The organism is Pseudomonas sp. 28 E 9, from assembly GCF_900004785.1.
GTDB lineage: Bacteria > Pseudomonadota > Gammaproteobacteria > Pseudomonadales > Pseudomonadaceae > Aquipseudomonas > Aquipseudomonas orientalis_A.
Map to the genome: position 1 here is coordinate 1 of NZ_CVTK01000025.1, position 57,671 is coordinate 57,671.

Genomic DNA, 57,671 nt, shown 5'->3' on the forward strand with positions numbered 1-57,671 from the left:
AAGGCGAAATGTACTGGGCCATGGCCCAACTGTTCATGCAACAGGGCCCGCAAGCCCTGCCCACCTTCCCCCACCCGCCCCGCGATTGGAACAATGAAGACGTGACCTTCAACCTCGCGCGTCGCTTGGCTCCCAAAGTGCGGTGGCCAGCCGAAATAGACCTGGAGTCACGCAGCGCGCCCTGAATAAAAGCCATCACCCGAAGCAGCCTCAATACGACAGGCTGAATATTACAAGCGGCGCTCACTCCGAACTTGGAACAGCTCATCATGGTATTTAAAGCACCTTTACTCGATAAACCTGCTCCTGGCTGGCAGCACGATCTGCCGGGGCCAAACGAGTCGCCCTCCAATGAACCGTATCCTCCCGTACTATCGAATCCGCCCAATCATGTTGACCACGTGTATCTCGAACTAGCGCGCGCTACAGTGAGAATACGTGGCGTGGGCATTTGGTGTGCCGCATTCTTGTTTGCAATGATATTGTCCTTAACAATGTTCCTAATAATGGTTCACGCCAGTTCTCCAACACCTTCTTCTTTGTTATCCAAATTATTGGAGCTTATCCCGATAGGCATCGGCACATGGCTAGGGAGTTACTTCTGGCGAATGGACGTTGCCCCTCCCCGCGACGAACCCATCCGTTTCAACCGCTTGCGACGCAAAGTCTATGTCTACCGCTTTTACCGCGACGGCCTCAGACCCTTCAGCCGCACCGCCTGGGGCGTTCGGACCGAAGTCTATGACTGGGATAACCTGCGTGCCGAAGCCTGCAGCGTGTACGGCCCCATGGGGAGTGGCGGCCTCATCGAAACCGTCACCCTCGCCGTGGTGAAACCCGGAACCCATCAGGTCATTGATCGTTTTCATTTCGCCCACGAAATTCAACAAGGCGAAATGTACTGGGCCATGGCCCAACTGTTCATGCAACAAGGCCCTCAAGCCCTGCCCACCTTCCCCCGCCCACCTCGTGACTGGAACAACGAAAACGTGACCTTCAATCTCGCGCGCCGTTTAGCACCCAAGGTGCGATGGCCGACAGAAATAGACCTGGAGTCACGCACCGCGCCCTGAATGCAAACCATCAACTGAAGCAGCCTATATCCCTCCCGACCTGGAAGAGGCCAACGCCGTCTACATCCACACCGTATCGCCTCATGCCCAAGACAGCGACGACTCCAACTACAACCAATTGATCAAGACCAGCCTGTCTTGCCGCAAGGTCAGTTGGAGTCATGTTGTGGCCGACACTGAAGCTTCGCACGATTGGCGCAAACCGGCGGCAGCGGGTTAAGCGCGCCCATTGCGCCGCTGCGGGGCGATTCCTTCCAAGTGGTCTCGTTCACCCTTGAAAAAGGCCTCTCCCAGCCCTTCAAACTCGAACTGGAGCTGGACATCTCAACGAAAACGATGAAGTGCTGCGCCCCCACGTGGTTCTGCACAATCACAGCGCTACTCACCCGGCCTTGAAAGATCGCTCCTACACCTTCGCCAAACACTTCCGACAGCCCCATCCGAAAAACCCAACAGTCACGAAAAATGACGAGCCCTTTTCCAAAATAGACGTTATGTATTCAGCTGATCAGGGCAAGAAGCCCACATTTCCATTCATCTCATGAAGAACCTGGATCATGCTGAATACTTCGTTTTTCCCCTCACTGCTTACTGCGCTCGGCACAGCCCTGCGCCCCCAACAGCTCAGCCGAGAGGAAGAGCGACTGATCCGCTACTACCGTTTATTGTCAGAACAGGATCGTGAAGCTGTGCGCTGTCTGTTCTTTGCGATCAAGGAAACCAGCCGAGCCGAACAGCTGAAGCGGTAGGCGGTGACACAGGACACGATTTTGACTTTCAGGTGTTGCGAGCGATCTCGCTCAAAACCTGCAATGCTGAATCGAAAGAGCTGGCATAACCCAATTCAGCACTGCTTGGATTCACAGCGCACTACGACGTCAAATCTTCCGGCGGGCCCGCCCCCCGCTAAGACTGAAGACCAGCTCATCACCTCGACCTAGAAAGGTGCTTTGCGATCAACAGGCATTGCGCACGAGTCAACGCTGATCGCGGGGATTGATACCCTTCCCGCCCAGCTCGTACGCCGACGGATTCTCATCAAGTTGCATAAAGCCGCCAGTGAAACAAGCGCCTCGTCAGAAACGCTCTCTCAACACAACTTTTCGTAGCAGCGCACTGGCAAATGGGCGCATTGAGCAATACCCTGCCCGTACCGACCCAACGTTACGAGCTGAAACATGTCAGGGATTGCCATATTTGAAAGCCCACGTTGGCTACGAGATCTTCTCCGCTTCTTGCCGCTGAAGAGCCAATTCGTCCTGTCCGGCAACATCCGGGACCTGCAGGCCAGTGAAGTGACGCCCGGCACGGTGACCGCGCAGAGCTTCAACCAAACCCTCTGTAATGCCCTGCTCGATGCTGGCTACGCCCAGGTCATCGCTTGGGATCCCGTGTCCGGTTTTCGGGTAGTCGACAAACCCGGCTGCGCCCCTGAAGCCGGCCAGACGTTGCTTCAGGAACTTGGTCTGACTCCGGTAAATGGCGCAGCACCCGCAGGTATCGATCTGCTGGGCGCTACCCTGCCACGGCTGGTGGGTCGTGCTGGCGAACCTATCGCGCTGATCATCGATTTCGCATCACGCCTAGTGGTTCGCAACGACTCCCTCAGCGCGGCTGAACACCAGCTCTTCACCCAGGCCCTGGTGCAATCCCATCAGGCTCGCAGCCGTCCGGCCACAGAGTTGCGCAAACCGTTCTTCAACTCCGTGCTATGGCTGGTGGAAAAAGAAGGCGATTTGCCCGACTGGTTGCTGGTCGACAACCCGCGCCTGCGCCACATTCCCGTGTCCAAACCCGATCAATTGTCCCGCCGTGCATTGGCACCAGCGCTCCTCAAAGGGCTCAGTGGCAGCCAGGGTGCCAGCGAAGTAGTCATGCATCAGGCTGTGGAAGCTTTCGTCCAGAACACCGAGGGATTGCTGCTGCTCGATCTCAGCGCCATTGCGCAACTGGCGCGGGTCGAGGGTGTAGCCATGGAGCAGATTGCCGATGCGGTGCGCCGCTACAAGATCGGTGTCACCGAGGACCCGTGGCTGAAGATCGACCGTCAGCGTATCCGGCATGCCGAAGCGCTCGTCCACCAGCGCGTCAAAGGCCAGGAGCATGCAGTGACGCACATGCTCGACATCGTCAAGCGTGCGATGACAGGCGTCGGCGCCAGTCGCAAGGGCAACCGTCCACGGGGCGTAGCCTTTCTCGCGGGGCCGACCGGCGTGGGCAAGACCGAACTCGCCAAAACGATTACCAGCCTGCTGTTCGGCGACGAAAGTGCATACATCCGCTTCGACATGTCAGAGTTCAGCGCCGAACATGCCGATCAACGCCTCATCGGCGCACCGCCTGGCTACGTCGGCTATGACGTCGGCGGTGAGCTGACCAATGCTATCCGCGAGAAGCCTTTCAGCGTGGTGTTGTTCGATGAAATCGAAAAAGCCCACCCACGGATTCTCGACAAGTTCCTGCAGATCCTCGACGACGGAGTGCTGACTTCAGGCCGCGGTGATCGGGTGTACTTTTCAGAGGCCCTGATCGTGTTCACTTCCAACCTGGGAATCTATCGCCAGGGCGACAATGGCGAACGCGTTGCCAACGTCCTGCCGGGCGAAGCCTTCGAGCAAGTCCAGGACAAGGTGCACAGCGAGATCGACCGGCATTTCAAGCTCGTGCTCAACCGGCCGGAAATCCTCAATCGAATCGGCGAGAACATCATCGTCTTCGACTTCATTCGCGAAGGCGTTGCAGCGCAGATCTTCGAACAGATGGTCAACGCCACCTTCGACGATCTGCAGGGACAGAACCGGTTTATCGAATTGGCCCCCCAGGCACGCCAGACACTGCACAACCTCTGTCTGCAGGATCTGTCCAACGGTGGCAGGGGCATCCGTAACCAGTTAGAGGTACGCCTGCTCAATCCCCTGTCGCGGGCGCTGTTCGATCAGGACGCGCAACCGGGCGAGCACTTCACGATCACCGAGTTGGACATCACCGGACTGAAGATGGAACGTCGCTGAACATGGACCTTAGCCTGTCACGGATGCATTTTCCGGTCACAACCCTAGGCCCGGGGCGGCGTATTGGTATCTGGTTCCAGGGTTGCAGCATCCGCTGTCCAGGCTGCATTTCTGCCGATACCTGGGGGCCAGGGCACCGACGATTGTCGCTTGAGCAACTGATTAAACAGATAACCCCGTGGCTGCACGAGGCCGAAGGAATCACCATTTCCGGAGGGGAACCGTTCGACCAGCTCGACGCCCTGCGATCGCTGCTCGAAGGCCTGCGTCGGCTCAGCGAGCTCGACATCCTGGTCTACAGTGGCTACTCCCTGGAGCAACTCGACGAGCCGTTGCTACAGACCAAGGGCTTGATAGATGCCTTGATCAGCGATCCCTATATCGAAGCACTCAGTCAGACCGTGGCCTTGCGCGGCAGCGATAACCAACGCCTGAGCCTGCTCACGCCACTGGGCCGGGCACGCCTGGGTCAGTACGAACGCCTGCTAGAACCCACCGACAAGGCGCTCGACTTGATGTTTGACGAAAATGGCAGCGTCTGGATGGCCGGCATCCCACGACGTGACGACCTATTGCGCTTACGCGATCTGTTGCATGAACAAGGCCATCATTTACAAATCAGCGCACACGCGTCGCGACGCCGCTGAGTGGAGCAAACCTCATGATACGTTTCTGCCCCAACTGCAAAACCGAACGCACCCTCCAGGAAATGTTCTGCGAAGGGCTTATTCAGGAACGACCCTGCGGTTGGGACCTTGCTGGCGAACCCATTCATGCCGCCGGTTGGCGGCCGCAAGCCGTCGTCACTGAGGAGCCCCTCCCGCAGGTCAGCCCGACTCAGGGGAATGCCCCTGATCTGCTCTGCGAAAATGGTCACCCGATGGTCGATGGCGACCTGATGTGCCTTGAGTGTGGCAGCTCACCTGCGCAAGACTCCCGGCCAGACAGCAGCGAACCAGAGGCCCCCACCCAGACCCTGATCGATGGCTGGCGCCTGATCCGTCAGATCAGCAGCACCGACGGTGTGCGAGAACGATACCTCGCCGAGCACGAGGAAACCGCACAACAGGCGGTCCTGACCCTGTATCGACCCGGCGCCGAACCGGACCCGGCGATCTATGATGTGATCCGTCGACTGCCACGCGCGCACGTACCCGAAATCATTGCCACCGGCCGCTGGGATGACCGTGCCTATGAGGTCATTGAAGAACTCACCGGCGGGACCCTGGCAGAACTTGGCAGCGTAATTCGCGACAGCGCCAGCGTGCACCATGTGGTCAACGAACTGGGCCTCGCGCTGCATGCTTTCAACGAGGCCGGCCTGCGCCATCGTGACCTGCGCCCAGCCAGCCTGCTGGTACGTTCCCGCGAACCGCTGGACCTGGTCATCAGCGGCTTCGGCTCGGCACGCCTGTCCGAGTTCGACCTGGACATCGTGTCGCCACTGGAAACCAGCCGTTACATGGCGCCCGAAGCCATCGCGGGCGGCGTTGCGGCTGCCTCGGACTGGTGGAGCCTGGGCATGATCCTGCTTGAGCAACTGACCCAGGGCGCCTGCTTCGACGGCATCAACGCCAATGCATTTCTTATTCACGTGCTGGCCAACGGAGTACCGATCCCCGACGACCTCGACCCGCGCCTGAACCTGCTGCTGCGAGGTCTGCTGGCACGCGACCGTCATCAGCGCTGGCAATGGCAGCAGGTCGAAGGCTGGCTCAACGGTATTGCGGTCGAGGCTCCGGCCTCTTCCGTCCAGCAAACGGACGATGGTGAAGGCGCCATCCTACTGCTGGGCGATCGCCGCTTCCACAAGCCCGGCGTATTCGCCCTGGCGGCAGCCCAGGCGGATAATTGGCAACAGGCTCTGGACCATTTGCTGCGCGGTGTGATCGTGACCTGGGGCGAGCAGGTCAGTCTCGCCCCTTCTCTGGTCGCCGGCTTGCGTCAGGTCGTTCAGCACGAAGGGATTGAGGACGATTTCCGTCTAATGCTGGCGCTGAGAATCCTCAATCCGGAAATCCCGTTGATTCATCGTGGCGACATCGTCACACCAGGATGGCTACTGGAGCACCCACTGGAAGGCTATCGCCTGATCAGCGGGTCGGTCCCGGACCTGCTTGAGCAATTGCAGACCGACAACTGGCTGTCGCGTCTCAAATCCCGCGCCGAAAACGTACGCCAGCGTGCCCTGCACCAACACATCGAGTTGGTCGAAGAGCAACTGCGGATATTCCTGCTATCGACCTCGCGAGCCAAGCTGTCCACGCAATGGCAAGAGCGCCAACGCCTGTTTCCAGACACCGACCATCCGGGACTGAGCTCTCTGTCGGAGCGCCGGGTGATGGCAGAAGAAGACCTGATCGTGCTGCTCAGCGCGGCGATCAGTCAGTTCCGTTCGGGGTCCTCAATCGTAGAGGCCGCCGCCGAGCTGGCCAGGGCTGCCGATGTCGGTTGGTTCGACTCCGAAGCGGCAACCCAACTGCTGTTGCATTCGCGGCTTGAGCTGTACCGAAGTGTCGATGAGCGCATCCAAGGCTTTGCCCGTTGTGGCGTGCCGGTAGTGGACGAGTGGGCCGAGAAGTTCCGCCTGGAGCGACGTATGCCGTTGGCTCAGGCATTGGTGTTGCTGGCTATTCCGTCCAGTCATTGGCTGGAACCACAGAAACAGCAGTACGTCTCACAGATCCTCGACTTCTTCGAGAAGAAGGTGGTGACCGCAGTGATGCGCGGGCCACTGGTGCGTATGAGCATCGGCAAGACCACCGCACGGGTCGACATCAGTGAACTGAACAGCGAGCGCAGTCCGGCCGCGGCTTTGCTCGATCACCTGCTGCAACGTAATGCCCGGGCAGTGAGCCTAGACCCAGAGAGTTTTCAGCTCAACGGCCAGCTGGAATCGCGCCTGCATGCCCTGTACCGGCAAAGCGCGCTGTACAAACGCGACACCGGCATCGACGGCCTGTACCTGGGCTTCCCTTTCCTGCTCAATCGCGACCCTCGCGGCACCACGCGTACGCGGATTATCCCGCTGCTGCTATGGCCGGTGAAGCTGCTGCTGGAGCTGGGCTCTCGTGGTCACGCCGCCTTGGCGTTCGACAGTGAGCGCGAGGAAGTGCGGCTCAACCCCGCGCTGGAAAGCGTGCTCGGCGCCGAAACATGCAAACGCTGGCGCAAGACCGCCGATGAACTGCTGGGCCGCTCGTCAATTCGTGCGGCGGATGTGATGGATGCCTTCGGCATGCTCGCCACCATTCGCTCACGCGCCCTTGGCAACCTGCCCGCCAGCACCGTGGAGATCGCGCCCTACCAAGACGAGCTGGACTGCGCGGCGGTGCTGTTTCACGTGACCTTCATGGGGCAAGCCATCGGAGAAGACCTGCGCCAACTGAAAACCCTGTCCCCCGCCGGTACCGGTCTGGAAACGGCGTTGCGCCTCAAGACTGCCGACGAAACCGCGCCCGAGGCACCACCAGGCGAGCTGCAACGCTACTTCACCGTGGCCAGCGACCCCTCCCAGGAAGCGGCCGTGATCCAGGCCCGACAAAGCCCGGGACTGCTGGTCGAGGGACCGCCCGGAACCGGCAAGAGCCAGACCATCGTCAATATGGTCGCCGACGCCATCGGCCGCCAGCGCAGCTTGCTTATCGTCTGCCAGAAGCATGCGGCGCTTGAAGTGGTGTACAAACGCCTGGTCGCCGAAGGCCTTGGCCAACGCATCGTCATGCTCAATGACGTCAACCGCGACCGCGAGCCCGTCATCCGCGGTATTCGAGAACAACTGGAAAGCCTGTTCACGAACGGCAGCCAGGCGCAGGGCTGGCAGCGCCAGCGCGAACAGGTCGCGGCTCGCATCGAGGCCCTGGAGGGTGAGCTCGACCGCTTCCACCAAAGTCTGCATCGCCTGGATGAAAATACCGGCCTCAGTTATCGCAGGCTGCTCGGCGAGCTGATTGAATTGGAATCCGGCCCTGCCCCGCTCGAGTTTCCGGCCCTGCGCCAACGCCTCGCCTCCCTGGACCTCGCCAGCCTGACTCGCTTGGAAGAAAGCTGCGCTCCTCTGATTCGCCTGTGGTTGCCCGCACGCTACGAAGGCAGTCCATTGGCCCAGTTACAGTCGTTCGCCGCCGACCGGGCGACTTTGCAGGCTTTCACCGACAATCTGCACAGTTTCACCCAAGCCGAACACAACCGTCAGGCCACGCTGCAAGCACACCCTGCCAGCTTCGAAATCGACGACCCGGCACCGTACCGTAACTGGATAGCGGCCCATGTCGCTGCCCTGCTCGACCTGACGCAAGAGCAACGTCTGCGCCTTGCGCGGTGGCTACCGCTTTTCCGCAGCCAAGAAGCGGGCCAACCCCCACGAGGCGAGTCGATTCTCGGTGAACTGCAGCAACTGGATCAGCAACTCGGCCAACTGGATCAGGACCACTACGTCCCCGCCTTGTCACCGGCACTCTGCCTGCTCGAAAACAAGGCCCTCAGGCATCTGGATCAAGACTGTACCAAGGTTATGGCTGCCCGATCCTGGTTGGCGAACATCAATCCGCTGCATCTACTGCGGCGCAAGCGACTGCGCAACTTCCTTCAGGGCCAGGGGGAAAGTCGTGTTATTGAAGCACTACCGACCCTACAGGCAGCCATCCGGATTGAAAGCCAGTGGCGACCATTGCGCGCCGAGCTGACTACCCTGCACCAGGCGTTGGAACTGGAAGCTGTGAGTCGGCAAGCCTGCCTGGAATTGGTCAACTTCGTGAAGAGCGACATCCGCCACCTGCTGGAAATCCAGGCACTGGCCATCGCGTTGGCGCAATCGCCTCGCGCCCGGCAGGCCGACGAGGCCGCCCTCGCCGGCGACAAACAACATCTCAAGGCGCTGCTCAGCGATCTCGATGCTTCGCTGATGCGCCATGGCGTTCGCCAATCCAGCCTCGAGCAACTCAAGATACTCGGCGACTGGCTACGCGACGAACTGGTGCAGCAGCTGCAGCACGCCATCGAGCACAATCTGAGCAATCAACTGTCTCTTGATCGGCTGCATGAAGCGCTGCCCTTCCTGGCCGCCTACCAGGCATTCCGCGGGCGCGCCGCTCAGTTGACAGCAGCCGACCTGGAGCTGCTCGCAGTGCTGCGCCAACGCCAGGGAGAGTTGGACAACATTGCGCCCGAGCAGCTTGAAGCCGCGGTGCGGCGCCTGCTTAACCGCGAAGCTAGACTGGGTTGGAAACACCGCGTCGAGCAAACCAATCCCGAACTGCTATTCAGCCAGGACGAAGCCCGTGCCAAAGTCGCCAGCCTCGCGCAAGCCGATGCGCAGATGCGGCTGCTCAATCGCGAGCTGCTGGCCAAAGCCATCAACCTTGATCACCTGGGTAATCGCAAACAATGGGAGGATGTCACTCGCCTGACTGGCAAACGCTCACGACGCCTGCGCGAATTCATTGAACTGGGCAGTAACTTAGGCCTGATGAGCCTACGCCCGGTGTGGTTGATGAACCCGGACGTCGCCAGCCGTGTGCTGCCGCTCAAGGCAGGCCTGTTCGATACTGTCATCTACGACGAAGCCTCACAGATGCCGGTTGAGTTCGCCCTGCCGACCCTGTTCCGCGGCCAAGTCACTGTTGTCAGCGGCGATGAGAAGCAAATGCCGCCGACGGCATTCTTTTCCAGTCGCATCGAAAGCGACGAAGCCGAAGTGTTTGACGGCGACGAACCTGATGAAGACGCGGATGAGGAACAGCGCGAAGCGTTCGAAGACACTTGGAATCGTCGTGAGATCAAGGATTGCCCCGACCTGCTGCAGCTGGCGCGCAACGCCCTGCCCAGCACCACATTGCAAATCCACTACCGTTCGGCCTACCGTGAGCTGATCGGTTTTTCGAACGCGTCGTTCTATGGCAATCGCCTGAACGTTCCGGTCCGTCACCCGCAAGCGAGCATCCAGCGCGTCAAGCCGGTGGAGCTGATCCAGGTCGGCGGGCTGTATCAGAACCAGAGTAACGCCCAGGAAGCCGAACGGGTCGTCGAGTACCTGAACGAATTGTGGCACAAGCCCTACGACCAGCGCCCTTCGGTGGGTGTCGTCACCTTCAACCGCAAGCAGGCTGACCTCATCGAGGAGCACTTGGAGCAGCGTGCAGAGCAGGATGAACTGTTCCGCGCCGCCTACGCCCAGGAGCGCGAGCGCAGCGAAGACGGCGAGGACATGTCGGTGTTCGTCAAGAACGTGGAGAACGTGCAGGGGGATGAACGCGACATCATCGTCTTCTCCTCCACCTTTGGCCGCAACAGCCAAGGCACATTCCGCCGTAGCTTCGGCGTACTGGGGCAGACGGGGGGCGAACGACGCCTGAACGTGGCGGTGACCCGCGCGCGGCGCAAGGTGGTGATGATCACGTCGATGCCAATCGCCGATATCTCCGACATGCTAAACACGCACCGCGCCCCCAACAGCCCGCGAGACTATCTGCAAGGCTATCTGGAATATGCTCGCGCGCTCTCCTCGGGCGAGTTCAGCAACAGCACCAAGTTGCTGGAGCGCCTGCAGACCGACCGTAGCAGCAGCCAGCGTCGTGAGCAAGGTCAGCAAAGTGATGGTTTTGTCAGGCTGGTCGGTGAATTCATTCATTCCCTGGGATGGCAGGCGGCTCCCGCCAGTGAAGGCGACGCTTTCGGGCTCGATTTCGCCATCGAGAATCCAGGCACGGGCCTGTACGCAATAGGCATCGAGTGCGATGCGCCTTGCCATAATCTGCTGGAACGTGCCCGCGCCCGGGAAATTTGGCGCCCGTCCGTGCTGCAGCGCGCCATTCCGCACATCCATCGTGTGTCGTCGCAAGCCTGGTATCACAGCGGCGACAGCGAACGCTCACGACTGCGTGAAGCAATCGAACACGCCATGCAAGCCGAGCAGCCGCCGCAACCCAGCCCTACTTCAGTTGATACGGAAATCTGCCAATGAGTGGTCCCAAGGTCGTTCGCATTGTTACCCGCGAAGAAATCATCGCCATTTGTGAAGGTCACATGCAACGCCTGGAACGCGCCGCGGACCGCTGGCAGACACAGGCCACAAGGCTTGGCGAACTCAGTGAACAGGAGCGCTCCGCCTTCCTGGAGCGACACACTCGCCTTCGCACTCTGCTGGCAGAAGACCAATTGGCGGAACTGCAGAAGGCCGTACCAGTGGAAATCGAGCACCTGCGCCGTGACCTGGAGGACCGCGAAGAACGCGCGATAATTCGTGCCGCCGAGCGACGCCAACGCGACCGACGCGTCCAGGAAAACGCAGCAACCCTGCGTGACGCTTTGCAAGCCAAACCCGAAAGCGTCAATCAGGTCTTGCTCGAGGCCCTCTCACGATTGGCCAGCGGTGCCAGTCGGGAAGATGCCGAACGCCTGCTGGCCGAGGGTTTCGCCCACTTGAGCAAGGCAAACGAGGAGCCAACCCTGAGCGATACCCAACGCGCCCTGGCGCAGCAACTCAAGGTCGACGAACCCGAGGTTTCCCTGCGCGAATGGATTGCGGCCCGGGAACCGGATTCAACGCGCGACGTACGGCTGCTACGTATTGACCGCCACATCGTGGAGCTGCAACTGCTGCAAGGCGCTGAGCGTGCCGCGCCGTTCCTCCTGGCACTGGAAAGCGCTGAAACGGAAACCGATGCCAAGCGGCGCAACCTGCTGCTCGACAGCATGGTACTCGACCTCGCCGCGTCTACCCGAAACTTCCATCGCCAGCGCGCGTGTCTCGAACAACTGCAGGATCTGGCCAGCGAAGTCAAAACTTACACAGGCACCGAACACGCGACCTTGCTCGATCATGTTGGCGCTTGTACAACCGATACCGAGCTCTCGGTAACCACCGGACTGATCGAGCAGTGTAAAACGCTTATCGCTTCCCACTTACAGGACCAGGCCACCCTCGCCCGCCGCGAAGCCGTGCTCAGCGGCTTGGCCAGCCTCGGCTACGAAGTGCGCGAAGGCATGGCGACTGCTTGGGCAGAAACCGGCAAGGTCGTACTGCGCAAAGCCGCTACACCCGGTTATGGAGTGGAAGTGGGTGGAAAAGCCGACAATGGCCGCCTGCAAGTTCGCGCTGTAGCCCTCAGCAGCGATCGCGATAGGGCACGGGATCGCGACATTGAAACTATCTGGTGCGGCGAATTCCGGCGACTGCAGGACTTATTGAAAGACAAAGGCAGCGAGTTACTCATCGAGCGTGCGCTTTCGGTAGGCGAAGTCCCACTTAAAGAAACGAATATTTCCGAGCCGGGTGTAGAAACAATTACTGCTCAGCAAAAGACACTTCATAAATGAACCGCTAACTACAGGCGCCTTGACCTCAATCGAACTCCAGCCCTTGAGGGTGTCCCTTTTGGAAACTGAACGTCCAAGACAGGGTCCGTTTTTGGCCGAAAGCATCCTATCGAAATGAGTGCGGGTATTTCTCAGGCACAAAAAAAGCCACTCATCTGAGTGGCTTTTTTTCTATATCTTGGAGCGGGAAACGAGACTCGAACTCGCGACCCCGACCTTGGCAAGGTCGTGCTCTACCAACTGAGCTATTCCCGCTTGTTGATGCGCATTCTATAGAATCTTCGGCACCCGTCAACCCCTTGATTCAAAAAAGTTTTATTTCTTTTCAACGGTGGTGCGCAGGTGAGGCCAGGCGGCGCGCAGGTATTGCAGCATGGACCACAGGGTCAGGCCTGCGGCGACCAGCAGCAAGGCGTAGCCGGTCAGGACCCAGAACGAGAAGTCCGATGGGTTGGCCAGCAGGATGACCAGCGCGAGCATTTGCGCGGCGGTTTTCCATTTGCCCATGTTCGACACGGCGACATGGGCGCGGGCGCCGATTTCGGCCATCCATTCGCGCAGGGCCGAGACGACGATTTCGCGGCCGATGATGACGGCGGCCGGCAGGGTCAGCCACAGGTTGCCGTGCTCCTGCACCAACAACACCAGGGCCACGGCGACCATGAGTTTGTCGGCCACAGGGTCGAGGAACGCGCCGAAGGGCGTGCTCTGTTCCAGGCGGCGGGCCAGGTAGCCGTCGAGCCAGTCGGTGGCGGCGGCAAAGGCGAATACCGAACTGGACGCGACGTAGCTCCATTCATAGGGCAAATAGAACAACAAAATGAAGATCGGGATAAGCAGGACGCGTAGAACGGTGATCAGATTAGGGATATTCATCGGCACAACTGGCTACGAGGTGAGAAGGCATTCTATTCGCTGTGCAGACTGGCATAAATCAATTCAGCGAGCTTTTTACTGATACCGGGTGCTTTGGCTATTTCGTCAATGCTGGCACGGGAGAGCTCCTGCAAGCCACCAAAATGTTTAAGCAAGTCGCGACGCCGCGTCGGGCCAACCCCTGCAACGCCTTCCAGGGTTGAGGTTCGGCGGGTTTTGCCGCGACGCGCACGGTGGCCGGTAATGGCGAAGCGGTGGGCTTCGTCGCGGATCTGTTGAATCAGGTGCAGTGCCGGGGAATCGCCCTTCAAGGTGAACTCATGGGCGGCATCATTCAAGTACAACGTCTCGAAACCGGCCTTGCGCGTGGCGCCCTTGGCCACGCCAAGCAGGATCAGGTCGGGCACGGCCAGCTCGTTGAGGACGTCGCGGGCCATGGATAACTGGCCCTTGCCACCGTCCACCAGGAGGATATCGGGCAACTTGCCCTCCCCGTCCTTCAACTTGCTGAAGCGCCGCGTGAGCGCCTGGTGCATGGCGGCGTAGTCATCGCCGGCGGTGACGCCTTCGATGTTGTAGCGCCGGTAGTCGGCCTTGATCGGGCCTTCAGGGCCGAACACCACGCAAGAGGCCACGGTGGCCTCACCGCTGGAGTGGCTGATGTCGTAACACTCCAGGCGCTGCGGTGGCTCGTCCAGGTTGAGCACCTCGGCCAGGGAATCGAAGCGCGCGGCAACGTGCTGTCGATTGGCCAGGCGCGCGCCCAGGGCCTGCTCGGCGTTGGTCACGGCCAGCTGCTGCCAGCGAGCCCGGGTGCCGCGAACGCGATGGCTGATGTCCAGCTCGCGTCCGCGCAGTTCGTGGATCGCCTCGATCAGGGTCGGGAAATCCTCGTGGACCACGTTGACGATAAGCTCCGACGGCAGGTCGCGCTCGGGGCTGCTCACATAGTACTGACCGAGGAACGCCGCCATGACCTCGGAGACGTCTTCGTCGATGCCGGTCTGCGGGAAAAAATTCTTGCTGCCCAGCACTCGCCCGCCGCGCACGCTGATCAGGTGCACGCAGGCGCCTCCCGGATTGACGAACGCCGCAATCACGTCGACCTCGCCGGTGCCGCCTTCCATGCTTTGCTGGTCCTGGACGCGGCGCAGCAAGGAGATCTGATCGCGCAGTTCGGCAGCTTTCTCGAAATCCAGGGTACTGGCGGCGATCTCCATGGCCGCGGACAGCTCATCGGTGAGCGCGTTACTGCGCCCCTCGAGGAACATCACCGAGTGACGCACATCCTCGGCGTATTCGGCAGGTTCAACCAGCCCCACGCAGGGCGCCTTGCAGCGCTTGATCTGGTATTGCAGGCACGGCCGTGTGCGGTTTTTGTAGAAGCTGTCTTCGCATTGGCGCACAAAGAACGTTTTCTGCAGCAGGCTCAGGCTCTCACGAATGGCACCTGCGCTCGGGTAAGGCCCGAAATACTTGCCCTTCTGCTTCTTCGCGCCACGGTGAATGCTCAGCCGTGGGAAAGCGCCGTCCGACAAGAACACGTAGGGATAGGATTTATCGTCGCGCAGCAGAATGTTATACGGAGGCCGCCATTCCTTGATCAACGTCTGCTCAAGCAGCAGCGCTTCGGTTTCATTGGCGGTGATGGTGGTTTCGACCTGGGCGATGCGCGCGACCAGGGCGGCGGTTTTGGGCGCCAGACCGGTCTTGCGAAAGTAACTCGCCAGACGGTTTTTCAGGTTCTTGGCCTTGCCTACGTAGAGCAGGCGCGCCTCGCTGTCGAACATGCGGTACACGCCGGGGCGGCCACTGCAGGTCGAGAGGAAGGCACTTGGATCAAACGGTGTGGTCATGTCAGGCGCTGGCGTCCACCATGCCGTGACGCACTGCGAGCAGGGTCAATTCAACATCACTGCTGATGGCGAGTTTCTCGAAGATGCGATAGCGGTAGGTGTTCACGGTCTTGGGCGACAGGCACAGTTTGTCGGAAATCGACTGCACCTTCTGGCAACCGACGATCATCAAGGCGATCTGGATTTCCCGCTCCGACAGCGCGTCGAACGGTGAATCGCTGGTGGGCTGGAAAGACTTGATCGCCAACTGCTGGGCAATCTGCGGGCTGATGTAGCGCTGCCCGGCAAATACCAGGCGAATGGCCTGCACCATCTCCGCCAGGCCGGCACCTTTGGTGAGGTAACCGGCCGCCCCCGCCTGCAGGAGACGTGTAGGGAAAGGGTCTTCCTCGCACACGGTTACCACCACAACCTTGATATCAGGATGGCTGCGCAATAATTTAGTCGTGGCGCCAAGACCGCCGATACCCGGCATCTTGACGTCCATCAGCACCACATCGGGTTTCAATTCCCGGGCCTTGATCAGAGACTCCTCTCCCGACTCGGCCTGGCCGACTACTTGCAGGCCATCGATGTCAGCCAGCATTCGTGTAATGCCTGTACGAACGAGATCATGGTCATCGACTACTAGCACCCTAATCAAGCAGACACCTCGCGATATGGTCTTTATAGGTTGCTGACCACCTTAGCAAAAAACCGGGTCGCAGACCTAGCCGCTGGCATCATATATATGGAGTTTGACCGCTTGGCGCGCGGCCATCGGCGGGTGGAGGGCCGGATTTGCTGGGCAAAAGGTCAGGAATCCTGCGGGTGCGGCTTGATTTTTCCATTCCTGGAAAGGGAATGCTCGGCCAGGGTCGAGGTCAGGCGGCGGATTGCATCCTGGTCTTCCTTGAACATCGCCCGGTAATCAACCAGGACTTTCTCTTCAAGCTGGCTCAGGTTTTCCAGTTGAATCGGCGTGGCAGCCCCGGTCAACACGTACAGGATATCCACGCCTCTCTCGGCCACACGGGACAAATAGTCGGCCTTGGGCGCACGTCCACCACTTTCATATTTGCCTTGTGCGTTGGCTTCAACGCCTCCGATTTCACCAAAAACTTTTTGCGACAGGCCAAGTCGCTCTCTTTCCTGCCTTAAACGCGAACCGATTCCACTCATTTGGATGTATGATCCTATTTGGCACACCCCAAGAGGTGACACACTCATCTCTTCGTTGAACGAACTTGAACGGTTTTGAACTATGCCCGGAATCCGCACTGCTGCACAAGCCAAGGCCTGGCTGGAACATCAGGGAAAATCCGTTCAGGCGTTCGCCCGTGAACACGGCGTCGATCCCGCAACCACCTATCAAGTGCTCGCTGGGCGCAAAAAGGGACGGCGTGGGGAGGCCCATAAGGTAGCGGTCCTTTTGGGCATGAAAGAGGGGATCATCCTTGCTGAGGCTGACGGCCAGAACAACGATCAGGAAGTCGGCTCCTGACCCAGTATGCGCTTATCAGGATCCGACGCAGGCTTTTAGCTTGAGGGACAGACGCGCTCCATTCGCCAGAAGCTGTCTTCTTCACCGACAACGCGCAATCCCATGCGCACATAAAGCTGTTTGGCCGGATTGTTCTTGAATACGGTCAGACGCAACAGCCCCAGCGTGCGGGCCTTCAACGCCATTTGTTGCAGCACCCAGCTACCGGCGCCGAGCCCACGGTACTGCTCAAGCATATGCAGCTCGCGGATATAGAGCGCATTGCTGTCACGGCTCAGGCTGATGAACCCCAGCACACTGTCGTCCTGGCAGATCATCCAGTTTTCCCGACCGGCCCAGGCCGTATCGAAGCCATCGTTGGACCACAGCAACTGGTTTTGCAGGTAATAGCGGTTCATTGCCTGGTGGGTCAGGTTCCGTGCAAAGGGCAGGTCCTGGTCCGTTGCAGCGCGCAGGTGGAAGGTCATTTACAAGACCACCACTTGTCCAACCCAGCGCTCGTCATCGCGACAGGCGATCGCCAGCGCTTCGCCGCCGCCGGGCACCGCTGCAAGCAACCGGCCATCGGTGGCCCAGATCGCACTGCGTCCGGCACAGGTCCAGCCACCCGAGGGGCCACCATGGTTAGCCATCAACACCAACAGACGGTGTTCCACTGCATAGCCTTGGAGAAGCGCGCTGTCCGTCGCGTAGCCGCTCTCGCTGATCAACACGCCTGCGGCGTATATATTGGCGCCCGCCAGCACCGCCTGGTGCGGATGACTAGCGTGGGAAAAGTCAGCGCAAACGGCCAGTGCGATACGATCATCCCCCCATTCCAGCGCAGCGCCGCCCTGCCCCGCAACAAACGCGACTTCCTCGCCCGTATGCAGATGCTGCTTGGTGTAGACCGCCAGGGAGCCATCAGCTCCCAGCACCAAAGCGCCAATCAGCACACCCGCCTCTGGCGCCAGGCGGATCGGCATTCCCACCACGGCCGTCAACCGCAGCTCCCGCGCCATCTCGCGCAATGGCGCGAGCAGTGGCGCTTCAGGCGCGATCGCCAAGTCGCCTGCAAGCGCAGGCTCATAGCCGGTCAATGACAGCTCTGGAAACACCAGCAGTTGCACACCCCGTGCGGCTGCAGCCTGCATGAACACCAGGTGTCGCGCGATATTGGCGTCTACATCGCCGGCGATTGAAACGGTTTGCGCGGCAGCGAGGGTCAAGGCAGTCATGGTCGGACTCCGGCAATCAGTGTGGGACGTCGTCATCATATCGACACTCACCCCATAGCCGTAAGTCCCGCTGCGCGATAGAAATTACTGATTGAATCCACCCGCGAAGCTCTAGTAAGCTGCCCAACATCATTTGGAGACTTACCATGTTGCCACTCACCCATACTCAGGTTTGCCCTGCCGCCAGCGCCTTGCGCTCGGTGTCGGCTACCCGTGTGAACGGTTCGAGCGCACTGGTCAGCTTTTATTTTGGGTATTGGTTTAGCCACTGGCGCGCCTGATACCTGAAATCGGCGCCCACTACTCAAGGGGTCGCCTGCCAGAGAAATCTAACCCCCGGTCGGCTCCCCGACCGGGGGTTTTGTTTTTCCAGGCCCGGATAATTTGCTCAATCAAACACACTTGAAGGAATCACGACATGAACTACGCCACCTATTACCGCTACGACACTTGTGCTGCATGGCGATTTAGCCAGCTCCGTTCGGGACAGCCTGCCGCCTCCGACCGGTCACCTCTTGGTGGCAAGCCAACACACGTAGCCGATACGGCCAATTGTCGAACACCCCAGTAGGCCAAGCGTGCGGGAATTGCCCGCCGCTTGCCCAGGAAACCTTGAATATGAACGCCTCCGTCGCCGCTTTACCCGTCTCTACGCTGACCAGCGCCAATGAAGCCCTGACCCAGCGCCTGCCCAGCGCCCATGAGCTCAAGCATCAACTGCCCCTCAGTCCGTTCCTCAATGAACAGGTGCACGCCCATCGCCAAGCCGTGCGCGCCATCCTCAATGGCCAGGACTCACGCTTGCTGGTGATTGTCGGCCCGTGCTCGATACACGACCCGCAGTCGGCCATGGAATACGCGCGCAACCTCAAGAAGCTGGCGCTTGAAGTCAGCGACCAGATGCTGCTGGTCATCCGCGCCTACGTCGAAAAACCCCGCACCACCATTGGCTGGAAAGGCCTGGCTTACGACCCGCACCTCGATGGCAGCGATGACATGGCCGCAGGCCTGGCCCTGTCCCGGGAACTGATGCGCGAGATGCTGCGCCTGGGCTTGCCGGTCGCCACCGAGCTGTTGCAACCCATGGCCGCCGGCTACTTCGACGACCTGCTCAGTTGGGTGGCAATTGGCGCGCGCACCACTGAATCGCAGATCCACCGCGAAATGGCCAGCGGCCTGGGCATGCCCGTAGGCTTCAAAAACGGGACCGACGGCGGCGTTGCGATTGCCTGCGACGCGATGCGCTCGGCCTCGCACCCGCACCGCCACTTCGGCGTCGACAGCCTGGGGCACCCGGCCATCATCCAGACGCCGGGCAACCCCGACACCCACCTGGTGCTGCGCGGCGGTCACCGCGGGCCGAATTACGATGCGCAGAGCGTCTCCCAGGTGAAACACGACCTGGCCAAGTCCAGGGTCGCTGCGCGCATCATGGTCGATTGCAGTCATGCCAACAGCGGCAAGGACCCGCTGCGCCAGCCGGCGGTGTTCAACGAGGTGCTGGAGCAGCGCTTGCAGGGCGACACGTCGTTGATCGGCATGATGCTCGAAAGCCACCTGTTCGAAGGCTGCCAGCCGCTGGGCCCGTCGATGAAATACGGCGTGTCGGTGACTGATGGTTGCCTGGGCTGGGCGGGCACAGAGCAGTTGCTGCGCAGCGCCGCCAAGCGCCTTCGCGACTAGGCTCCGACGGCCGGCTGACGGGATAATGCCCTTAACCACGGCAAAACCCGCAAGCCGGCCAGGGTGTGGGGCGGGTCGATGAGCTCCATGAAATGTTCGAGATTGACGTTATCCGGTACGCCCGGCAGGCGTACCGATACGGTCGGCATGGCGTCGGCGGGTACGTCCAGGTCCAGGTTGTCGTAGACCAGCACATGGCGCGCCTGCGGGTTGGGCCCGCTTGCATGGGCCACCAGGACCGCATTGATGATCAGCACATCGAAGGGTTCGGCCGGAATGGCGGTAAGGATCTGGACTTCTTCAAAGGTCTGCACCGGCACAATTCGGTGATACCCCAACTGGTTGAGCATTTTCTCGATGTACAACCGTTGCAAGTGCAAGTCATCGGCTATGAGGATGGTCAGTGCTTTGTTCGGCATGGCAAACCCCTGGGCAGGCAGCGCTCGTCAGTGAGCGTCGCCCATTTTCCAGACAAATCCCGAACACAAAATCAGGCTTATTCCCCCTTCGTGTAGGACTTCTCCCAAAAGCTCCCAATGGCCGTTAATCGGGATCAAGGCTGATTGCAATAAAGGCTCAGCCCACCATGCAAAGCGAGGATAGCTTCCCCGACAGCCTCGGTCGTCGCTGCCAGCGCGTTGCGGTCCTGCCTTTCACAAGCGGCCTCCAGCGCTTCACAGCGCGCGATCAGAACCTGTGCCTTGACCATTCGTGCCCCTCCCTTGGCGCGATGTGCGAGGTCGTGCAACCTGGCGAAGTCAGCCCTGCGCTGCAGCGGCGACAACAGCGCCCGGTCCGCCTCCAGGCTGTCGAGCAAGGGTATCAGCAGCTCGGTGAGCGCGTGGTGGTCCTCCCCCGTCAACGTGATCAGGGTACTCAAATCAAACGCCGCTGCTTCAGGGCTGGGGGCGTAAGTGGAGCGTGACGCCAGCGCAGCGCGCAAATCGTCAATGCCGGTGGGTTTGAACAGGCAACCATCCATCCCGGCCTGCCGGCAGCGCTCGGCTTCCTCGGGCTGAGCATTGGCGGTGAACCCCAGGAGCAGGCACGGCGCCAGCCCTGATTCACGCTCCAGCAAGCGGATGTCCCGCGCCAACTGATAGCCATTCTTGAACGGCATATTGCAATCGGTAATGACGCCATCGAACTGCCCGGCGCGCCAGTGCTCAAGTCCTTGAATGCCATCCTCGGCCGTGGTGATGCGATGACCGAGGAAACTCAACTGTCGAGCCAGCAGCAAACGGTTGGCCGGGTAGTCGTCCACCACCAGGATACTCAAGGCATGAGGCGGCGTGACGGGAGCGCTCGCCGCCGTCCCTTCCTGCGGCACTGCGGCGGTCATGACCAGGGCCAGTGTCACATCCAGCCGGGTGCCCTGCCCTAGCACACTGCTCAAGTGCAACTGCCCGCCCATCATTTCGCACAGGTTGCGGCTGATCACCAGCCCCAGGCCGGAGCCGCTACGCGCCGATTGCTCACCATTGCTGCCCTGGATAAAGGGGCTGAACAGGCGCAACTGGTCCTGGGCACTGATGCCGATCCCGGTGTCCTGCACCCACAATTGCAGTTTCAGGTGCTCCCCATCGAACGTCGCATGGGCACCGAGCGTTACCTGCCCGTTGTGGGTGAACTTGATGGCATTGCTCAGCAGGTTCGACACCACTTGCTTGAAACGCAGGGGGTCAACCAGCACCATGCGATCAATCGATGGATCGAGTTCAACCTGCAGCGCCAATCCCTTGGCCCGCGCCAAACCTTCGAACACGCGTGCCACCGACGTCAGTAATTCATGCAGATTGGCCGGTTCCAGGACCAACGACAGATGACCGGATTCGATCCGCGCGATATCCAGAATATCGCCGATCAACTCCAGCATGCCGCGCGAAGCCTCCGACGCCACCTCCAGGGCATCCCGGTCCGCCAAGCCCTGTTCGGCGCTCTTCAGGGCCAGCTCGATCATGCCGATCACGGCATTCATTGGCGTGCGGATTTCGTGGCTCATGGTCGCCAGAAAGGTCGTCTTCGCCCGGTTGGCGGCGTCGGCATCGTCCTTGGCTTCCTGCAACTGACCCAACAATTGTTGGCGCTCGCTGACATCGACCCACCCGGCAATCATGCCCACCACTTTCTCGTCACCGTCGCGATACGGCAACATCCATTGGTAGATGGTCAGGGCCTCGCCACTGGGCAACTTGAGTATGCGGTCATGAATCTGTGGCTCGCCGTCGGCCATCAAGCGCAGGTAATCCTGATGGAACGACTGAGCCTGCGGCAGGTTGCCGGCGTCGGTTTCAACCACTGTTTTACCAATCACGTCTTCAAGCTTGTAGCCAAATACATCCAGATAAGCGTTATTGCAGGCCATCAAGCGCCCTTGGCGGTCACGCACATAAATCGGGTGGGGGGTGCCGTCGATCAATACGCTCATAAAGCGCATCTGGTCGCTCAGGGCGCGTTCGGCCTGGACGCGCTTGCGAATCAGACTGCGCAGATAGATGGCCCAGCTCAGCGTGACGATCAATAACAGCGCGGCCAGCCCGAACCCCTGAATGATCACGTTGCGGTGACGCAGCCAGTAACTGTCTTCGATAATCACCTCACTGCGCCACTGGGCAATCATCTCATCCATTTCCTGCGGGGTGATGCTCAGCAGCGCCTTGTCGAGAATCGAATACAGCTCCAACTGACTGCGGTTGACCCCGAACGTGATACGCGCCGGCTCCGAGCCGACCGTGCTGGTGATGCGTAACCGATTGCGGTAATACCGGGCGATCATATAGCGCGCGCTGATCAGCGAATTGACCGCCGCCTCCGCTTCGCCTCTGGCCACCATCGCCATCGCTTGCTCCGCGCTGTCCACATCGATAAACACGACGCCCGGAAAGTCCCGCGAGATGGTATCGCGCAACCCGTTGCCGTTGATCATCGCCAGGCGTTTACCCACCATATCTTCCATTGTCACAGGGCTGTGTTCATCCCCTCGGGTTACCAGCACCAGGGCATTGGTCAGGTAGGGCCGGGTAAACCGCACCTTTTCCGCACGCTCGACGCTGGGGGTCACGACCGCCAGCATATCCGCCGCGCCCGTGCTGACCTGTTCGATCTGGCCCGGTATCGAGTTGCCCGGCACCACGTCGAACTTCAGGCCGGTGCGCAGGCTGATACGTGACAGCACCTCGGCGCTCAGCCCCTCGAACTGTCCCTGATCATCGACGACGGACAGCGGCAGGAGTTTGTCGAGCACCGCCACCTTGACCCGCGGATGCTTGAGGAGCCAGCGCTGTTCACTGGCGCTCAGGTGCAACCGGCCAGCACCGACAATACCGAGGTTGCCGCCACTCCAACGGCGTAATATTTCCATCTGCTCACCGGCGGGAATCGCCTCCAGCGCCGCATTGATGATCGGCGGCAGCCGCGTATTCTGCCGGCTGAACGCAAAACCGAATGGATTGGCTTCGAGGGTGGAAAAATCCGCCATGCGCACAATATTGAGCTGGTTGCGGTTGATCAGGTAATTGGTGCTGATGGCATCGCCCAGGTACACATCGGCGCGACCAAACGCCACTGCGCCGATCGCCTCGAAGGCCGAAGAAAACAATTCCACGCGGGCATGGGGATAGAACGCCCGTACCACCTCGGGCTGCAGATAGTGATAAAGCATCGCCACGCGCTTGCCCGCCAGGTCATCGCTCAGCGCCTGGCTATCGTTGGTACGGGTCACCAGAGTGGGTTGGTCATTGGCGTAGGAGCGCGACAGGATCAGTTGCGGGTCGGCCGCCTCATAGCCATTGGCCGAACCCAGGAAGTCCACGTCGCCTCGCTTGAGGGCTTCGATCACTTCATCGCGGGTTTCGTAGCACCGAACCTCAATGGGGATATTCAGGGCCTGGCTGATCAGCGCTGCAAAATCGGCGGTAATCCCCTCGAGTTCTTCACGGTTATTGGTCAGGTCGAAGGGGGCGTAATCGGGCGCGGACACGCCCATCAGCAACCTGCGCCGTTCGCGCAGCCAGCGCCAGTCGGGCTCTTGCAGCGTGACGATGGGAGGGTCGATACGAGAGTGGCCCAATAGCCGCAGAACATTGGGCTCATCAAGGGCCATCGCGACCATGGGCAACAGGCTCAACCAGAGAAACGTGGCGAACCGCTTGAACGCGATGGCGACCATTTCAAATCAGATCAGATGATTGCGCTGGGCAAATTTGGACAGGTGCACCACTGAGGACATCCGTAACTTCTCCTTGAGACGCGTCTTGTAAGTGCTGATGGTCTTGTGGCTCAACAACATGTCTTCAGCAATTTCCTTGTTGCCCAGCCCCAGGGCCAGCTTCTGCAGGACAGTCAACTCACGGTCCGACAGGCACTCGATCATCTGCCGCTCGGTTTCCTGCAGGTCGTCACGGCGGACCGAGCTGGTGGGCAGGCTCGGGAAACAGCTGTAGCCCGACTGGATCGCTCGGATAGCCTTTTGCAGCTCATCCAGCTCGCCGGTCTTGGCCACGAACCCCATGGCCCCGGCGCGCATGCAACGGGTGGAAAAAAACACGGCCAGGTAGGAGGTCAGCACCAGGATCCTGCACGGCAGGCCCAGGGCCTTGACCCGACTGATCACCTCCAACCCTCCCAGCTTGGGCATCGCCAGGTCAAGGATGATCAGCTCGGGACGTTGCTCCCGCGCCAATTGCATTGCATCTGCACCGTCACCCGCCTGATAGATCTCATCGAATCCTTCCTCCTTCAGCAGATATTTGACCGTCGCACGTATAAAAGGATGGTCATCCACGATTAATGCTTTGCTCATACACACCCCTAGGCGATCGAAGTACCCTTACATATCAAATGGGACCTAGGTACCTGTGAGATATGACAGTTCCGACAAACGGCACTGCACCCTCCTCAGGACGATAACCACTCGCAGCCTGGTCCCTTCCATTGAAACATCACGAGCAATCACGGATGGACCAGAACGGGCGGCCAGCCGTAAGTGCCCAACCTTAACAATGCAATGATGTTTTGATTGAAGGGATAGTCCTGACTACTTGTAGGATTTTTCCTCACGAAAAGCCTAGTCGATATTGGCTCAAAGGGCGGTTCAGGCACACGGATCAGTCGGTGGTACTTGGGCTCCAGAACGCCTGCACCACCAGGCTGGAGGTGGAAATACGCGCCACCAACGCATCCAGCTCGTCACCGTCGACCGACGTCGCGGCGAGGGTGGCTTCGATTTCGACTTCTTCGCTGCCGAAAGGGCGTACATCGACATCGCTGGCCGGGTAGTTGCATCGCGCCAGCTCCGCTTCCAACAGCACCATGACTGCCTGTTGCTGGCTACGCCGCGCGATGACATAGAGAATGTTGGTCACCTCGGCCGAGACCACGTCCAACGGCTGGCGGTTGATGTTATTGACGATCGGGCGCAGCAACGTATTGGCCGCCAGCACGAACAGCGTTCCCAGCAATGCCTCGAGAATCAGGTCGGCCCCCGCACAGGCACCGACTGCGGCCGATGCCCACAGGGTGGCGGCCGTATTGAGCCCGCGCACATTGCCCTCCTCGCGCATGATCACACCGGCCCCCAGAAAACCGATACCCGACACCACGTACGCGACCACGCGCACCGCGCCTTCGGCACCGCCCAGCCGATTGGCCATGTCGACAAAAATCGCCGCGCCGATCGCCACCAGCACATTCGTGCGCAAGCCTGCGGTGCGCTGACGGTATTGGCGTTCGAAACCGATCAGACCGCCGAGAATAAACGCGGCGCTGAGGCTGACCACGGTGTCGACCAGGGAGTCGAGGTTGATGTTGTTGATGGCCTGCATAAAAAAATCTCCATGACTGCTGCGGCAACCGAGCCCCTGTTACTGCCAGCCAAACTTGCGGATGTAGTAGCCCTTCACTGCCTGGGTCAATGCCATGTAGGCCAGCAGAATCACCGGCAGGAACACAAAGTACAGCGACGGCAGTGCCTGCAATTTGAAGTAATGCGCCAACGGCCCCATCGGCAGAAAGATCCCGACGGCCATGATCACGCCTGTCATCACCATCAGCGGCATTGCCGCGCGGCTTTGCAGGAACGGGATTTTCGGGGTGCGGATCATGTGCACGATCAACGTCTGGGTGAGCAGCCCCACCACGAACCAGCCCGACTGGAACAGGGTCTGGTGGTCCGGCGTATTGGCATCGAACACATACCACATGAGTGCGAACGTGGTGATGTCAAAGATCGAGCTGATCGGCCCGAAGAACAGCATGAAGCGGCCCACATCCGCCGGCTGCCAGCGTTGTGGCTTGGCGAGCATGTCGTCGTCGACGTTGTCGAATGGAATCGCGATCTGCGAGATGTCATACAGCAGGTTCTGCACCAGCAAGTGCATCGGCAGCATCGGCAGGAACGGAATAAACGCACTGGCCACCAGCACCGAGAACACATTGCCGAAGTTGGAACTGGCCGTCATCTTGATGTACTTGAGCATGTTGGCGAAGGTGCGCCGACCTTCCAGCACGCCCTCTTCCAGCACCATCAGGCTCTTTTCCAGCAGGATGATATCGGCGGCTTCCTTGGCGATGTCCACCGCGCTGTCCACCGAAATACCGATATCGGCTGTGCGCAGCGCCGGCGCATCGTTGATGCCGTCCCCCATGAACCCCACCACATGCCCGTTGGCCTTGAGCAGACGCACAATGCGTTCCTTGTGGCTGGGCGTGAGCCTGGCGAATACGTTGGTGGTTTCCACCGCCTGCGCCAGCTCGGCGTCGGTCATGTCCTCGATATCGTTGCCCATCAGCAGCCCTTGTTGCTCCAGGCCCACTTCACGGCAGATCTTCGCTGTGACCAGTTCGTTGTCGCCGGTCAGCACTTTCACCGCCACGCCATGCGCCTTCAAAGCCTTGAGGGCGGGCGCGGTGCTTTCCTTGGGCGGGTCGAGAAACGCCACATAGCCGATCAGCGTCAGGTTGTTTTCATCCGCCAGGGTGTAGGTGTCACGCCCGGCCGGCATCGGCTGCGCCGCGACCGCCACCACACGCAGGCCTTCTTCGTTGAAGGCCGCAGTGACCTGGCGAATGCGCGCCAGCAGCTCTGGCGTCAGCGCTTCATTGACGTCGCCATGGCGCACGCTGGTGCACACCGACAAAATCTCCTCCACCGCGCCTTTGCAGATCAACAGGTGCGGCTGGTCCTGCTCAGCCACCACCACCGACATGCGACGACGGTTGAAGTCGAACGGAATCTCGTCAACCTTCTGAAACGCGGTACCGACTTTCAATTCACGATGGATTTCCACGTGCTCGAGCACGGCCACATCCAGCAGGTTTTTCAAACCGGTCTGGTAATAGCTGTTGAGGTAGGCCATTTCCAGCACATCGTCAGACTCCCGGCCCCACACGTCCACGTGGCGCGCCAGGAAAATCCTGTCCTGGGTCAGCGTGCCGGTCTTGTCGGTGCACAACACATCCATGGCGCCGAAGTTCTGGATCGCGTCCAGGCGCTTGACGATGACCTTCTTGCGCGACAGGAACACCGCGCCCTTGGCCAACGTCGAGGTGACGATCATCGGCAGCATTTCGGGGGTAAGGCCCACGGCAATCGACAGCGCGAACAGCAACGCTTCGGTCCAGTCACCCTTGGTGAACCCATTGATGAACAACACCAGCGGTGCCATCACGAACATGAAGCGGATCAGCAGCCAGCTGACCTTGTTGACCCCATGCTGGAACGAGGTGGTGGCGCGGTCGGTTGCCGTGACACGTTGCGCCAACGCACCGAAGTAGGTGGCGTTGCCCGTGGCAAGAATCACCGCCGTGGCGGCGCCGGACACCACGTTGGTGCCCATGAACAGGATGTTTTCCAGATCCAGCGGGTTGCGGGTATGGGCATCCTGCTGCTGGGCGAACTTCTCCACCGGCATGGATTCACCGGTCATCGCCGCCTGGCTGACGAACAGGTCCTTGGCACTGAGTACGCGGCAATCGGCGGGAATCATGTCACCGGCCGACAACACGATCAGATCGCCCGGCACCAATTGCCTGATCGGCAGTTCAAGGCGCTTGGCCGCGTCCCGGCGCAGCACGGTCGCCGTGTTGCTGACCATCGCCTTCAACGCGTCGGCGGCCTTGTTCGACTTGGCTTCCTGCCAGAAGCGCAACAGGGTCGACAGCACCACCATGGAGAAAATCACCGTGGCCGCCTTCATGTCCTCGGTCAGCCAGGAGATCACCGCCAGCAAGGTCAGCAGCAGATTGAACGGGTTTTTATAGCAGTGCCACAGGTGCACCCACCAGGGCAGCGGCTGCTCGTGCTCGACCTCATTGAGCCCATATTGCCCGCGCAGCGCGTCGGCCTCCTGGGTGTTCAGCCCCTCGGCATGGCTGCCCAGCGTGCCCAGCACTTGCACGGCACTGCCATTGGCTGCGGCCACCAGGGTTTGCGCCAGGCTGGGCGGTACTTCGCGGCTGACACTGGCGTCGGTCACAGTCTCCAGCATCGCCAGGCGGCGAAAATGCCGGGCGATATGCCGGGTCCGCAGGAAGCCGGCGAAGAACTCTTTGAGTAGGCTGAGGTTCATGGTGTTACTCCTGCGCGAGGAAAAACCCGTCGTGCAGGTACTGGCCGCCCGCGCCGTGCCCGTCAAACACAGGCACAGCCGAACCTGGCCCGCCCGCCGTAAAAGGCAGGCGCGTCCGTAGCCTCCCGAGTCAACTCAGGTGCTGGTCAGCGTCGATGAGAGAGGATCAGGCAGACGCCAGGACTGGCCACTGCCGGGATGCCGCTTCTCGCTTTGTTGGCGAGACAACGGCATCTGAAACATGCGCGTTACCTTGCCAAGTATGTGCCGGTTACCGAAACCGGCCGACTACTGTCACTCGAACAAGTACCCACTGAGGGTCTCCGCTATTGATGAAAACGCGCGAAGCTTACGCCGCGATGTTGGCCGAGTAAACCGTAGGAAAGTGCCTGCGCTGGGAATAAGAAATTTCTTCAGGATGGGTTCAGGAACGCCGTCCTCAACCACACCGGCGAGTACATGTGGGAGGGGGCTTGTCCTCGATAGCGGTGTATCAGTCAAGATATCAGTGGCTGACACTCCGCCATCGGGGGCAAGCCCCCTCCCACATTTGGACCGCAGCGCATCAGTTAGATAGCCGTCGGCTGTGAGGCTGTCAGCGGCATCGCCACGGGTCCGACGCCGTACCGCCATTTACTGTGGGAGGGGGCTTGCCCACGAAGAGGGTGCGTCAGTTACGCATTCATTGCCTGATACACCGCATTCCCAGGCAAGCCTACCTATGAGCCAGGTGTCGTGCTTTCACTCATGAGCCTGCCTGCTATCTTGAATCTCCCCATCACGGCAGAACTGCGGGATACGGCCATTAAGGGAAGGCAAATAACTCCACCGATAAGTACCAGTAAGTAAGGCTGGCTGTCGATGCAGCAATGCCAAAATCACCTCTGAGGCAATAGCCAATGCCAATGACTGGCCTGGACATTGATGTCTCCCCGAGCCGAAGCTGAAGGTTCGTCGTTGCGTTCGATTGAGCAAGAAGCTGTCGGGGTCCGGGTTGGCGCAGGGGTCTCGGTTGGCAGCGGCGAGCAGTAATAAAATGGTATCGCCCGCCTCTAATACGCTGCCACCCATCGTGCACCGCCTGGCAACAAACCGCCGAGTATTTTGTACCGGTGAATCGTAGCGGGCGACCTCTGCCACCCACTCAGCGACGAGTGTCGGTGTGGGCTGCATGTCTTCGAACAGGTCAGGATTACGCTGGAACGCTATGAGGGTGTTGCCGATCAGCCCAGCGGTGGCTTCGCAGGTCTGTGAAAACAGCCCGATCATATTCGCTACCAACGCATCATCGTCTTTCCAGGCGCAGGCTTCGTAATCGCGATAAAGACGGCCCAACACGCCGCTACCCTTATCGCCGTGACCCAACAGCTCCCCGAACATCCGGCTCAGCCGAGCCGCCCCGCAATGGGCTCTACCGAGTTGAGCCTCGTCACTTAACGGCGACAGACAGGCGACAAAATCCCGTGTCAGCTGCGCGACTTCTTGTAGCTGGCTGGAGGTGAAGCCTATCAAGGTCGCCATGACCGACACCGGTAACGTGAACATCCACTCATTCGGGTTATCGCCCGAGACATCAAGCGTCTCAACAACCTGCGCCACGATGCCTGCGATGTTTTCCGCGCCCATCAAGGCCAGGGTGGGTTCGATAACCCTGCGGGGACACTGGTGTTGCGCCCCCTCATTCATGCGCATCAAACGACCGAAAATCTCGCCTGCGGCGCCTTGTGCAATGGCCGCTGGAATCGGCTCGTGCAATGGACGTACAAGGCAGTCGGGATGCGCCAGAATAGCCTCGACAACGCAGGCGCCACTGGCAATCCATAAACCAAGATTTGCATCGAATGACAGGCCCCTTTGATGTCTGAGGCGTGCGTAATAACCGTAGGGGTCGACATGGGTGGCGGCTTCAAACGGCGTCATTTGGCGGTCCTTTTCACGAAGAACAGCTACTATCGAACAATCGTCACACCGACAATTCGCTCAGGAACGAAATATGGATTCCCAAAGCAATGACACCGCCATTTCTCGTGTCGCAGGCGCCATTGCGGAACCCGCGAGGACAAAAATGCTTTGCTCGCTGATGGATGGTCACGCCCGTACCAGTACCGAAATGGCCGTCATCGCCGACATCAGTGCATCCACGGCGAGCGCGCACCTGGCAAGGCTTAAAGAGGACGGTTTGATCAAACTGCACACGCAGGGCAGGCACCGCTACTTCAGCCTGGCAGACGCGCACGTGGCCCAAGCTATTGAAGCCCTCATGGTAATCAGCCGAAACGCGCAAAGCCGGTTTGTTTCGACGACCCCCACTCGATTGCAGTTGGCGCGGACCTGCTATGACCACATGGCAGGGTCCCTGGCTGTACAACTTCACGACTATTTCATCGACTCGGGCTGGTTGACCCTGCCGGATGCGGGTGACGGTACGTATCAGCTCACCGTGGAGGGCGAAAAAGGCATGACAGGGCTCGGTATCGAGATAGAAACCGTAAGGGCACAGCGACGTCGTTTCGCTTGCTCATGCCTGGATTGGAGCATGCGCCGCCCTCACCTCGCCGGCGCATTGGGGGCCGCTGTTCTACAGGCCGTTACAAGCCGCAAATGGGTTATCCAGGACCTCGACAGCCGGGCGTTGGCATTGACGCCCAAGGGGCGAAAGGCGCTGTACGGCAGATTTGGAATCAAGGTTGAGGAGAAATCAGGCACCGTGACCTGATGAGACCGGTACAGGTTACGGGGTGCTGGGTCGGTCCCGCTCAACCAACGCTAAATAGCCGTCAATGGTCCCGTCGTGCAGCGGCTTGATCTGGATAGAGACCCTGTTCACCTGACGACCCATCGCGATGCCCTCTCGGGTTCGCACCTGCACATACCCAAGCCTGGGCCAAAAGCGCTCGGCCCTGGTATTGCCCACCACCACCGTCAACCGCAGCCACTGGGCGCCCTTCGCCGCCGCCCATGCCTCAAGGTCCCAGTGCAAGCGCTGCGCCAGCCCGCTGCCGTGCCAGCGCGTATGCACCAGCAGCAACCCGATATGCCATACCCCGGCGGCGAGCAGATCCGCGGCGATATTCACCACAGCGACCAGTTGATCCTGCGCATCGCGGTAACCCAGCCAGTACATGCGGCTGCAATGCCAACCTGCGGGTAATTGGCCGCGCAACTCGTCCCGCGCTTCGGTCGGGGTAGCCGGTTCACCGTTCACTGCGATGAAGTAATCCGGCGCCTGTGCAAAAAACTGCTGCAGCTCAGCCTCATCGCCGCCAAGCAGCTCGACCACCTGAATGCCTTCGAGGGAGCAGCCAGGCAACACATGTGGATCAACATCCATATTCAATCCCTTCAATCATCCCGCGTCAGCACTTCCAGCAATTCAATTTCGAAACGCAGATTGCTGTTTGGCTTTATATGCGCGCCCATCGAGCGCTCGCCATAGGCCAGGTGCGCCGGTACATACAACGTGCGCACACCGCCAACCTGCATGCCCATCAAGCCTTGGTCCCAGCCCTTGATAACGCGGCCGGTGCCGATCACACACTGGAAAGGCTTGCCCCGCTCCCACGACGAATCGAACACCGTGCCATCTTCCAGGGTGCCGGTGTATTGGGTGGTGATCAGCGCGCCCTTGACCACGGTTTTGCCGGTGCCCAGGCGGATGTCGGTGACCTGCAGTTCGTCGTTGCTCATGGGAGTCTCATTGGAAGCGTGAAAGGCTGGGTTTTCCCAGAATCGGCGGGGTTTGGCAAGTGTAGGAACAGGCATCTGGTGGAAATGGCACAAAACCAAATGTGGGAGGGGGCTTGCTCCCGATAGCGGTGCATCAGTCGAGATATCAGTGGCTGACACTCCGCCATCGGGGGCAAGCCCCCTCCCACATTTGGGCCGCAGCGCATCAGTCAGATAGCCGTCGGCTGTGAGGCTGTCAGCGGCATCGCCACGGGCCCGTCGCCGTACCGCCATTAACTGTGGGAGGGGGCTTGCTCCCTCCCACATTTGGATCGTAGCGCATCAGTCAGATAGCCGTCGGCTGTGAGGCTGTCAGCGGCATCGCCACGGACCCGTCGCCGTACCGCCATTTACTGTGGGAGGGGGCTTGTTCCCTCCCACATTTGGACCGCAGCGCATCAGTCAGATAGCCGTCGGCTGTGAGGCTGTCAGCGGCATCGCCACAGGCCCGTCGCCGTACCGCCATTTACTGTGGGAGGGGGCTTGCCCCCGATAGCGGTGCATCAGTCGCAACATCAGTGGCTGACACTCCGCCATCGGGGGCAAGCCCCCTCCCACATTTTGATTTGCATGCATCCAGCGCAGGGCTTTACAACCAATGCCAGAACCGGCTCCAGAACCCTCGCCCCAACTCATCCTTGCACCCGGCATATTGCCGCGCGTACAGCTGCGAACGCGCCTGCACCTTGCTTGCCACCGGTAGCAGCCAGGCTTTGCCGGCGTAGGTGCGCTGGCGGTAGCCGCCCCAGCCTTCGTGGTAGTTCAGGTACTGGCCGTAGGCGTCGTATTTGTAGACGCCGTTGATGGTGTAGGTCTTGTCCATGTACCAGCCGATGAAGTCGATGGCGTCGTCGAAATCCTCGCGATCGGCGCCGCTGCGGCCGGTGCTTTTGCGGTAGTCATTCCATACCTCATCCTTGGCCTGGGCATAGCCGGACGCCGTGGACACGCGGCCCCAGGGGATGATCCACAGCAGGTATTTACGCGGGGTCTTGGCGTCGTATCGAAAGCCCGACTCCTGATACATGATCGCGAACGGCACCTGGATGGGCACGCCCCAGCGCTTTTGCGTGACCTTGGCGGCGTCGTACCAGTCATCCTTTTCGCGAAAGATGCTGCAGATGTCGTTGGGCGTGCGTGGCGGCGAGGTGCCGCACGCCGCCAACAGAGAGGTGAGTAGTAACAGTCCGACGGCTTTGCCTGCGCTCAAGGGGCACCTTTGCGTGATACGCGTAAAATGTCGGGCATTTTACGCGTTCACCGAGGCGGCGTCCCTGCCGCAGACAGTTTTTAAGCCAATGGCACGCGACGGGTTGTCAGCGCGATACGACCGACAAAGAAGCTCAAGGCCGCACCCAGCAGCAACATCGCCAAGGTGCTCCAGGCTGCACGAGACAGTTGTTTGGCCGCGACTTCACCGGCTTCACGGGCTTTCTGTTCAGCCTGTTGCTTGAGTTGTTCGACTTTCTGCATGGCCTGCTGATAAGCCTGGGCATAGTTATCGACGATCTGCGTGGCTTCTTCCTTGCTCTTGCCGGTACGCGCCGCGACGATATTGACCAGGGCCTCTTTATCTGCAGCGTTCAGTGCAGGCTCGCCGGACGCTTTCACACGCTCGAACCACTGCTTGAGCTCATCGCCCGCCTGGGCAGGGTTGGTCGCTGCGTCAGTCGCCGTTTGCTTGCCATCGGCTGCAGCCTGGTCGGTTTTCTGCTCGACGTTGGCGGGGTCCAGCTCAGGCTTGCCGCTTTGCTTGAGCAGGGTATCGAGTTGACCTTGCAGGCTGTTCCAGTCCAGCTGGATACCCTGCTCATTCAACTGCTGCTTGATGCTGTTGCCGATCCCCGGTGCGGCGGCGGCAATGCCACTGCCGGCAGCCGACAGACCTTTACCCACCACGTTGCCCGCGGTGCCCACGACGCTGGAGGCCAAGCCTGCCAGCAGCCAGGTGGTCAGCAAGGTGGTCAGGGTCCAGGTCAGTACACCGTGCAGACCACCGCGATCCGGTGCGGTACGTCCGGCAACGAACGCGCCGAGTGCAATGGCGATCAGCGTAGATACAAACAACCAGATCCCGGCGCCCGTACCAAAACCGCTCAACGGATTACCGGCTTCCATCGGCTCGACGGCACTCGCGCCAATCGCCGTACCCAACACACTCAACACCAGGTAGCTCACCAGTGCAATTGCACTACCGGCCAATACCGAGCTCCACGACACCCGAAACAGCGATCGATTGGTTTCATAGACAGTGGTCATACAAAGGTCCTTTTCAAATTATCGGAGCAAGGCAAAGTGCCTTGATGGGTGTGAGTGTGGCGAAACGACATACGTTCAGTCGTGGCCCAAATGCACTATCTGGCCTGGTGCATTCGCACTCCCATAGGGACAATTTCTCTGCACTATCCAGAACCTGGGATGTCGTAATTCAATGCGTCCAGCCCTCGGAGAATCTATGACACAGGATGTTCTTGCCAAAGAAACCAACCGCCGCCAACTGCAACAAATCATCTCCGGGTTATCCGATGGTGTGATATTGGCGGAGGTCGACCAGACCATCCTCTGGGCCAACGAGGCCGCGTTGGCCATGCATGGCGTCGGCGACGTCATGGGGCTGGGCGCCAACACCCGGCAATACGCCGAGCGCTTCAGTCTGCGCTATCGCAACAACCACCCCTTGCAACTGGACAGCTACCCCCTGGCCCGCGCGGCGGCGGGAGAAGAATTCAGCGACGTGATCGTGGAGGTCATTCCCACCGCCGACCAGGAAAAAACCTGGGTGCACCGCCTGCGCAGCCTGGTCATCACTGACGCACAGGGTGAGCCGGAACTGCTGGTGCTGATCCTCAGCGATGCCACCGAATGGGCCAGCGCCGAGCAGCGCTTCGAAAAAACCTTCAACGCCAACCCCGCCCCTGCCGTGATCTGCCGCCTGAGCGACCTGCGCTACATCAAGGTCAACCAGGGCTTTCTGGAAATGACCGGCTACAACCGCGACCAGGTCATCGGCAAATCCGTGTATGAACTGGACGTGCTCGAACAGGCCGAGCGCAAGGACCTGGCGATCGAGCGCCTGGGGCAAGGCGCGACCATTCCACAGATGCAAGCCGAACTGAGGCTGCCCGAAGGCGGCAGCAAGCTGGTTGTGGTGGCCGGCCAGCCCCTGGATATGAACGAAGAAGACTGCATGCTGTTCTCGTTCATGGACCTGGAGCCGCGTCGCAAGGCGGAAATCGCTCTGCGCCAGAGCGAAGAACGGTTCGCCAAATCCTTCCGCCTGACGCCAGTGCCGACCCTGGTGTGCAACGCCGCCAACCGCCAGGTTGTGGACGTCAACGAAGCATTCATGAGCATCACCGGTTACATCAGTGAAGAACTGATCGGCAAGTCCATCGAAGAAATCAACTTCATCGACAACCCGCCTGCCAGCGCGCAATTGTTCGCCACGCTGGAAAAGGCCGGAAACCTCGACGGCCACGACCTCAAGGTACGCAAGAAAGGCAATGAAGTGATCGACTGTGTGGTGTCCGCCGACACCGTGGTGATCCAGGATGTGCCGTGCTACCTGCTGGTGTTCATGAACATTACCGAACGCAAGCGCTCGGAGCTGGAGCTGGTGGCGGCCATCGAAGAAGTGATGCAGGACGCCTCCTGGTTCAGCCAGACCCTGATCGAGAAACTGGCCAATGCCAAAAGCGTCAACAGCCCTAACCTGCCGAATGTATCCTTCACCGACCTCACGGCCCGTGAACGGGACGTGCTGGGCTTGATCTGCGAGGGCCTGGCCGACAAGGAGATCGCTTCGCGCCTGAAGCTGGCACCCAATACCGTGCGCAATCACGTGGCGACGGTGTACTCCAAACTGGGCGTTCACAGCCGCAGCTCGGCTATTGTGTGGGCCCGTGAACGCGGGCTGTTTGCCGGCGAACTGCGGGTAAAAAACAAGCGCTGAGAGTGCAAATGCACTAGTTCATATAGTGCGAATTCGCCTTATTGGCTGGCGGCGCAATCAATAACCTTCAAGGCATCGAATCTGTGCCTTGAAGGAACCTGCATGTTTACCCTCTCTCAACTGCGAAATTGCATCGAAGAAGGCCTGTCGCCGCTGACGTGCGAATTCACCCTGTGCCGGGATGCGTCCTTGACCCTCAAGGTATTCGACGCCGAAACCGGCCGAGTCGACCTGGTGGTCACCGGTATCAGCACCAACCGGCTGCAGACTCCGGAAGAAGTGGCGAAAATGGTCGATGAGTTGCGCTACGAACTGCAGAGCAACACCGTCGGCAAACTCAACCTGGATGACTTGCCTTCAGCTTCGCCCCAATGAAATAGAACACCCCGCCCCCTACGATAAATCCCCCGAGCATCAAAAACATGTAATGCGCCGGCAGGCTGGCCAGCACCAGCCCGCATAACACCGGCCCCAATGCGGCACCGAGATTGGCCAGGTTCTGCGCGCCGTAATACATGCCGCGCAAGTGGTCAGGAGCGATCCGGTCGATAAACATGTACTCGGCCGGAAACACGATGATTTCCCCTACGGTAAATACCGCCATCGCCAGCACCCACCACAACAGGCTGGTGGACAGCGCAAAACCAATCAACCCCAGCATGAACATGCTCAAGCCCGCGATCAGCCACTGGCTCAAGTAGCGGTGCGAGATGCGCCGGCCAATCAGGTACTGCAAGGCAATCACCAGCACGGCGTTGGTGGTGAGTATTGTGCTGATTACCGTGTAGGTGTATTCGGCGGTGGTGGTGGTCACCAGGTATTGCGACAGGTAGGCGACGAACTGACCGAACACCACGGCACTGAGCAGTCCACCAACGGTGAAACACACCAGGCGGTGATCCTTGAGCAGCACCCGACCTACGGCGAGGAATGACACCGGTTTTTGCGTGGCGTCGACGGTGGTCAGTGCGCGGTCGCCGAGGCGCCAATACAGCAGGAAAAAGCCCGCGCCCAACAGCGCCGACAGAATAAACGGCAGGCTGATATCCAGCGTGGCCACCATCGCGCCAAAAAACGGGCCCACGGCATAGCCGATATTGGTCAGGGTGTATTTGATGGAGAACACTTCGCTGCGCCCATCCTCGGGCAGCACGCTGGCGAAACCGGCCTTGATCGCAATATCGATGACCGCATAGGCCAGGTTGATCAAAATCAGGCAGCTATAGAACGCCCAGACAGTCTGCGCCAGGACCGTACCGATGAACCCCAGCACAAACACCAGGCTCAGCCCGAGCAGCAAGCGGTAACTGTTGACGCGGTCGACGAGGAAACCGCCATAGACGCTGAGCAGCGAGCCAACAATCAGCGAACTGCCGATCACCAGGCCGACCTGGCTGATATCCAGGGCGAAATGGCCGGTGAGGTAAATCACCAGGTACGGAAACGTGATCGCCTTGGCCAGCGTCAGCAACAACGTGGCCGACAGCAGCAGGTTCACCGTGCGGGGATAGTTTCTTATTGCGGCAAGCATCCTGCTCTCTTTCCTTGAAGGTAACGCGACCATTGCGGTCGGCTACCTTAACCCAGGAAAGATGACGCGAGCAGGTGGTCCGACAGGATTATTTCTTGACCGGCGTAATCTCAAGGATGGTGCCGTTGGTGGTCTTGAGCAGAACGTACTTGTCGCCTACACGTGCCCACTGGCTCTCCTCTTCGGGCTGCTTGAGGCCGCGTTTTTTCCAGTCTTTAACCGCTGACTCCTTGCGCATCAACATGTCCGGGGCGCGGTCGCCTTCTTTCAAGTCACGGGCGTTGATATTTGAAGGTTGCACGGTTTCCTGAGGGGTATCGCCGGCCTGCACCACGAAACTCGCGGTGGACAGGCTTGCGGCAACGAGAACACAGGCAAATAGGGATTTGGACTTCATGGGTGCTCCTTCAATTCAGGGGACGTACCCAGGTTCCGACCGCAGCGGCGCGAAATCATTCAGCCGCTCACCTTGCTCCAGCGCCACGCTTGAGTTGCCGCCATCAACGGCCCAGCCGGATCACTGGCCGGTCGGCACTTTTAACGTTGGACAAGCCATTGGAAATGGCCATTATCCGCTATGATTGCGACCTCACTTTCACAGATAAGGACATCCAATGTTCGGCAGCGTTTTCTGGGTCATTTTCATTGGCGTTCTCAGTGTGATCGCGCTCTACCTGATCAGCCTCTACAACACGCTGGTCAGTTTGCGAAATCGCTTCAAGAACGCGTTCAGCCAGATCGAGGTGCAGCTCAAGCGGCGCCATGACCTGATCCCCAACCTGGTGGAAACGGCCAAGGCTTACATGAGTCATGAGCGCGGAACACTGGTGGCTGTCACCGAAGCACGCAACGTGGCGGCAGCCTGCCTCAAGCTCGCGGCGGCAGAACCGGGCAGTGCGCACTCCATCGCGCAACTGGGCAAGAATGAGAGTCGGCTCAACACGGCCGTGGATAACCTGAACGTTTCGCTTGAGGATTATCCGGACCTGTATGCATCAGAAACAATGATGCAACTGAGCGATGAAATGACCAATACCGAAAACCGCATTGCGTATGCCCGTCAGTTCTTCAACGATGCGGTGATGGAATACAACATTTTCCGCCAGAAATTTCCGACGATCCTCATGGCCCAGGCCGTGGGGCACGGCACGGACGCGACGTTGCTGGAGTTTGAAGACAGCAAACAGATTCAGACCGTCCCGACGGTATCCTTCACCTGATCAGTGCCACGGATGGCTGCATGAACTTTTTTGAACATCAGGACCGGGCACGGCGTAATGCGGTGTACCGCATATTGCTGACCACAATAATATTGCTGACCCCGGCGGTATTGGTGAGCCTGTTTTTGACAACCATTGGAGTCGCCGGATGGTATGCACTCCTGATCGCCGGCCTGGTGATATTTAGCCTCTTCGCGCTATGTTGCTGGTATCACACGCGCAAACTCAGAGGCGGTGGTAGCCACATTGCTGAAAACCTCGGTGGAACGTTGATTAGTCTGAATCCCCAAGAGGATGATCGTTGGCTAATGGATATTGTCGAGGAAATGGCAATCGCCTCGGGCAGCCCGGTACCCAGGGTCTACCTCCTGAATGTCCGTGGCATCAATGCCTTCGCGGCGGGGCGCACACCGCAGGACTCCGTCATTGGTTTGACCTATGGCGCGCTGGCCATCCTCAATCGTGAAGAAATACAAGCCGTCGTCGCCCACTTGCTCTGCAAGATTCACAACAATGACATGCGCGGCGATGCACGAATGACAGGGATATACTTTGCGATCGTCTTCCTCTCGCTATTTTCCGGATATCTGCTCCTCCTTGGGCTCGGCTGGGCCTATCTGGTCTTTCTGGGCATGTCCCGTGTGCTGCGCCAGCGCAAGTATCTCGCCGACGCCGCCGCTGCCCAGTTCACGCGTAACCCGCAAAGCGTGGCAAGCGCGCTGAAGAAAATCGGTGGGTATGAGTACGGTTCATTGATTGGTTGTAAAGAGACGGAAGAGTTTCTTCAGATGTTTTTCGCGGCGCCATACGAAGACCTGGGAAAGCGTCTGGTCTCCCCTCACCCACCGCTGAATAAACGTATTCGGCGTCTTGATCCCGAGTGGGATGGCGAGTACCCGGATGTTCCTCCGCTGGAAACCCTGATGGGCGACGATGAACAGGCCCAGGAGAATCGTCGCCGCTGGGAAGTCCTTGGCGCTGTGGCCATCGCTGCCAGAGGACTGAACAGCACGCAAGAGGATCCCGCACAGCGTTATCAGACTCAAGCAACCCAGAGCATGATCCCCTATGAGGCCTGGTCGGTAGCGGGCGACCCTGCCGGCGCACAAGCCCTGATCTACAGCTTGCTGCTCTGCGTACAGCCGGCTCTGCGCGCCCGGCAACTCACGCTGCTGCAGGAAACCCTCGATCCACAAGTCGCCCACTTCCTGCCGGGGTTGGACGCACCTGTACGTGGGCTTGACCGCTATCTGCGCCTGTCGTTGTTCGACCTGTGCGTTCCGGCACTCAAACAATTGCCAACCGACCAATACACGGTCTTCACCCACATCATGAGGAGCCTGGTTGCCGTCGATTCCCGCAGCCTTTTTGGGGGTTGGGCCTTGATCAACATACTCGATGCACAAGTGCTGCCCAAGCCCACAATCAAACGCCGGTCCACACTGGAACAACAAGAGGACAACATAACGTTGCTGCTCGGCATACTTGCCCTCACAGGGCAAAGAAGCCAGGCACAGATGGAGTTGGCGTATTACCGCGCCTGCGATGTATTGCCCTTTTATACGGCGCCAATGAAGACACTGAAAGAAGGTGCAAGCCTGGATGCACTCGACAAACCGTTGAAAGGCCTGCAACAGCTTCAACCGGAAGATAAAGAGATCCTGATGGAAGCGGTCGCGGTCTGCATCGAAAACGACGGCCATATCACCCCCGAAGAAATCGAGTTGGCCCGCGCGATCGCCGCCATCCTCGATTGCCCGATGCCCGAAGGCCTGCAAACACCTCCGGTTGCGGAGGACGAAGCGTCCCCATTGCCCGCATGAAATAATTCCTGTAATTTTTCATGAAATTATCTGACATATATTTCATGAGCCCTCAAGAAGAACTCGCCACCCTCGCCGCGTTGATCCACGACCTGCGCAAGCACAAGAAACTCACCCTCGCCCAACTCGCGCAGAAGATCGAGCGGTCGGTGGGTTTTCTGTCCCAGGTCGAGCGCGGCCTGTCGCGCCCAACCGTCGCCGACCTGACCGCCATCAGCCACGCCCTCGACGTCCCTACAACCTATTTCTACAGCCGGCCCAAACCCAGGGCGGTGGATTGGGTCACCCGCCCCAACGAGCGGCGCACGGTGTACTACGCCAATGGCATCACCGACATCCTCGTCTCGCCGAGCATGAACGGTGCGTTCTCGATGCTCGACAGCCTGTTGGCACCCGGCGCCAACAGTGGTGGACAGACCATGAGCGACCGCGCCGAGCAGGCCGGTTTTGTGCTGGAAGGCGAGCTGACCCTGTGGGTTGAAGGTGAAGCCGATGCAGTCACCCTAGGCCCGGGCGACAGCTTCCATCTCGCCAGCTTCGCCCACTGCCGCTACGCCAACCTGACCGACCTGCCCGCCCGCGTGCTGTGGGTTTACAACTAGGAGCTGCACCCGTGAAAAGCCCCTCTGCAACCTTGCTGGCCGAAGTACGGACCTTCCGCCAGAACCACCCCGATGTGCGCTACGTCGACCTGATCGCCCTGGACATTGCGGGGCATTTCTACGGCAAGCGCTACCCGGTGGACATGCTCGAGAAAGTCGCCGCCGGCAGCCCCTTGAAGCTGCCGCAGAACGCCGTATTGCTGGGGGCCCAGGGCGGGTTGTTCAAGATTGGCGACTACTGCTTCAACGACGGTGACCCGGACGCCAATAGACGCCTGGTGCCGGGTACGCTGAAGCCGGTGAGCTGGGAGTCGCAGCCGCTGGGACAGATGCTGATCAGCTCCGACGGCACCGAAGCGCCGATCGAATTCGAACCTCGCGAAGTCCTGGCCAACGTGCTGGAGCGCCTGCGCCTCAAAGGCATTCACCCGGTCGTGGCGTTTGAGCTGGAGTTCTATCTGTTCGACAAAAAGCTCGACAACGGCCTGCCGCAATTCCCCCGCGACCCGCTGAGCGACGATGCCGACGACCGGCCCACCCTGCATATCGAACGGCTGTCGCGCTTTGGCGACGTGCTGGACGACATGGCGCAAACCGCCACGGCCCAGGGCATCGATATCACGGTGATCACCGCCGAAATCGGCCCGGGCCAGTTCGAAATCAATTTCGGCCATTGCGACGACGGCCTGCGCGCCGCCGACTGGGCTGCCCTGTTCTGCCGCAGCACGCGCGGCGTGGCGCTCAAGCACGGCTACCGCGCCAGCTTCATGGCCAAGCCTTACCTGCAGTTTCCCGGCAGCGGTATGCATGTGCACGTCAGCCTGTATGACGGTGCGGGCAACAATCTGCTGGCGGCGCACCAGCAGCAACCGCTGCGCCACGCCGTGGCCGGTTGCCTGGCGTTGCTGCCCCACTGCATGCCGATCTTCGCCCCCAACCACAACGCTTTGCGCCGCCTCGGCGGTACGGTCAACGCCGCCACCCGCGCCAGTTGGGGTTTCGAAGACCGGGATGCGTGCGTGCGCATCCCCGAGTCAGACCCGCGCAACCTGCGTATCGAGCATCGCCTGGCCAGCGCCGACGCCAATCCCTACCTGGTGTTGGCGGCGATCCTCGCCGGTTTGGAGCATGGCCTCGAAGCCAGGCAGGACCCTATCGCACCGCTGAATGAAGACCGCAGCAGTGGCACCGATTTCCCCGTGGAAATGCTCGACGCCGTGCGCGCCATGCAACATCAGCAGGTGGTGCGCGACAAGCTGGGCGCGGAATTTGTCGATGTGTATTGCGAGAACAAGCGCCAGGATCACCTGGCGTTCCAGCAGGAAATTCATGCGCGGGAATATCGCTGGTTCCTTTAGCCAACGACCACGGGCGAAATGCGAAAGGCCTGACACACATCAAGGAAAGGCTCTAGAACGGGCCTTTCAGGCGAAAAAATTGTCGAACAATCCTGGCCTTGACCGTTGAGAGCGATTATCATCCGGCGCCTTCTCACTACCCGTCGGGTAGTCGTTTCAATGTGTCACCCGAGGCGCCCATGTACCGTTTTTCTTTTCACCGCCCTTTGATTGCCATCAGCGTGGGGCTGGTTTCCCATACCGTCTGCGCAGCCCTGCAACCTGTCGCCGAAGCGCCACTGGCCAGCGACACCCAATTGCACTGCCACTTCAATCGCGACGCCAGTACCGACTGCACCACCACCGAGCACTACACCATTCTCAAGCCCGGCGGGCGCGAAATGCTCTCGCGCATCGACTTCGATTACGCCGAAGACGACCGGTTTGAAGTCATCAGCGCGCAGACAATCCAGCCTGGCGGCAAGCCCGTCAGCCTGAGCGCCCAACACATCGACACCCGCACCGCCCCTGGCTCCGAACATGGGTTTACGCGGGATAAACAGACCTCCCTGGCCTTTCCAAACCTTCGCGTTGGCACACAGATCAGCTACACGGTACGTAAATATCAGCCTGCACAAGCGCTGATATCCCAGTTTCACTACATCCTCATGTTCGATGCAGGCCCCATTCGCAGCGATCACTTCAAGGCGCGCTTTACTGCCGAAACGCCCATCCAGTGGCGCAGTGAATATTTCGAAGGATTTACCGTGACCCCGTCGGCCGACGGCAAGGCATTGGAGATCGTGCGCAAGGCCCCGGTTTACCGAAACTATATCAATGAGCCAGCCGACAGCGCGTACCGGCGTCAGGCGCATATCGAAGTGGGCAGCTCCCTGGACCGCCAGGCCTATTTCGGTGAGTTGGCCCAACGCTACAAGCAGATACTGGAGGCCGCCCTCCCCCCCGACAGCGCGGCGACCGTGGCCCGGGTTCGGGACCTTCCACCCACCGAACGGGTAGCCGCCCTGATGCAGCACATCAACGATCACTACCGTTACCTGGACGATTGGCGCGCGACGGGGCGTGGCTATATACCGTTCGACCTCAAGGACATCGAGGCCCATGGGTATGGCGACTGCAAAGACCTGGCGGTCCTGCTCAGCGCCATGCTCAACGCCAGTGGCATCAAGGCCGAGACCGCGTGGGTCAGCCGTGGCTACAGGGTGAACGCGTTGTTGATTCCCGGCCCCAACGCGCCAAACCATGTGATCGTTCGCGCCGAAGTGGACGGTCAGGTGTGGTGGCTGGACCCCACCAACCCGGTCTTCGCCCCCGGCCAGATCATGCCCGACATCCAGGACCGCTGGGCATTGGTCAACAATGCCCAGGGACAGGTACGTGAAGACCACATTCCCATGGAGCGTCCGGAAACCAGCCTGCGCATGGACAAACAGGTGTACTACGACAAACACGGCCATGGCGCTACCCAGGCCACTATCACGTTCAGCCGCCTGCCGCTGATGCAACTGAGCGTCGCTGATCGCGAGCAAGGCACTACCGCTACCGATGAGGACATCTGCGCCAACTTCGGCAATGGCGTCAGCGACTGTCGGATCACCCGTGAACCAACCGAGTTTGTGGTGCACGACGGCTACAGCGTCAGTGCACGGATGAACGATCAGCGCGCTCTGGAAAAGCTGGGCAATGATTACGTCTACACCGATCCGTCACTGCAAGATCGCTGGGAGAGTTACATCAATTACCGTCGTCAGGGACAACAGACCGACCTGTATCTGGGCAACCCTGAAACCTATGACTACACCTACACCCTGACAGGCGCCAAGATGGAAAAAGCCATCCCCGGCTGCGCAGTGCGCTCGCCCTGGTACGACCTGGACTTGGACGGGAAACTGGAGGATGGCACGCTGCGCTATCACTATCGCCTCAGCCAGAAAAAACGCTGGTTGAGCCATGATGAAGTGGCCAGCGATGCATTCGGCAAGATGATTGACGAGGCTCAGGCCTGTGCCGAGCAGGTGCATCAGGTGGTGAAGCTCTAAAATTCCTGTCTGACATAACAGGGTTCAAATGTGGGAGGGGGCTTGCCCCCTCCCACATTTCAATCAGGTTCCTTCAGTTGGATTCGCCCAGCAACAACCCCTGCTCCCGCGCGCACAACTCCACCACATAATCCCACAACACCCGCAACCGCACCGACTTGTGCAACTCCCGCCGCGAACTGATCCAATAACTGCGCTGGATGCTCTCCCCCGGCAACAACGGCACCAACTGCGCATCGCCCGCCGCCATGAAACAGGGCAATACCGCGATCCCCAGGCCGGATCGCGCGGCCTGATGCTGGGCAATCACGCTGGTGCTGTGAAAGACCACCTTGGGACTGCGACAAAAGCTGCTGAGAAATTTCAGTTCCTGGCTGAACAGCAGGTCGTCGACGTAATCGATCCACGCATGGGCCGCGAGGTCTTCGCGTTTTTCAATCGGTGGATGACGCGCAAGGTAAGTGCGGCTGGCATACAGCGCCAGGCGGTAATCGGTGAGTTTGCGGGTGACCAGTTGATCGACGCTGGGGCGTTCCAGGTGAATGCTGATTTCCGCTTCGCGGTTGAGGATGCTGACAAAGCGCGGCACCGCGACCAGTTCCACTTCCAGGCCGGGATAACGTTCAAACAGCCCGCCCATGCGACCGGCGAGGAACATCACCCCCAGGCCCTCCGCCACCCCCAGGCGAATCTTGCCCAGGGGCGCCGCGCAATGGGTCAGCTCGTCTTCAGCCAGCAGCGCCACGTTTTCCATGGCTTCGGCATGTTTGAGCAGGGCTTCGCCGGACGGCGTCAGCTCGTAACCCTGGGCGTGCTGCACGAACAGCGCCGTACCGAGGCTTTTTTCGATGGCCTCGATATGCCGCGCCACCGTGGCGTGCGTGGTCTTCAAACGTTGCGCGGCGGTGAGCAAGCGGCCGCTGCGCTGCAATTCGAGAAAAAACCGCAGGTCATTCCAGTCGAACATATCGCCTCCTTTGCGCACGCGTGGGCAGCGCTGTTTAAAAACGCACAGCAGCTGGGCAAAAACTAACATTTTTAAGACGAAAACTAACAACTAGGATGGAGCCAATAAGAAAAACAAGCGAGACCCCAGATGCCCACTGCAACTGCTGAATACGATTACGTGATCGTCGGTGCCGGCCCCGCCGGCTGCTTGCTGGCCAATCGTCTGTCCGCCAACCCGGCCCATCGCGTCCTGCTGCTGGAAGCCGGTGGTCGCGATAACTACGCCTGGATTCATATTCCGGTCGGCTACCTGTTCTGCATCGGCAACCCGCGCACCGACTGGTGCTTCAAGACCCAGGCCCAGGCCGGCCTGCAAGGTCGCGCCCTGAGCTACCCGCGTGGCAAGGTACTGGGCGGTTGCTCGTCCATCAACGGCATGATCTATATGCGCGGCCAGGCCCGGGACTATGACGGCTGGGCGGCGCAAGGCAATCCGGGCTGGGCCTGGAATGACGTATTGCCGCTGTTCAAGCGCAGCGAAAACCATTTCGCCGGCGACTCGCCATTCCACAGCGAGGGCGGCGAATGGCGTGTCGAGCAGCAGCGCCTGCATTGGCCCATCCTCGATGCGTTTCGCGACGCAGCAGAGCAGAGCGGCATCGCCAATATCAGCGATTTCAATCAGGGCGATAACGAAGGTTGCGGTTATTTCCAGGTCAACCAGAAGGCCGGGGTGCGCTGGAACGCGGCCAAGGCGTTTCTCAAACCGGTCCGCCAACGGCCCAACCTGACGGTATTGACCGAGGTGGAGGTCGACCGCGTGGTGCTGGAAAACGGCCGCGCCTCCCAAGTGATCGGGCGCCGGCACGGCCAGCAACTGAGCTGGAAAGCCAGCAGGGAAATCGTGCTGTGCGCCGGTGCCGTGGGCTCGCCAGGCATCCTGCAACGCTCGGGTATCGGCCCTGTCCACGTGCTCAAACCCTTGGGCATCGACGTGGTGCATGAACTGCCGGGCGTGGGTGGCAACCTGCAGGACCACCTGCAACTGCGCCTGATCTACAAGCTGGAAAACGCGCGCACCCTGAACCAGATCGCCGGCACCGTATGGGGCAAGATGGGCATGGGCCTGCGCTACCTGTATGACCGCAGCGGGCCGCTGTCGATGGCGCCCAGCCAGCTTGGCGCGTTTGCCCGCTCCGGCCCCGAGCAGACCTCCGCCAACCTTCAATACCATGTGCAGCCGCTGTCCCTGGAGCGCTTCGGCGAACCGCTGCACGCGTTCCCGGCCTTTACCGCCTCGGTCTGCGACCTGCGCCCACACAGCCGCGGGCGCATCGATATCCGCTCGGCCAACCCGGCGGACGCACCGCTGATCCAGCCCAACTACCTCAGCCACCCGGAAGACCTGCGCGTGGCCGCCGACGCCATTCGCCTGACCCGGCGAATCGTGGCCGCGCCGGCCCTGAGCCGGTTCAAGCCGGTGGAATACCTGCCCGGTGACGCGCTGCAAACCGAAGAGCAGCTGCACGAAGCCGCGGCGCGCATCGGCACGACCATCTTCCATCCGGTGGGCACCTGCCGCATGGGCGATGACACGGACGCCGTGGTCGACGCCCAGCTGCGCGTGCATGGCGTGCCGGGCCTGCGCATCGCCGACGCCTCGATCATGCCGCGCATTACCTCGGGCAACACCTGCTCACCGACGCTGATGATCGCCGAGAAGGCCGCGCAGTTGATCCTTTCACCGCACACAAGGAGCCTCGCCCCGCAGAGAGAACTGGTTCACGCAATCTGAATAGCGGCGCCGCACCCGGCGCCGACAGTGGAACAACAATAAATAATCACTGTGAGGGTTACCCGATGTCAGAACATGCTCAACCCCTGGGCTCGGCGATGGATGCGAGCACCGGCAACGACTCGAAGAAAGTCATTTTTGCCTCGTCCCTCGGGACGGTTTTCGAATGGTATGACTTCTTCCTCTACGGCGCCCTCGCGGCGGTGATCAGCAAGCAGTTCTTTGCCGGGGTCAACGACACCACGGCGTTTATCTTTGCGCTGATGGCATTTGCCGCAGGCTTCGTGGTGCGGCCGTTCGGCGCGCTGGTATTCGGCCGCCTGGGCGACATGATCGGGCGCAAGTACACCTTCCTCGTCACCATCATTCTGATGGGCGTGGCCACCTTTTGCGTGGGCCTGCTGCCGACCTATGCCAGCATCGGCATCGCCGCACCGATCATTCTGATCGTGCTGCGCATGCTGCAAGGCCTGGCGCTGGGCGGTGAATACGGGGGCGCCGCCACGTATGTGGCCGAGCATGCGCCTGCCGGCAAACGTGGCTTGCACACCAGCTGGATTCAATCCACCGCCACCCTCGGCCTGTTGCTGTCGTTGCTGGTGGTGCTGGCCTGCCGTTACTTCACCGGCGACCAGTTCGAGGTATGGGGCTGGCGTATTCCGTTCCTGTTCTCCATCGTGTTGCTGGGCATCTCCACCTGGATTCGCATGAGCCTGCACGAATCGCCGGCGTTCCTGAAAATGAAAGAGGAAGGCAAGGCCAGCAAGGCGCCGATCCGCGACTCGTTCGGTAAGTGGGAAAACCTCAAGGTCGTACTGATCGCACTGTTCAGCATCAACGGCGGGCAGGCGGTGACCTTTTATGCGGCGCAGTTTTATGTGCTGTTCTTCCTCACTCAGTTCCTGAAGATGGACCCGGCCCTGGCCAACATGTTGCTGATCATCAGCGTGGTGATTGGCGCGCCGTTCTTCATCCTGTTTGGCTGGCTGTCGGACAAGGTCGGGCGCAAGCCGGTGCTGATGCTTGGCCTGCTGCTGGCGACTTTCCTGTACTTCCCGATCTTCAAGGGCCTGGCGCACTACACCAACCCGGCGATGGACCAGGCGAGCCGCCAGGCACCGATTACCGTGCTGGCCGATCCGGCCACCTGCACCTTCCAGTTCGACCCGGTGGGCAAGGCGCGCTTTGACAGTCCGTGCGACAAGGTCAAGACCTTCCTGGTCAAGCAGGGCCTGCCCTACAGCAGCGTCGCCGCCCCGGCCGGCGCGCCGGTACAAGTCAACGTGGGCGACGTCAGTATCGATGGCTTTGATGAAGCGGCCTTGCGTGGTGCAGTGACGCTGGCCGGCTACCCGAGTTCGGCGGACATGGCCCAGGTCAACAAGGTGATGGTGGTGGCGCTGATCGTGGCACTGATCCTGATCGCAGCCATGTGCTACGGCCCCTTGGCGGCGCTGATGGTGGAACTGTTTCCGACACGCATCCGCTACACCTCGATGTCGCTGCCCTACCATATCGGTAACGGCTGGTTCGGCGGGTTCCTGCCCACCGTGTCGTTTGCGCTGGTGGTGTACACCGGGGATATCTTCTATGGCCTGTGGTACCCGGTGGTGGTGACCGGCGTGAGCCTGATCGTCGGGCTGTTCTGTCTTAAAGAAACGCGGCATGTAGATATCGACAATAACTGAGTTGCCTTAAGCACTGCACATCCCCTGTGGGAGGGGGCTTGCCCCCGATGGCGGTAGTTCAGTCGATGTCTTCAAGACTGATACACCGCTATCGGGGGCAAGCCCCCTCCCACATTCGTCTGTGGTGCCTACATAATTAGCTGTACATCCATACAGATAACGGTTGCTCAATTCGCTTTGAATAAGCATCCTGCAAGGCATCAACCCGATGCGATGTGATGACCATGCAGCTGTACCTCTGTGAAAAACCCTCCCAGGCCAAGGACATCGCGGCCGTGCTCGGCGCCAGTCGCCGGGGCGATGGATGCTGGCTGGGCAATGGGGTCACGGTCACCTGGTGCATCGGCCACCTGTTGGAAACCGCCCCGCCTGACGCTTATGACGCCAAATACAAGCGCTGGGTATTGGCCGACCTGCCGATCGTCCCGGAAAAATGGAAGATGCAGGTCAAGCCCAGAACCGCCAGCCAGTTCAAGGTGGTCAAGCGTCTTCTGGGGGAAGCCAGGGAACTGGTGATCGCGACCGACGCCGACCGCGAGGGTGAAATGATCGCCCGAGAGCTGGTGGAACATTGCCGTTATCGAGGGCCGATCCAGCGGTTGTGGTTGTCGGCGCTCGATGATGCCTCCATCCGCAAGGCCCTGGCCGCGCTCAAGCCCGGCGCGCACACCTTCAACCTGTATCACTCGGCCCTGGGCCGCTCCCGTGCCGACTGGCTGATCGGCATGAACATGAGCCGCTTGTTTACGTTGCTCGGACGTCAATCCGGCTATCAGGGCGTATTGCCGGTCGGCCGCGTGCAAACCCCTACCCTGCGCCTGGTGGTCGACCGTGACCGCAGCATCGCCGACTTCATCCCCGTGGCGTATTGGGCCATCGACGTGGACCTGCGCCACCAAAGCATGACCTTCACCGCGCAATGGCGCGCCGCCGACGATGTCTGCGATGACCAGGGCCGTTGCCTCAACCCGCAACTGGCCCGGGACGCCGCCGACGCCATGAGCCATGCGGCCGATGCGCGACTGGTTAAGCTGCGCACCGAACGCATGCGCGAGGCCGCTCCCCTGCCCTTCGACCTCGGCACCCTGCAGGAAATCTGCTCCAAAAAGCTTGGCCTCGGCGCCCAGGAAACCCTGGATATCGCCCAATCGCTCTACGAAACCCACAAGGTCATCACCTACCCGCGTAGCGATTGCGGCTACCTGCCGTTGAGCCAGCACAGCGAAGCGCCAAAGATTCTCGCTGCACTCGGCCGCGCGGATCCGGCCGTGGGCGAGCTGATGGCCTACATAGACCCCAATCGACGCTCACGCGCCTGGAACGACGCCAAGGTCAGCGCCCACCACGGCATCATCCCCACCGGGGCCGGCAAGGACGTCGGGCAACTCACCGGCAAGCACCGCGCGGTCTACACGCTGATACGCGCACGCTACCTGGCGCAATTTCTGCCCAACCATGAATACGACCGGACCCAGGCGGACTTCGACTGTGCAGGCCAAGCGTTGCGTGCAGTGGGCAAGGTCATCATAGAACCGGGCTGGAAACGCGCATTGCCCGAAGCCCTTGCCCCCGCCAAAGGTCGGGACGTTCCTGCTCCCCAAGCCTTGCCGATGCTGGTGCAAGGCCAGGACTGCGCGGTGGCCAGGGTCAACCTCAAGGACCTGTGGACCCAACCGCCCAAGCCTTTCACTGAAGGCGACCTGATCAAGGCAATGAAAAACGTCGCCAAGCTGGTGGAAGATCCACTGCTCAAGCAGAAACTCAAGGACACCACCGGCATCGGCACCGAGGCCACCCGCGCCGGCATCATCCAGGGCCTGCTGGACCGAGGTTACCTGGTGAAAAACGGCAAGGCACTGTCGGCCACTCCGGCCGCGTTCAGCCTGATCGATGCCGTACCCCGTGCCATCGCCGACCCCGGCACCACCGCCATCTGGGAGCAGGCGCTGGATATGGTGCAAAGCGGCGAAATGAGCCTGGAAGAATTCGTCGCCAAACAAGCCGCGTGGATGAGCAAGCAGGTGGCTCGCTGCACTGGCATGCGCATGACCATCACCGCCGCTGCCAGCCCGGCAATCAAAGGCGCGGCGCCATGGAAAAACAAACGCAAGAGCGCGCCACGCAAGACGACAACCAGCGCCAAGCGGGCAAAAAGGCCGGCAAATGCCGGTTAAAACGCAAAAAAATCCGGCGAATGACGCTTTTCGACGGGTTTGACGACGCTTTGGACCTTGCTGCGACGTAGTGCGTCTAGGATTCTGTAGGGGATAGCTGACTACCTAACAACAACACCGGAGTGGCCGCCATGAAAACCGTCGCAGAATTGCTCAAAGCCAAGGACCAGAAGAACCAGGAGGTCCATACCATCCAGTGGGACCACACCGTGTTCGAGGCGCTGGTGCGCATGTCCGAGAAAAACGTTGGGGCTTTGCCGGTGGTCAAGGACGGCGCAGTGGTGGGGATCATCAGCGAGCGCGATTACGCCCGCAAACTCATCCTCAAGGGGCTGTCATCGGTGACCACCCGCGTAGACGACGTAATGAGCTCCCCGGTCATTACCGTAGATACCCATAAAACGGTCGAGGCGTGCATGAACATCATGACCGACAGTCACCTGCGCCACCTTCCGGTCGTCGAAGACGGCAAACTGCTCGGCCTGCTGTCCATCGGCGACCTGGTCAAGGAAGCCATTGCTGAACAAGCCGCCTTGATCAAACAGCTGGAGCAGTACATCCGCGGCGAATAGGAGATCCCATGCTCGACACGCTGGAACATCAAGCAGACCACCTCGACACGCTGCACCGGGCGATGGTCGAAAAGCGCTTCCTGGTGCTGACCGGTGCGGGCATCAGCACCTCGTCGGGTATCCCCGACTACCGTGACGGCGAAGGTGTGCGCCGGGGCAAAGCGCCGATGATGTACCAGGAGTTCCTCGCCACCGCGCAGGCACGTCACCGTTATTGGGCCAGGGCAATGCTGGGTTGGCCACGGGTGCGCCTTGCCCGGCCGAACAGGGCGCATCAGGCCCTGGCGACGTTGCAACAACGTGGGATCATCAGTGGCCTGATCACGCAAAACGTCGACACGCTGCACGATCAGGCCGGCAGCCACGAGGTGATCGAGTTGCATGGCAGCTTGCACCGGGTGCTGTGCCTGGATTGCCGGCAGCGCAGCGAGCGCGACGCGATCCAGCGGCGGATGGAAATCGACAACCCGCACTTTGCGCATGTCCATGCGGTGCAGGCGCCTGACGGCGATACCTTGCTCGACCCTGTTTTCGAGGAGCACTTCCAGGTCCCATGCTGCCCCCACTGCGAGGGGCAACGGCTGAAACCGGACGTGGTGTTCTTTGGTGAAAACGTGGCGCCTGCTACCGCAGCCAGAGCCATGGCTGCCGTGAACGATGCCGAGGGGCTGCTGGTGGTGGGATCATCGCTGATGGCGTATTCCGCGTTTCGTCTTTGCAAGGCGATGGCGGAACAGGGCAAGCCGGTGATTGCCATCAACCTGGGCAAGACCCGCGGGGATGAGCTCCTGCAGATAAAGATCGAAGCGCAGTGTGAGCAATTATTACCTTTGCTGGTCGAGCGCGTGTAGGAGCGAGCTTGCTCGCGAAAAACCCACAAGCGCCCCGTGCAACTTACTTACCTTACCAAACGCTATCACGCGACCCACCGCACGAAAAATGACGCCCAAGTCACGGTTTTCCTGCATCCCCCCGCCCCCACAGCGATTTATGTAGTGCCTGAAAATAATCACTACATAACCGTTGACGTAAGCTTTTTGTCCTTGCATTATCGAGACGTCTCCCGGATCGGGAGTGTTGGTAACACGCGTTTTGAACAGGCTCGTCTGACCGCCGAGCTGTTTTTCCGGATGTGCACTGCCCACAAGGCAGATTGATGAAGCTGACTGGCCCCGAAAGGGAACGGTACAAGGAGCTAAAGCGCTGCTTGTCTTCGTTATGAAAGCGTTGCGTAGCGGTTCATCAGCAAAACTACATGCATCGGTTCACGACCCTGCCCGTATTCGGCAGACCGTCACTGACGCCCGGTTTTCTGAGCCGGAGACAACTTTGAAGTGTTAACGAATCAATTGATAGATCGCCAACTGGTCAAGGGGCTTACACATGAATCTGAACAACCAACCCACTATCGATGAACTGGCTGAGATGTTTGCCGCGCAGAAAGACACACTCGACGACCATATCCTGTGGATTGGCAAATCGGGCGAAGTTCAACTTGACTGCGTAGCGCCTCACACCGAGGAAGCCGAGTTCGACCGCAATCACCGTGAACTGGCGGCGCGCCTGAAGATGTACCGTCGCGGCCAGGGTTATGTCGGCAAGAAAGCGGCGGCCGATCGCAACTTCATCGAGCAGGTATTCGACACACTTAACAATGCCTGGGCCTCTTTCAAAGACAGCTCGCAAGTTAAAGTGATTGATCGTTACTACTAAGTTGTTGTTCTAATGTGGGGGCTGGCTTGCCAGCCCCCACGTTTATAATGTGGTGTACTCAAAAAGTTGGAAAGCGCCCCCTCCCCGCTTCATCTTTGAAGATATCAAACAACACCTGCGCCGCTGCCGACAGTTCATGCCCAGGCTTGGTCAGTACGCCAATGGGCCGCTCGATCACCGGGCCGGTCAAGGTGATGCAACGGGCGCCCGCCTCCTCCATCTGCCGTGCGCACAATGCCGGCACAGCACTGACCCCCAAGCCGCTGGCAACCATCTTGCCCACCGTAGCCAATTGATGGCTTTCCAGCGCCACGGGCAGTTTCATCTGCAAGGCGCCCAAGTGCTCTTCCAGCATGACCCGTACCGTCGATGGACGCTGGAGGGTGATGAAGGGTTGCTCCAACAGCGTTTTCCAGTCGATCTCGGCCACCTGCGCCAAAGGCGAATCGCCCGGTACCACGGCGATAAACCGGTCCAGGTACAACGGCGTGAACGCCAGTGACGAACCGTCGGACGGCTCGAACGCCACGCCCAGTTCCACCTGGCGATCGCGCACCATCTCCAGCACCTGCTCGTTGATCAAGTCATGCACCGTCACGTTCACCTGAGGGTAACGCGCGCGGAATATCTTCAGGATCGGTGGCAGCAGGTTGCCGGCAAATGACGGCATCGCCGCCACCGTTACACGCCCGCGTTGCAGAGTGAAGCGTTGGCGCAGTTCGTCCTCGGCGTTGTCCCAGTCGGCAATCAATCGACGCGCCAGCGGCAGCAGGGATTCGCCTTCGGGCGTCAGCGCGACATTGCGTGTATTGCGGCTGAACAGGCGCCCGCCCAGGCCTTCTTCCAGGCCCTTGATCGTCAGGCTCAGCGCCGATTGGGACAGGTGCAGACGCTCACAGGCAGCGGCAAAACTCAGGCTCTGGGCCACGGCCAGGAAGGCACGCATTTGTTTAATGGTCATGAGGCTACTTCGCAGGGTGATCGACTATGCTGTTTTCTAAATCAATCAACCTTAAAAAACAACTTAACAAATCAATCCTTCAGCGCAACACTCGGTCCATTGGCTGGCCCACAAACAATAAAAGAGGTGCATATGGCAGGTTTCGATAAGCGCGTGGCGTCGTACGAAGAAGCGCTGGCAGGCCTGGAAGACGGCATGACCGTACTCTCCGGCGGTTTTGGCCTGTGCGGCATTCCGGAAAACCTCATCAATGAGATCAAGCGCAAGGGCACCCGTGACCTGACCGTGGTGTCCAACAACTGCGGCGTCGACGGTTTCGGCCTGGGCGTGCTGCTGGAAGAAAAGCAGATCCGCAAGGTGATCGCTTCCTACGTGGGCGAAAACGCTCTGTTCGAAAAGCAGCTGCTGAGCGGCGAAATCGAAGTGGTGCTGACCCCCCAGGGCACCCTCGCGGAAAAAATGCGTGCAGGCGGCGCCGGCATCCCGGCCTTCTTCACCGCCACCGGGGTCGGCACGCCTGTCGCCGAAGGCAAGGAAACCCGCGAATTCAACGGCCGCCCCTACCTGATGGAAGAGTCCATCACCGGTGACTTCGCTATCGTCAAAGGCTGGAAAGCCGACCACTTCGGCAACGTCATCTATCGTCACACCGCCCAGAACTTCAACCCGCTGGCCGCCACCGCCGGCAAAATCACCGTGGTCGAAGTCGAGGAAATCGTCGAACCGGGCGAACTGGACCCGGCGCAGATCCACACCCCTGGCATCTACGTCGACCGGATCATCTGCGGCACCTTCGAGAAGCGCATCGAACAGCGCACCGTCCGCAAATAATCCACGTCCAGAACAATAAGAGGAATCAACCATGGCGCTTACCCGCGAACAAATGGCTCAACGCGTCGCCCGCGAAATGCAGGACGGTTTCTACGTCAACCTCGGCATCGGCATTCCGACCCTGGTGGCCAACTACATTCCCGACGGCATGGAAGTGATGCTGCAATCGGAGAATGGCCTGCTCGGCATGGGGCCGTTCCCGACTGAAGACACCATCGATGCCGACATGATCAACGCCGGCAAACAAACCGTCACCGCACGCATCGGCGCCTCGATTTTCTCCTCCGCCGAGTCCTTCGCGATGATTCGCGGCGGCCACGTCGACCTCACCGTACTCGGCGCCTTTGAAGTCGACGTCCAGGGCAACATCGCCTCGTGGATGATCCCCGGCAAGCTGGTCAAGGGCATGGGCGGCGCGATGGACCTGGTGGCCGGTGCGGAAAATATCATCGTGATCATGACCCACGCGTCCAAGGACGGTGAGTCGAAACTGCTCAGCCAGTGCAGCCTGCCGCTGACCGGCGCCCGCTGCATCAAGCGTGTGCTGACGGACCTGGCCTACCTGGAAATCGAAAATGGCGCTTTTGTCCTCAAGGAACGCGCACCTGGCGTCAGCGTTGAAGAGATTGTCAGCAAGACCGCCGGTAAACTGATCGTCCCGGACCACGTTCCAGAAATGCATTTCCAGTGAGGACAGATTCCATGCAAGACGTCGTGATTGTTGCTGCCACCCGCACCGCCGTGGGCAGCTTCCAGGGTTCGCTGGCCACTATCCCGGCCCCTGAACTGGGCGCTGCGGTGATTCGTCGCCTGCTGGAGCAGACCGGCCTTGACCCGGCCGAAGTCGATGAAGTGATTCTCGGCCAGGTACTCACCGCAGGCAGCGGCCAGAACCCGGCGCGCCAGGCCTCGATTCTCGCCGGCCTGCCCCATGCCGTGCCGAGCCTGACCCTGAACAAGGTGTGCGGCTCCGGCCTCAAGGCCCTGCACCTGGGGGCGCAGGCGATCCGTTGCGGCGACGCGGATGTGATCATCGCCGGCGGCATGGAAAACATGAGCCTGGCGCCGTACGTATTGCCCGCCGCGCGCACCGGTCTGCGCATGGGCCACGCCAAGATGATCGACAGCATGATCACCGACGGCCTGTGGGATGCGTTCAATGACTACCACATGGGCATTACCGCCGAAAACCTGGTGGACAAGTACGGCATCAGCCGTGAGGCGCAGGACGCCTTTGCCGCCGCCTCCCAGCAAAAAGCAATCGCCGCCCTCGAAGCCGGACGGTTTGCCGATGAGATCACACCGATCCTGATTCCCCAGCGCAAGGGCGATCCGGTGGTCTTCGACGTGGACGAACAGCCGCGTGCCGGTACCACCGCCGAGTCCCTGGCCAAGCTCAAACCCGCCTTTAAAAAGGACGGCAGCGTCACCGCCGGCAACGCCTCCAGCCTTAACGACGGCGCCGCAGCGGTGCTGTTGATGAGCGCCGCCAAAGCCAAGGCCCTCGGCCTGCCCGTGCTGGCACGAATCGCCAGCTACGCCAACGCGGGCGTCGACCCGGCGATCATGGGCATCGGCCCGGTATCGGCCACCCGCCGCTGCCTGGACAAGGCCGGCTGGCAGCTGGCCGACCTGGATTTGATCGAAGCCAATGAAGCCTTCGCCGCGCAATCACTGGCGGTGGGTAAAGAGCTGGAATGGGACGCCGAAAAGGTCAACGTCAACGGCGGCGCCATTGCCATCGGCCACCCGATCGGTGCGTCAGGCTGCCGCGTGCTGGTGACCCTGCTGCACGAAATGATCAAGCGCGACGCCAAAAAAGGCTTGGCGACACTGTGCATCGGTGGTGGCCAAGGCGTAGCCCTGGCCCTTGAACGCGGCTGATCATCCAAGAGCAACACGGAAAAGGCCCGGTTCCACGAAAACCGGGCCTTTTCTTTATTGATCGTTCCCGCGCAGAGCATGGGAACGATCATTACACCCGTGATCAGCGCTTCATACAACGCTGATAGCGCTCATCCACACGTTTGGCAAACCACGCCGTGGTCAGATTGCGGGTAATCTTCGGGCTCTTGAGCACGATGCCCGGCAGGATTGCCCGTGGCAATGGTTTGCCGGCGGCCTTGTCGGCCAGGGCGAACACGCGCTTGTAGAGGGTGGTGTCCTCGAAGTCCAACGCTTCGCCTTGCTCCAGTTGACTGCGAATGCTGGGATTGCGCATATCCAGCTTCGCCCCCAACGAACGCACCGCCAGCTCAGTGGTGCCGGGCAGCAACGAACCATAGCGAATCAAATCCCCATCCAGCGCCAGTTCGGTGCCAGAGGCACGGCTGACGGCGGCCTGGAACGCAGCATTGCGGCTGGCGTACCAACCCGCATTGAAATCGGCAAAGCGGTACAGCGGCTGGTCATAGCTGACCGGGTAGCCCAGCAGATGGGCGATACCAAAGTACATGCCGCCACGGCGAGTGAACACTTCGCGGCGAATCGTACCGTCTACCGTGTAGGGATAACCCCGCGCCTGTTTTTGCGCAAAGTCGATGCTGACCTGCATCGGGCCGGCGGTGTGTACCGGGTTGAAGCCGCCAAACAGCGTGTTGCCCAACGGCACGACGCCGATGAAATCGTCGAAGATCCCGCTCAGGTCCTTCTCGGT

General features: G+C 60.2%; 46 protein-coding genes, 1 tRNA gene and 1 pseudogene (1 of these 48 running past the window's edge). 26 read left to right on the forward strand and 22 right to left on the reverse strand.

Features of this window, described 5'->3' with window-relative positions:
* From BFQ00_RS04420 to BFQ00_RS04455, 7 genes and pseudogenes are all read left to right on the forward strand, one after another.
* Positions 1-185 (forward strand): annotated as a pseudogene (locus BFQ00_RS04420) (hypothetical protein); the annotation flags it as partial.
* A gap of 321 nt (positions 186-506) precedes the next feature.
* Complete coding sequence (locus tag BFQ00_RS04425; protein ID WP_371914182.1) at positions 507-1,073, forward strand: DUF6708 domain-containing protein; 567 nt, start codon at positions 507-509, stop codon at positions 1,071-1,073.
* Between the two features lie 557 nt (positions 1,074-1,630).
* A complete protein-coding gene (locus tag BFQ00_RS04435; protein ID WP_065932725.1) occupies positions 1,631-1,822 on the forward strand; it encodes a hypothetical protein in 192 nt (63 codons plus the stop codon).
* A 429-nt stretch (positions 1,823-2,251) separates the two neighbouring features.
* Positions 2,252-4,084 (forward strand): AAA family ATPase, encoded by a 1,833-nt coding sequence (locus tag BFQ00_RS04440; RefSeq protein WP_065932726.1) that lies wholly within the window; start codon positions 2,252-2,254, stop codon positions 4,082-4,084.
* Positions 4,085-4,086: 2 nt separating this feature from the next.
* Positions 4,087-4,731: a 4Fe-4S single cluster domain-containing protein gene (locus BFQ00_RS04445; RefSeq protein WP_065888259.1), complete on the forward strand. Its 645-nt coding sequence runs from the start codon at positions 4,087-4,089 to the stop codon at positions 4,729-4,731.
* A 14-nt stretch (positions 4,732-4,745) separates the two neighbouring features.
* Positions 4,746-11,045, forward strand: a complete 6,300-nt coding sequence (locus BFQ00_RS04450) for an AAA domain-containing protein (protein ID WP_065932727.1) — start codon at positions 4,746-4,748, stop codon at positions 11,043-11,045.
* A complete protein-coding gene (locus BFQ00_RS04455) occupies positions 11,042-12,400 on the forward strand; it encodes a hypothetical protein (RefSeq protein WP_242527111.1) in 1,359 nt (452 codons plus the stop codon). The genes BFQ00_RS04450 and BFQ00_RS04455 overlap by 4 nt, the downstream gene beginning before the upstream one ends.
* Before the next feature lie 179 nt (positions 12,401-12,579).
* Here BFQ00_RS04455 and BFQ00_RS04460 read toward each other — a convergent pair.
* The 5 genes from BFQ00_RS04460 to BFQ00_RS04480 form a co-directional block, all read right to left on the reverse strand.
* Positions 12,580-12,655: transfer RNA gene (locus BFQ00_RS04460), tRNA-Gly, on the reverse strand.
* A gap of 60 nt (positions 12,656-12,715) precedes the next feature.
* Positions 12,716-13,276, reverse strand: a complete 561-nt coding sequence (pgsA, locus tag BFQ00_RS04465; RefSeq protein WP_003190391.1) for a CDP-diacylglycerol--glycerol-3-phosphate 3-phosphatidyltransferase — start codon at positions 13,274-13,276, stop codon at positions 12,716-12,718.
* Positions 13,277-13,308: 32 nt separating this feature from the next.
* Entirely contained in the window at positions 13,309-15,132 is a 1,824-nt protein-coding gene (uvrC, locus tag BFQ00_RS04470; RefSeq protein WP_065932728.1) for an excinuclease ABC subunit UvrC, read from the reverse strand.
* Between the two features lies 1 nt (position 15,133).
* On the reverse strand, positions 15,134-15,775 hold the full coding sequence (gene uvrY / locus BFQ00_RS04475) for a response regulator transcription factor GacA (RefSeq protein ID WP_017530522.1): 642 nt from the start codon (positions 15,773-15,775) through the stop codon (positions 15,134-15,136).
* A 152-nt stretch (positions 15,776-15,927) separates the two neighbouring features.
* Positions 15,928-16,293, reverse strand: a complete 366-nt coding sequence (locus BFQ00_RS04480) for a helix-turn-helix domain-containing protein (protein ID WP_065932729.1) — start codon at positions 16,291-16,293, stop codon at positions 15,928-15,930.
* Between the two features lie 82 nt (positions 16,294-16,375).
* On the opposite strand from BFQ00_RS04480, the gene BFQ00_RS04485 reads away from it, so the two are divergent.
* Positions 16,376-16,615 (forward strand): DNA-binding protein, encoded by a 240-nt coding sequence (locus tag BFQ00_RS04485; RefSeq protein WP_017530520.1) that lies wholly within the window; start codon positions 16,376-16,378, stop codon positions 16,613-16,615.
* Between the two features lie 35 nt (positions 16,616-16,650).
* Here the strand turns inward: BFQ00_RS04485 and BFQ00_RS04490 are convergent, their stop codons facing one another.
* Together BFQ00_RS04490 and BFQ00_RS04495 are read right to left on the reverse strand one after the other, a co-directional pair.
* Positions 16,651-17,082 carry a GNAT family N-acetyltransferase gene (locus BFQ00_RS04490; RefSeq protein WP_065932730.1) on the reverse strand — a complete coding sequence of 144 codons (432 nt, stop codon included), beginning with the start codon at positions 17,080-17,082 and terminating at the stop codon, positions 16,651-16,653.
* On the reverse strand, positions 17,083-17,832 hold the full coding sequence (locus tag BFQ00_RS04495) for a carbon-nitrogen hydrolase family protein (protein WP_065932731.1): 750 nt from the start codon (positions 17,830-17,832) through the stop codon (positions 17,083-17,085).
* A 618-nt stretch (positions 17,833-18,450) separates the two neighbouring features.
* Between BFQ00_RS04495 and BFQ00_RS04500 the strand changes: the two genes are divergently transcribed.
* Positions 18,451-19,515: a 3-deoxy-7-phosphoheptulonate synthase gene (locus tag BFQ00_RS04500; RefSeq protein ID WP_065932732.1), complete on the forward strand. Its 1,065-nt coding sequence runs from the start codon at positions 18,451-18,453 to the stop codon at positions 19,513-19,515.
* Here BFQ00_RS04500 and BFQ00_RS04505 read toward each other — a convergent pair.
* From BFQ00_RS04505 to BFQ00_RS04530, 6 genes are all read right to left on the reverse strand, one after another.
* Positions 19,512-19,934, reverse strand: a complete 423-nt coding sequence (locus BFQ00_RS04505) for a chemotaxis protein CheY (RefSeq protein WP_065932733.1) — start codon at positions 19,932-19,934, stop codon at positions 19,512-19,514. The two genes, BFQ00_RS04500 and BFQ00_RS04505, sit on opposite strands and share 4 nt — an antisense overlap.
* 134 nt (positions 19,935-20,068) lie before the next feature.
* Positions 20,069-23,683: a transporter substrate-binding domain-containing protein gene (locus BFQ00_RS04510; protein ID WP_065932734.1), complete on the reverse strand. Its 3,615-nt coding sequence runs from the start codon at positions 23,681-23,683 to the stop codon at positions 20,069-20,071.
* A 6-nt stretch (positions 23,684-23,689) separates the two neighbouring features.
* Positions 23,690-24,316, reverse strand: coding sequence for a response regulator transcription factor (locus BFQ00_RS04515; protein WP_057725622.1), 627 nt, complete (start codon positions 24,314-24,316; stop codon positions 23,690-23,692).
* Between the two features lie 304 nt (positions 24,317-24,620).
* The gene (locus BFQ00_RS04520) at positions 24,621-25,337 is read right to left on the reverse strand and encodes an MgtC/SapB family protein (protein ID WP_065932735.1); all 717 of its coding nucleotides are present in this window, start codon (positions 25,335-25,337) and stop codon (positions 24,621-24,623) included.
* Between the two features lie 39 nt (positions 25,338-25,376).
* The gene (gene mgtA / locus BFQ00_RS04525; RefSeq protein ID WP_065888249.1) at positions 25,377-28,082 is read right to left on the reverse strand and encodes a magnesium-translocating P-type ATPase; all 2,706 of its coding nucleotides are present in this window, start codon (positions 28,080-28,082) and stop codon (positions 25,377-25,379) included.
* 741 nt (positions 28,083-28,823) lie between these two features.
* A complete protein-coding gene (locus tag BFQ00_RS04530; RefSeq protein ID WP_065932736.1) occupies positions 28,824-30,002 on the reverse strand; it encodes a cytochrome P450 in 1,179 nt (392 codons plus the stop codon).
* A gap of 73 nt (positions 30,003-30,075) precedes the next feature.
* On the opposite strand from BFQ00_RS04530, the gene BFQ00_RS04535 reads away from it, so the two are divergent.
* Positions 30,076-30,798, forward strand: a complete 723-nt coding sequence (locus BFQ00_RS04535) for an ArsR/SmtB family transcription factor (protein ID WP_065932737.1) — start codon at positions 30,076-30,078, stop codon at positions 30,796-30,798.
* Positions 30,799-30,813: 15 nt separating this feature from the next.
* Here BFQ00_RS04535 and BFQ00_RS04540 read toward each other — a convergent pair whose 3' ends face one another.
* The 4 genes from BFQ00_RS04540 to BFQ00_RS04555 all read right to left on the reverse strand — a co-directional run bounded on the left by BFQ00_RS04540 (position 30,814) and on the right by BFQ00_RS04555 (position 34,067).
* On the reverse strand, positions 30,814-31,413 hold the full coding sequence (locus BFQ00_RS04540; RefSeq protein WP_065932738.1) for a GNAT family N-acetyltransferase: 600 nt from the start codon (positions 31,411-31,413) through the stop codon (positions 30,814-30,816).
* An 11-nt stretch (positions 31,414-31,424) separates the two neighbouring features.
* A complete protein-coding gene (locus BFQ00_RS04545) occupies positions 31,425-31,769 on the reverse strand; it encodes an FKBP-type peptidyl-prolyl cis-trans isomerase (protein ID WP_065895535.1) in 345 nt (114 codons plus the stop codon).
* A 628-nt stretch (positions 31,770-32,397) separates the two neighbouring features.
* Positions 32,398-33,018 carry a transglycosylase SLT domain-containing protein gene (locus BFQ00_RS04550; protein ID WP_065884415.1) on the reverse strand — a complete coding sequence of 207 codons (621 nt, stop codon included), beginning with the start codon at positions 33,016-33,018 and terminating at the stop codon, positions 32,398-32,400.
* Between the two features lie 80 nt (positions 33,019-33,098).
* The gene (locus BFQ00_RS04555; RefSeq protein WP_065932739.1) at positions 33,099-34,067 is read right to left on the reverse strand and encodes a hypothetical protein; all 969 of its coding nucleotides are present in this window, start codon (positions 34,065-34,067) and stop codon (positions 33,099-33,101) included.
* 196 nt (positions 34,068-34,263) lie between these two features.
* Here BFQ00_RS04555 and BFQ00_RS04560 point away from each other — a divergent pair, with 196 nt between their 5' ends.
* Together BFQ00_RS04560 and BFQ00_RS04565 are read left to right on the forward strand one after the other, a co-directional pair.
* Positions 34,264-35,760, forward strand: coding sequence for a PAS domain S-box protein (locus tag BFQ00_RS04560; protein WP_065932740.1), 1,497 nt, complete (start codon positions 34,264-34,266; stop codon positions 35,758-35,760).
* Positions 35,761-35,862: 102 nt separating this feature from the next.
* Positions 35,863-36,135 carry a DUF1652 domain-containing protein gene (locus BFQ00_RS04565; RefSeq protein WP_065884412.1) on the forward strand — a complete coding sequence of 91 codons (273 nt, stop codon included), beginning with the start codon at positions 35,863-35,865 and terminating at the stop codon, positions 36,133-36,135.
* Here BFQ00_RS04565 and BFQ00_RS04570 read toward each other — a convergent pair.
* Both BFQ00_RS04570 and BFQ00_RS04575 read right to left on the reverse strand, forming a co-directional pair.
* Entirely contained in the window at positions 36,098-37,291 is a 1,194-nt protein-coding gene (locus BFQ00_RS04570) for an MFS transporter (RefSeq protein ID WP_065932741.1), read from the reverse strand. The genes BFQ00_RS04565 and BFQ00_RS04570 overlap by 38 nt on opposite strands.
* An 88-nt stretch (positions 37,292-37,379) precedes the next feature.
* Positions 37,380-37,688, reverse strand: coding sequence for an RcnB family protein (locus tag BFQ00_RS04575; protein ID WP_065895529.1), 309 nt, complete (start codon positions 37,686-37,688; stop codon positions 37,380-37,382).
* Between the two features lie 217 nt (positions 37,689-37,905).
* On the opposite strand from BFQ00_RS04575, the gene BFQ00_RS04580 reads away from it, so the two are divergent.
* The 5 genes from BFQ00_RS04580 to BFQ00_RS04600 all read left to right on the forward strand — a co-directional run bounded on the left by BFQ00_RS04580 (position 37,906) and on the right by BFQ00_RS04600 (position 44,333).
* Positions 37,906-38,511, forward strand: coding sequence for a LemA family protein (locus tag BFQ00_RS04580; protein ID WP_065884409.1), 606 nt, complete (start codon positions 37,906-37,908; stop codon positions 38,509-38,511).
* Between the two features lie 20 nt (positions 38,512-38,531).
* Positions 38,532-40,334 carry a M48 family metalloprotease gene (locus tag BFQ00_RS04585; RefSeq protein ID WP_065932742.1) on the forward strand — a complete coding sequence of 601 codons (1,803 nt, stop codon included), beginning with the start codon at positions 38,532-38,534 and terminating at the stop codon, positions 40,332-40,334.
* Between the two features lie 44 nt (positions 40,335-40,378).
* Positions 40,379-40,936 (forward strand): helix-turn-helix domain-containing protein, encoded by a 558-nt coding sequence (locus BFQ00_RS04590; protein WP_065932743.1) that lies wholly within the window; start codon positions 40,379-40,381, stop codon positions 40,934-40,936.
* A gap of 11 nt (positions 40,937-40,947) precedes the next feature.
* Entirely contained in the window at positions 40,948-42,294 is a 1,347-nt protein-coding gene (locus tag BFQ00_RS04595) for a glutamine synthetase family protein (protein WP_065932744.1), read from the forward strand.
* Between the two features lie 179 nt (positions 42,295-42,473).
* Complete coding sequence (locus BFQ00_RS04600) at positions 42,474-44,333, forward strand: DUF3857 domain-containing transglutaminase family protein (protein ID WP_065932745.1); 1,860 nt, start codon at positions 42,474-42,476, stop codon at positions 44,331-44,333.
* A 73-nt stretch (positions 44,334-44,406) separates the two neighbouring features.
* Here BFQ00_RS04600 and BFQ00_RS04605 read toward each other — a convergent pair whose 3' ends face one another.
* Complete coding sequence (locus BFQ00_RS04605; RefSeq protein WP_065932746.1) at positions 44,407-45,300, reverse strand: LysR family transcriptional regulator; 894 nt, start codon at positions 45,298-45,300, stop codon at positions 44,407-44,409.
* Between the two features lie 129 nt (positions 45,301-45,429).
* Here BFQ00_RS04605 and BFQ00_RS04610 point away from each other — a divergent pair, with 129 nt between their 5' ends.
* From BFQ00_RS04610 to BFQ00_RS04635, 6 genes are all read left to right on the forward strand, one after another.
* Positions 45,430-47,076, forward strand: a complete 1,647-nt coding sequence (locus tag BFQ00_RS04610; RefSeq protein WP_065932747.1) for a GMC family oxidoreductase — start codon at positions 45,430-45,432, stop codon at positions 47,074-47,076.
* Positions 47,077-47,141: 65 nt separating this feature from the next.
* Complete coding sequence (locus BFQ00_RS04615; protein ID WP_065898291.1) at positions 47,142-48,764, forward strand: MFS transporter; 1,623 nt, start codon at positions 47,142-47,144, stop codon at positions 48,762-48,764.
* A 224-nt stretch (positions 48,765-48,988) separates the two neighbouring features.
* On the forward strand, positions 48,989-50,938 hold the full coding sequence (locus BFQ00_RS04620) for a DNA topoisomerase III (protein WP_065932753.1): 1,950 nt from the start codon (positions 48,989-48,991) through the stop codon (positions 50,936-50,938).
* Between the two features lie 131 nt (positions 50,939-51,069).
* Positions 51,070-51,510, forward strand: coding sequence for a CBS domain-containing protein (locus tag BFQ00_RS04625; RefSeq protein WP_065884401.1), 441 nt, complete (start codon positions 51,070-51,072; stop codon positions 51,508-51,510).
* Between the two features lie 8 nt (positions 51,511-51,518).
* Positions 51,519-52,361, forward strand: coding sequence for an NAD-dependent protein deacetylase (locus tag BFQ00_RS04630; protein WP_065932748.1), 843 nt, complete (start codon positions 51,519-51,521; stop codon positions 52,359-52,361).
* A 532-nt stretch (positions 52,362-52,893) separates the two neighbouring features.
* Complete coding sequence (locus tag BFQ00_RS04635) at positions 52,894-53,223, forward strand: hypothetical protein (RefSeq protein ID WP_065884399.1); 330 nt, start codon at positions 52,894-52,896, stop codon at positions 53,221-53,223.
* A 58-nt stretch (positions 53,224-53,281) separates the two neighbouring features.
* Here the strand turns inward: BFQ00_RS04635 and BFQ00_RS04640 are convergent, their stop codons facing one another.
* On the reverse strand, positions 53,282-54,184 hold the full coding sequence (locus BFQ00_RS04640) for a LysR family transcriptional regulator (protein ID WP_065932749.1): 903 nt from the start codon (positions 54,182-54,184) through the stop codon (positions 53,282-53,284).
* A 132-nt stretch (positions 54,185-54,316) separates the two neighbouring features.
* Here BFQ00_RS04640 and BFQ00_RS04645 point away from each other — a divergent pair, with 132 nt between their 5' ends.
* The 3 genes from BFQ00_RS04645 to BFQ00_RS04655 are packed head-to-tail and all read left to right on the forward strand — an operon-like array spanning position 54,317 to position 56,899.
* A complete protein-coding gene (locus tag BFQ00_RS04645) occupies positions 54,317-55,015 on the forward strand; it encodes a CoA transferase subunit A (RefSeq protein WP_057725645.1) in 699 nt (232 codons plus the stop codon).
* 31 nt (positions 55,016-55,046) lie between these two features.
* Complete coding sequence (locus BFQ00_RS04650) at positions 55,047-55,706, forward strand: CoA transferase subunit B (RefSeq protein WP_065932750.1); 660 nt, start codon at positions 55,047-55,049, stop codon at positions 55,704-55,706.
* Between the two features lie 11 nt (positions 55,707-55,717).
* Positions 55,718-56,899, forward strand: coding sequence for an acetyl-CoA C-acetyltransferase (locus BFQ00_RS04655; protein WP_065932751.1), 1,182 nt, complete (start codon positions 55,718-55,720; stop codon positions 56,897-56,899).
* Positions 56,900-57,002: 103 nt separating this feature from the next.
* Here BFQ00_RS04655 and BFQ00_RS04660 read toward each other — a convergent pair whose 3' ends face one another.
* Positions 57,003-57,671, reverse strand: partial view of a DUF1615 domain-containing protein gene (locus BFQ00_RS04660; RefSeq protein ID WP_065884395.1) — the 3' portion only. 417 nt of this gene lie beyond the right edge of the window; only the last 669 of its 1,086 coding nucleotides appear in the window; its start codon lies off the right edge, out of view — the gene reads right to left on this strand; its stop codon occupies positions 57,003-57,005.

Bases quoted from the DNA above. Each gene is read 5' to 3' on its own strand.
- BFQ00_RS04425 (WP_371914182.1), top strand. From the start codon at position 507: ATGGTTCACGCCAGTTCTCCAACACCTTCTTCTTTGTTATCCAAATTA.
- BFQ00_RS04435 (WP_065932725.1), top strand. From the start codon at position 1,631: ATGCTGAATACTTCGTTTTTCCCCTCACTGCTTACTGCGCTCGGCACA.
- BFQ00_RS04440 (WP_065932726.1), top strand. From the start codon at position 2,252: ATGTCAGGGATTGCCATATTTGAAAGCCCACGTTGGCTACGAGATCTT.
- BFQ00_RS04445 (WP_065888259.1), top strand. From the start codon at position 4,087: ATGGACCTTAGCCTGTCACGGATGCATTTTCCGGTCACAACCCTAGGC.
- BFQ00_RS04450 (WP_065932727.1), top strand. From the start codon at position 4,746: ATGATACGTTTCTGCCCCAACTGCAAAACCGAACGCACCCTCCAGGAA.
- BFQ00_RS04455 (WP_242527111.1), top strand. From the start codon at position 11,042: ATGAGTGGTCCCAAGGTCGTTCGCATTGTTACCCGCGAAGAAATCATC.
- pgsA (WP_003190391.1), bottom strand. From the start codon at position 13,276: ATGAATATCCCTAATCTGATCACCGTTCTACGCGTCCTGCTTATCCCG.
- uvrC (WP_065932728.1), bottom strand. From the start codon at position 15,132: ATGACCACACCGTTTGATCCAAGTGCCTTCCTCTCGACCTGCAGTGGC.
- BFQ00_RS04480 (WP_065932729.1), bottom strand. From the start codon at position 16,293: ATGAGTGGAATCGGTTCGCGTTTAAGGCAGGAAAGAGAGCGACTTGGC.
- BFQ00_RS04485 (WP_017530520.1), top strand. From the start codon at position 16,376: ATGCCCGGAATCCGCACTGCTGCACAAGCCAAGGCCTGGCTGGAACAT.
- BFQ00_RS04490 (WP_065932730.1), bottom strand. From the start codon at position 17,082: ATGACCTTCCACCTGCGCGCTGCAACGGACCAGGACCTGCCCTTTGCA.
- BFQ00_RS04495 (WP_065932731.1), bottom strand. From the start codon at position 17,832: ATGACTGCCTTGACCCTCGCTGCCGCGCAAACCGTTTCAATCGCCGGC.
- BFQ00_RS04500 (WP_065932732.1), top strand. From the start codon at position 18,451: ATGAACGCCTCCGTCGCCGCTTTACCCGTCTCTACGCTGACCAGCGCC.
- BFQ00_RS04505 (WP_065932733.1), bottom strand. From the start codon at position 19,934: ATGCCGAACAAAGCACTGACCATCCTCATAGCCGATGACTTGCACTTG.
- BFQ00_RS04510 (WP_065932734.1), bottom strand. From the start codon at position 23,683: ATGGTCGCCATCGCGTTCAAGCGGTTCGCCACGTTTCTCTGGTTGAGC.
- BFQ00_RS04515 (WP_057725622.1), bottom strand. From the start codon at position 24,316: ATGAGCAAAGCATTAATCGTGGATGACCATCCTTTTATACGTGCGACG.
- BFQ00_RS04520 (WP_065932735.1), bottom strand. From the start codon at position 25,337: ATGCAGGCCATCAACAACATCAACCTCGACTCCCTGGTCGACACCGTG.
- mgtA (WP_065888249.1), bottom strand. From the start codon at position 28,082: ATGAACCTCAGCCTACTCAAAGAGTTCTTCGCCGGCTTCCTGCGGACC.
- BFQ00_RS04530 (WP_065932736.1), bottom strand. From the start codon at position 30,002: ATGACGCCGTTTGAAGCCGCCACCCATGTCGACCCCTACGGTTATTAC.
- BFQ00_RS04535 (WP_065932737.1), top strand. From the start codon at position 30,076: ATGGATTCCCAAAGCAATGACACCGCCATTTCTCGTGTCGCAGGCGCC.
- BFQ00_RS04540 (WP_065932738.1), bottom strand. From the start codon at position 31,413: ATGGATGTTGATCCACATGTGTTGCCTGGCTGCTCCCTCGAAGGCATT.
- BFQ00_RS04545 (WP_065895535.1), bottom strand. From the start codon at position 31,769: ATGAGCAACGACGAACTGCAGGTCACCGACATCCGCCTGGGCACCGGC.
- BFQ00_RS04555 (WP_065932739.1), bottom strand. From the start codon at position 34,067: ATGACCACTGTCTATGAAACCAATCGATCGCTGTTTCGGGTGTCGTGG.
- BFQ00_RS04560 (WP_065932740.1), top strand. From the start codon at position 34,264: ATGACACAGGATGTTCTTGCCAAAGAAACCAACCGCCGCCAACTGCAA.
- BFQ00_RS04565 (WP_065884412.1), top strand. From the start codon at position 35,863: ATGTTTACCCTCTCTCAACTGCGAAATTGCATCGAAGAAGGCCTGTCG.
- BFQ00_RS04570 (WP_065932741.1), bottom strand. From the start codon at position 37,291: ATGCTTGCCGCAATAAGAAACTATCCCCGCACGGTGAACCTGCTGCTG.
- BFQ00_RS04575 (WP_065895529.1), bottom strand. From the start codon at position 37,688: ATGAAGTCCAAATCCCTATTTGCCTGTGTTCTCGTTGCCGCAAGCCTG.
- BFQ00_RS04580 (WP_065884409.1), top strand. From the start codon at position 37,906: ATGTTCGGCAGCGTTTTCTGGGTCATTTTCATTGGCGTTCTCAGTGTG.
- BFQ00_RS04585 (WP_065932742.1), top strand. From the start codon at position 38,532: ATGAACTTTTTTGAACATCAGGACCGGGCACGGCGTAATGCGGTGTAC.
- BFQ00_RS04590 (WP_065932743.1), top strand. From the start codon at position 40,379: ATGAGCCCTCAAGAAGAACTCGCCACCCTCGCCGCGTTGATCCACGAC.
- BFQ00_RS04600 (WP_065932745.1), top strand. From the start codon at position 42,474: ATGTACCGTTTTTCTTTTCACCGCCCTTTGATTGCCATCAGCGTGGGG.
- BFQ00_RS04605 (WP_065932746.1), bottom strand. From the start codon at position 45,300: ATGTTCGACTGGAATGACCTGCGGTTTTTTCTCGAATTGCAGCGCAGC.
- BFQ00_RS04610 (WP_065932747.1), top strand. From the start codon at position 45,430: ATGCCCACTGCAACTGCTGAATACGATTACGTGATCGTCGGTGCCGGC.
- BFQ00_RS04615 (WP_065898291.1), top strand. From the start codon at position 47,142: ATGTCAGAACATGCTCAACCCCTGGGCTCGGCGATGGATGCGAGCACC.
- BFQ00_RS04620 (WP_065932753.1), top strand. From the start codon at position 48,989: ATGCAGCTGTACCTCTGTGAAAAACCCTCCCAGGCCAAGGACATCGCG.
- BFQ00_RS04625 (WP_065884401.1), top strand. From the start codon at position 51,070: ATGAAAACCGTCGCAGAATTGCTCAAAGCCAAGGACCAGAAGAACCAG.
- BFQ00_RS04630 (WP_065932748.1), top strand. From the start codon at position 51,519: ATGCTCGACACGCTGGAACATCAAGCAGACCACCTCGACACGCTGCAC.
- BFQ00_RS04635 (WP_065884399.1), top strand. From the start codon at position 52,894: ATGAATCTGAACAACCAACCCACTATCGATGAACTGGCTGAGATGTTT.
- BFQ00_RS04640 (WP_065932749.1), bottom strand. From the start codon at position 54,184: ATGACCATTAAACAAATGCGTGCCTTCCTGGCCGTGGCCCAGAGCCTG.
- BFQ00_RS04645 (WP_057725645.1), top strand. From the start codon at position 54,317: ATGGCAGGTTTCGATAAGCGCGTGGCGTCGTACGAAGAAGCGCTGGCA.
- BFQ00_RS04650 (WP_065932750.1), top strand. From the start codon at position 55,047: ATGGCGCTTACCCGCGAACAAATGGCTCAACGCGTCGCCCGCGAAATG.
- BFQ00_RS04655 (WP_065932751.1), top strand. From the start codon at position 55,718: ATGCAAGACGTCGTGATTGTTGCTGCCACCCGCACCGCCGTGGGCAGC.